The following is a 57,671-nucleotide window of genomic DNA, read 5'->3' as shown; positions in this document are numbered from 1 at the left end:
TTCTGACCATTAATCTTGCTTACCTTTATTAAAGGGAAATATTTTTCACCTTCTTTTGGCGGGCGTACATGCCCTAATACAGTATCTCCTGTTTTTAATCCGAATAAACGTATTTGTGATTGCGATACATAAATATCATCAGGTGAGGATAAATAGTTATAGTCCGACGATCTTAAAAAACCATAGCCATCTTGCATGATATCAAGAACACCTTCGCTTTCAATTATAGCATCAAACTCATAGTCTGGTTCGCGATAGCGATTGCGGTTGTCCTTATTTCCTTTATCAACATTAGCGTTTTTTTGGTTTCTATGTTGGTTTTTATTTCTTTGTTTTTGTTGGTTATCGTTTTGTCCCTTTTGCTGTTTAGAAGGATGTTCTTTTTGAGGCACGTCGTTTTTCTCTTCTTTTTGAGGCTTTTCGCTTGCAGCTTTTGCTTCGGGTTTAGTCTCAACAACAGCTTTTGTGCTATCATCGGTTTTTGGTTCTGCAGTATTGCTAGCAGGTCTTTGAACCCGTTGTCTAGGTTTTCTAGCTGGTTTAGCTTCTGCTGGTTTTTCGGTGTTATCTTCTGGGGTAACAGCAGCTTTTACAGCTTTTGGGTCTGCCGCTTGCTGATCAAGAATTTGATAAACTAAGTCTAATTTTTTTAATGATCGGTATTTAGGAACTTTTAATTTTTTAGCAATTTCCTGTAAATCAGCTAGTTTTTTTTCTTTTAATTGTGAAATTTCAAACATTGATGTTTAATTGAATATATTGAATGTTTTGTTTTGATTACTTTTAGTAAAGTAATTCTGAAATAATGATTTTATTCTGAAGAAATAACCGCTTGTTAATACGGTTGTTGAGAATTATTACTGCAATTATACAACTTTATTTTATTTTTTTACATTTATTCTGCTATTTTTGCGGTCTAGTTTTAAAAATAACATGTTACAACGCATTCAAACCATCTATTTATTATGTGCTGCTGGTGTATCGGCAGGATTGATTTATGTGTTTGAATTATGGGTGACTGAAGATCGGGTTAAAGTATTTGCTGCCGACGTGAATTACGTATTTGCGGCGTTTTTAACCTCGGCTTTTTTTGCCTTAGTTGCTATATTTAGATATAAAAATAGGAAGTCTCAATTTATGTTGGGGCGTCTTAACATCATATTAAACTTTATTTTACTAGGATTTTTCGTGTATCAATCTCTAAATTTATCTGGAGAAACGGCGGTTTCTGAGAAAGGTATTGGGATGCTTCTCCCTATTGTTTCTATCGTATTTCTGGCCCTTGCCAATAAGGCCATCAAGAAGGATGAAGATCTTGTAAAATCTGTAGATAGATTACGTTAAACCTAACATCTTAGTAGTATTAGTGCGTTAAAACCCAAAGTGAAAACTTTGGGTTTTTATTTATTCAGCTTATTTTATTTCAACAAGTTCTAACTCAAATGTTAAATCTTGTCCGGCTAAAGGATGATTTGCATCTACAACAATATGCTCATCATGAACTGAAGACACTCTAAATTGAACTTCTCTTCCGTCAGGACCTTTTGATGCTAGAGCCATACCAACCTCAGGTTCCATATCTGGTGGTAATTGTTCTTTCTTAACATCATAAAACAATTCTTCTTGAATATCTCCGTAGGCTTCAGCAACAGGAATTTGAATTGTTTTTTTCTCGTTAACTTCCATGTTGATTAATCCTTTTTCAAAACCAGGAATGAGTAATCCTTGGCCTAAGGTTACCTCTAGAGGTTCTCTTGCTAAAGAACTATCAAAAATTTGACCATCGCTAAGTTTACCTGTGTAATGCACTTTTATAGTGTCATTCTCTTTTACTTGACTCATAATTGTGTTTTCTGTTTATAAAGCCAACAAAGCTACAATTAAATATAAGGAAGACGGGTTTTAAAACGGTAAAATACTGTTAATTGGATTCTATATCCTATTTAGGATATCTTTCTGGGAACTCAATAACTTCTAAATCATCAATTTGTTTCCCATGAATGGTGAAGCGAAGCATAGTTCTCACTTTATGAAATCCGTATTTGCCAACTGCACCAGGATTCATATGTATAAGGTTTAATTTTTTATCGGGCATAACTTTTAGGATGTGAGAATGCCCACAAATGAATAGTCTTGGCGGATTTTTTTGAATAGCCTCCTTAATAGTTGCATTGTATTTTGGAGGATAACCACCAATATGCGTCATCCAAACATCAACATCTTCACACATAAACCGATTGTGTTCAGGAAACTCTACTCTAACCTTACTATTATCAATATTGCCGTAAACCCCTTTTATAGGTTTAAGGCTTTTTATAGCGTCGGTTACTCTTAAATCGCCTATATCACCTGCATGCCAAACTTCATCAACTTGTTTTACGTATTTAAGAATATCATGGTCAATATATCCGTGGGTATCAGATAGTAGGAGTATTTTAGTCATATAATGGTTTGAATCTCAATAAAGGTTTCTTAAGGAACACAAATCTACCTATCTTTGTGCTTTCGCAAAAGTATTAAATTACGTTGAGGTATTTTATAGAACTTTCGTATAACGGAACATCATATCATGGTTGGCAAAATCAACCTAATGCCATATCAGTACAAGAAGTTGTAGAAAAAGCACTTAGTACGTTACTTAGAAAACCAACAACCATTGTAGGGGCGGGAAGAACAGATACCGGTGTACATGCTGCCCAGATGTATGCACATTTTGATACTGAAGCTACTGTTGATAAGCAAAACTTAATTTATAAGTTAAATTCATTTTTACCGGCAGATGTAGCCATTCATGATATATTTCCTGTAAAACCTGAGGTGCATGCACGTTTTGATGCTTTAAGTAGAGCATATTTATACCGTATACATTTAAAAAAGAACGTGTTTAATGTGAATCAAAGTTATTATGTAAAGCAAGCGCTTGACGTTAATAAAATGAATGCAGCCTCTAAAATTTTATTTCAGTATAAAGATTTTCAATGCTTTTCAAAAAGTAATACCGATGTAAAAACGTATTATTGTGATATCATGCATGCAAAGTGGTTTTTTAAAGAAGATGAGCTTCATTTTGTAGTAAAAGCTAATAGGTTTTTACGAAATATGGTGAGAGCTATTGTAGGCACTATGATTAATATTGGGCTTGGTAAGTTAGAAGCTGATGATTTACATGATATCATTAAATCTAAAAATAGGAGTGAGGCTGGTTTTTCAGTACCCGCTCATGGTTTGTATTTAACAGATATTGAATATCCAAAAGATATAAAAATATAAATGAGTAAGATAAAGGAAAGTATTTTCGATTTTGACCTTTTTAAACGACTTTTTGAATACATAAAACCTTATAAGTTAATCTTTGTAGGATTAGTTGTTTTGGTCATTTTATTGGCTGTTTTTGGTGTGGCTACGCCAAAAATAACGCAATATGCTATAGATGAGAGTATTACCAAAAAAGAGGCACAATACTTTCTTTTTTATATTGTTATTATGCTTGCTGTTTTGTTGCTTCAAACAGTTTTTCAGCTACTATTTATTTATTACGCGTCGTGGTTAGGCCAAAATTTAGTCATGGATGTTAGGGTTAAGCTCTTTAATCACCTGCTCAAATTTAAAATGCAGTATTATGATAACTCCTCTGTAGGTGTTCTAATCACTAGAGCCGTAACAGATATGGAGCGTATTGCAGATATTTTTGGGCAAGGGCTTTTTATGATTATTAGAGACCTGTTAACTATGTCGGTTGTGTTTGGGGTTATGGTATATACTAATGTTAGGCTAAGCTTAATTGTATTCTTAATGCTACCTATTTTACTCTATGCTACTCGGGTATTTCAAAAATATATGAAGAAGGCTTTTGAAGAAGTAAGAACTGAAGTATCTAACCTCAATTCATTTGTGCAGGAGCGTTTAACGGGAATGAAAATTTTACAACTGTTTACAAGAGAATCTGTAGAAATTGAAAACTTTAAAGCGATTAATGAACGTCATAAAAAAGGTTGGCTTAAAACAGTTTGGTATAACTCCATATTTTTTCCGCTAGCAGATTTATCAGCATCAATAACCATAGGTTTGGTAGCGTGGTATGGTGGTTTACGGGTTGTATTAGACGGTACTGTTACGCAAGGCGTCTTGGTGTCTTTTATTATGTTTATCCCTATGTTATTTAGGCCTTTGCGTCAAATAGCAGATAAATTTAATACACTACAAATGGGCATGGTAGCGGCTAAACGGGTGTTTAAAGTTATTGATACGACTTCTCAAATTGATGATCATGGCACTTATGTGGCCGAGCATTTTAAGGGAGATATTTCTTTTGAAAATGTATATTTCAACTATGTTGAAGATGAACCCGTTTTAAAAGGTATTTCATTTCATGTTAAAGCAGGGGAAACTGCAGCGATTGTAGGCGCTACTGGCGCAGGAAAATCAACGATCATTAATCTTTTAAATCGGTTTTACGAAATAAACGAGGGGGTTATTGCTGTTGATGGTATTAATATTGAGCAGGTTACTCTGGCATCATTAAGAACCCAGATAGCAGTAGTGTTACAGGATGTTTTCTTGTTTGCAGATACAATATTTAATAACATCACCCTTAATCATCCAGAAATTACTGAAGAGCAGGTGTATCAGGCGGCTAAAGCTATTGGTATACATGATTTTATCATGACCTTACCAAACGGCTATCAATACAATGTTAAAGAACGCGGTGTTATGCTGTCTTCTGGCCAACGCCAGTTAATCTCTTTTTTAAGAGCCTATGTCACAAATCCGAGTATATTGGTTTTAGATGAAGCCACCTCTTCTGTAGATTCCTATTCAGAACAGCTTATTCAGAACGCTACAGATAAAATTACTAAAGGCAGAACTTCAATTGTTATTGCGCATCGTTTGGCTACCGTTAAGAAAGCTGATAAAATTATTGTGATGGATTCAGGTACCATTGTAGAGCAAGGCACACATGAAGAATTGCTGAAAAAAGAAAACGGGTACTATAAAAATCTGTACGAGGTTCAGTTTTTACAAGAAGAAGTAGCCTAATTATTTAGAAATAGTATTATTGGTGAATAAGGTTTTCAAGGTAGGTCTCTCCAAAAACAAAATAGATAAAACTTATTGTTACAAAGATGGTCAAGTAATAAATAATAACAATGAGTAAAGAAATACTTAATAGTTTTAAGGCCATTGACTTGAAGCTTTTGTTGTAAATACGTTTTAAAACAAAGCCAAGATAGAGTGTTTTAAAAACGAGTAATCCCCATCCAATATTTACCATACTAAGATTAATTAGTGCTGCAAATATGGAAATCACAACGGTGATTAATGTAGTATGCGCAAAAATATAAATGTGAGCTACCAATAATTCGGTATAATTATATGTTTTGTTTTTTCTAAAGACAAGTCTTGTTATGCCAGTAAAAATAGGTATTAGGCAAATAAGGACCAGCGTTTGATGACTTTGAAGGCTTTTTACAATTTGATTTGATAAATGAGCCGTTTCTCTTGTGGCTGTTTTAGATAAATCTGAAAACTCAGGAAAGTAATTGTTTAATATAAAAAGCTCTAACCCCGTAAAAGTCAAAGCTAGTGCAAAATAGCCAATCACATTAATGTATTTTTTTCTAATCCCCTTTATATATGAATTAATAACATCTTCAGGTGTATAGAAAAGTGATAGAAATGTTTTAAAAAATAGATTGTCTAAATTCAGAAAAGTTTGAATATACAATTGAAAAAGGCGCTTTAAAGTTAAGCGTTCTTGCGTCGCTTTTTCACCACAGCAATAACAATATTTAGCGTTTTCAATAAGTTTTGTTTTGCAGTTGAAGCATAACATATTAGCTTAAGTCTTTTTTAATCATATCGCTTAGTTCGGCAGCATCTTCAAAAACCACGAACTCTCCATCTTTAAAATAAGACATGTGTCCCGTTTCTTCACTAACCACCAACGCTAAGGCATCTGTTTTTTCCGTTACTCCAATGGCTGCTCTATGTCTTAAACCAAAACGCTGCGGAATATTTTTTTCGTTATTAACAGGAAGAATCACCCGTGTGGCTTTAACAATATTATTACTTACTATAATGGCGCCATCATGCAGCGGACTATTTTTAAAGAATATACTTTCTATAATGGGTTGGGTAACTTTTATATTCATTTCGTCTCCTGATTCCGATAGAAAATCAAGATTGTTATTGCGTTCAAAAACAATAATAGCACCTGTTTTGCTCATAGACATTTTGCTGCAGGCAGTAACAATAGCGTCTACATCGGTTGTATTTGAAACTTCGGTTTTTAAAAATTTAAAGGACTTTAAAATATGTCCTTTGCTACCAATGTTTGAGGATCCAACCATGAGTAAAAATTTCCTGATTTCAGGCTGAAAAATAACAATTAAAGCAATGATTCCAACCTTCATAAACCCACCAAAAATACCAGATAATAACTCCATGTTTAAGAAACTGGTTACCTGCCAGGCTACATAAATAATAATAATGCCTATAAATATGTTTATGGCTACGGTGCCTTTAATTAACCGATAAACATAGTACAGCAATAAGGCTACTAGAATAACGTCAATAACGTCAACAACGGTAAATTTTAAAAGGTCTTTAAAAATATCCAAAGGTGTGGGGTTTTGGTAAATTTAATAAAATATGGTTAATCATCAATAAACTCTTCATTTGATATTGAAGCGTTTTGTATTTGAGCCTTTTCTATAAGTGCTTTATAAGAGATGTACTCTTGAAATGATAGTTTTTTATCAAACCGTAAGGACCACACAAAACCCGTAGAATCAATGCGCTTAAGGTCTTCTATAAGGGTAGCTTTATTTGAAAGGGTTACAAAAGGTTTCGCATTGGGGTTAAGAATAAAAATATCGCCATTGGCATCAAAATTTATAGGCTTTATGTTTTTAGAAACTTGAGTGGTACTCTTATTTAGAGTATTTATAACGTAATTAATATTAGTAAATTCCAGAAAACCTAGATTTTTAATAATCAGATCATTACAAGTAAAATAATTTTTTGCAAGCTCATTTTTATGAGAAGATTTGGACTTTTTCTCCTGAAGAAATTTAATATGAGGTATGGCTTGATTTAAAGATAAGCGTTTGTCAACATTGATGAGCCAATTTGTAGTGCTGATAAGGTTACGCCTGTTAAGTTCAACACTATCAGGTTGGGATTCGTCATAAAATAAGTACGCCGCAGAAACGTCTTGTATTTGGGTTGTTTTAGCCTGATTTATTTCTGGCAATAGAACCACTTTATCTTTTCCGCAGGCCATAAATAAAAGTGAGAGCAAACCACTAATGGTTAAGTTTTTTGTTATTTTTCTAATCATCATGAAGTGTTTCAAAGAGTTTTACACATTCTATAGCTTCTTTTACGTCATGAACCCGCAAAATAGATGCGCCTTTTTGTAAGGCTAAAGTGTTTAAAACGGTAGTGCCATTAAGCGCTTCTTTTGCAGAAACTTTTAAGGTTTTGTAAATCATAGATTTTCTAGAAACCCCAACTAACAGGGGGCGTTCAGTAATGTTTAAGAGGTCTAGTTTATTAAGTAGCTCAAAATTTTGGTTTAAGGTTTTTGAAAACCCAAAACCAGGATCAATAACGAGGTCTATAATCCCTGCTGCTGTTGCAGCGTTGAGGCGTTCTGAAAAATAAAACAGCATATCTTTAATTAAATCATCATACTGCGTTTGTTCTTGCATATTTTGAGGTGTACCTTTCATGTGCATCATAATATAAGGTACTTGCAAGCTGGCTACCGTAGTTAACATCTGGTCATCTAGCTTTCCTGCCGAAATATCATTTATTATAGCTGCGCCTGCCACAACACATTGTTTAGCAACCTCGCTTCTAAAGGTGTCTATTGATAATAATACCTCAGGAAATTCTTTTAAAAGACATTGTACAATGGGCAGGATGCGTTTTAGTTCTTCATCTTGGCTTACATGTTTGGCATTAGGTCTTGAACTATAAGCACCAACATCAATAAAACTAGCACCATGATTAAGCATGTTTTCAACATGACGTAAAATCTCATTTTCTTTTTTAAATTGACCGCCATCATAAAAAGAATCGGGGGTAATATTTAAAATACCCATCACCTTAGGGGTAGATAAGTCAATGAGTTTTCCTTTGCAATTAAGAGTCATTCAGTTGTATTTAAAGGTGTTTGTATATCGTTTAAAACTTTAAACCATAAACCTTGAACATTCTAATAATTTATGCGAAATTTACGCAAAATTCAATTGATTCATGCAAGATACTTCAAAACAATATGACGCCGTCATAGACACTTGTAAAAGTTTATTTAGAAATAAAATGAGTGATTATGGAAGCGCTTGGAGAATACTTAGATTGCCATCTTTAACCGATCAAATTTTTATTAAAGCACAACGTATAAGAGGGCTTCAGGAAAATGCGGTAAGAAAAGTAGATGAAGGACAACAAAGTGAGTTTATAGGTATAATTAACTATTGTATTATGGCCTTAATTCAAATAGATAAAGGTGTGGTTAATCAGCCAGATATGTCTACCGAAGAAGCGATGACCTTATATACAGAAAAGGCAGGAATTACCAAAAAACTCATGGAAGATAAAAACCATGATTATGGTGAGGCCTGGCGTGAAATGCGCGTGAGTAGTCTTACTGATTTGATTTTACAAAAGTTATTGCGCGTTAAAGAAATTGAAAATAACCAGGGTAAAACATTAGTGAGTGAAGGCATTGAGGCCAACTATCAAGATATGATTAATTATGCTGTTTTTGCTATGATTCACTTAAACGAAGAGGAGGTATGAAGGTATTAGTAGCCGTTTCAAGACTATTTGTTGGTGTATTGTTTATTATATCTGGGTTTATTAAACTTAATGATCCGCTGGGGTTTTCCTATAAGCTACAAGAGTATTTTAGTCCAGATGTTTTAAATATTCCGTTTTTAGAGCCTTATGCGTTGGGTATTTCTGTTTTAGTTGTGGTTTTTGAAGTTGTTCTAGGCGCTTTTTTACTCGTAGGTTATAAACCCAAATTTACAGTTTGGAGCTTATTGCTTATGATTCTTTTTTTTACGTTTCTCACGTTCTATTCTGCTTATTTTGATAAGGTAAAAGATTGTGGTTGTTTTGGTGATGCTTTAAAACTTACACCATGGGAAAGCTTTACCAAAGATGTGGTGCTCTTGGTTTTTATTTTAATCTTGTTTGTAGGTGTAAAATATATCCAGCCTGTTTTTGGTAAATTACAAACTACCTCTTTGGCATTGTTAAGTTTTATTGTAAGCTTATGGTTTGGTTATCATGTTTTAGAACATTTACCGTGGATTGATTTTAGAGCTTATAAAATAGGTGCTAATATTGCCGAGGGCATGAAAGTTCCAGAAGATGCTGCAAAGCCTGTTTTGGAATATACTTGGACGTTTAATGTGAATGGAAAGGAACAAGACATTGTAACAGATGGTTCTTACCCTTCCGTTGAAGGCGATTTTGTATCTGTTGATACTAAAGTTATCGAGGAAGGTTATACCCCACCAGTAGTTGATTTTTCTATTGAATTTGATGATGAAGATTTAACAGAATATTTTCTAAGTCAAGAGCATGTTATTCTTGTGATATCCTATAATTTGGATAAAATTGAAAAGAATGGAGCGTTAAAGTTGAAGAACCTTCAAGATGATGCCTTAAAAATGGGCTATAGCATTATTGGTTTAACAGCCTCGGGAGCTGAAGCAAAACAGCGTATTAATGAAGCTTATAATTTAGATTTTTCTTGGTATTTATGTGACGAAAAAGCACTTAAAACGGTGGTGCGTTCTAATCCTGGTGTTTTGGTGCTTGATAAAGGAACCGTAAAACAAAAGGTACATTGGAATGATATAGAAACCTTAGAGTTGCCTGCAACTTTTTCAAATTTAAAACTAAAGAGCAAATTAGATACCATTTTTAGCCTTGATCAGAAGTATCGAGACACTTGGGAAAACTATGATAAGAATTTTAAAGAGCAATCGGAATTAGATAGTTTAAATTTGATTGACGTTGAAAAAATTATAAAAGAATTTGGTTATCCAGGCAAAACATTAGTGGGAGATAAAACAAGTTCAGTTGCCTTTTATGTTATACAACATTCTAATAAAATTGAAGATTATTTACCTACCCTTGAAAAAGCTGCAAAAATGGGTCAGTTAGATTTTGTCAAGTTTGCAATGGCAAAAGATCGCTATTTAATGAGTATTGGAAAGGAGCAAATCTATGGCACTCAAGGTACAGTGTTAAATCAAAATAGTGCTCCAACAAACATTATTTGGCCAATAAAAAATGTGTCGCTTGTTGATTCGTTACGTTTCGTTGCTGGTTTTAAAAGTACTGTGGAACAAAATGGCAAAAAATTATTTGGAAGTAATTTTAAGTTTGAGGCTTTTACCTTAAGTGACATTAAAACACAGGAAAAAGATAATCCATGGCTTATGGAGTTATTAAAAGATGTTGAATGATTATTAATTGTAAGACAAACTGATAAACTATATTATAAATAAAATAGGATATGCACTACTCACATTGTTTGGGGTAGTCACTGTGATATTCTTTTTATTTAATGTACTGCCAGGAGACCCAGCCCAAATGATGCTCGGACAGAATGAGGATAGTGAGCAGTTGTTAGCAGTAAAGAAAAAATATGGGTTTGATAAACCCATCACTACCCAATATGTGTATTATTTAAATGATTTGTCTCCACTTTCATTGCACTCTAAAACGGCTGGTCATTATACCAATTTGCAGACTGGAAAATATAATGCCAAACAACTTTTTAGTGTAGGAAATATAATTGTAGCCGTAAAGTTGCCTTACCTAAGAGAATCATTTGCAAAGCAAGGCAAAAGAGTGAGCGAAGTTTTAGCAGAAACCCTGCCCAATACATTTGTTTTAGCGGTATCAGCAATAGTGATAGCTATAGTTTTAGGAATTTTTTTAGGAATTTTTTCCGCGCTTTATAAAGATACTTGGTTAGATAAAACCATTCAAATATTAAGCACTTTAGGCATGAGTGTGCCATCGTTTTTTAGTGCTATTTTATTTGCATGGGTCTTTGGTTATGTTTTGCATGCCTATACCAATTTAGAAATGACAGGGAGTTTGTATGAGCTCGATGATTTTGGTGAAGCCATTCATATTAGGTGGAAGAATCTTATTTTACCCGCTATTGTTTTAGGTATTCGTCCTTTGGCAGTAGTCATTCAGCTTATGCGTAATTCTTTACTTGAAGTTTTTAATCAAGATTTTATTAGAACTGCTAGAGCAAAAGGATTAAGTGAGTTTCAAATAATAAAGAAACATGCTGTAAAAAATGCTTTAAACCCTGTGGTTACAGCTATTTCAGGTTGGTTTGCAAGTATGCTAGCTGGAGCTGTTTTTGTGGAGTATATTTTTGGATGGAATGGCTTAGGGAAAGAAATTGTAAATGCCTTAAATACGCTAGACCTGCCTGTAATTATGGGTTCTGTGTTAATTATTGCCATATTGTTTATAATTATCAATATTTTTGTAGACTTAATTTATGCATGGTTAGATCCTAAGGTGAAATTGGAGTAATGATTTGAATACTTACCGACTAATCTTAATAAATTAAAAGAAAAACTATATGAGGAAAGTAATTTACTTACTGTTGGCTTTATTAAGCTTTTCAAACTGTGAATCACAGGATAAAACAAAATTTTCTGAAGCAGCTCTAAATGATACTTTTGTTAATTTAGAAGGTGATACTGTAGTGTTTAAAGAGGTTTTAAATCAGCACCAAGGAAAATTAATCATTATAGACATTTGGGCATCGTGGTGTGGAGATTGTATTAAAGGTATGCCTAAAGTAAGAGCCCTGCAAGAAGCACATCCTGAAGCGGTTTATTTGTTTTTGTCTTTAGATAGAGGACAAGATGCCTGGAAACGTGGTATCAAAAAGTATCGTATTCAAGGAGAACACTATTATTTGCCAAATGGTAAAAAAAGTGCCTTTGGTGATTTTGTGAATATTGATTGGATTCCTAGGTATATGGTGGTAGATTCAGAAGGAAATATAAAATTGTTTAAAGCGGTAGAAGCTGATAATAATCAGATTACGGAAGCCCTTTTATAATTACATTTGCAATAAATTTAGAAGTAACTATTAATAAATAATCCTTCCGGTTGGGAGGTAAAATAACAAAAATGAGAAAACAAATCGTAGCTGGAAACTGGAAGATGAACAATGATTTATCACAAACCGAGGCATTAATTACAAGCTTAAAAGGACAAACCAAAACATCAAATGCAGAGGTCATGGTAGCGCCAACAGCAACTAATTTATGGCAAGCAAATAAAAGCTTAATGGGAACAGATATTGAGGTTATCGCTCAGAATATGCATTTTGCTGAAAGTGGTGCTTACACCGGTGAAATCAGTGCTAGCATGTTAAAAAGTATTGGCATAAATACTGTTATTTTAGGGCACAGTGAGCGTAGAGAGTATTTTAATGAAACCGATGAGTTATTAGCTAAAAAAGTTGATGCAGCTTTAGCAAATGATATGCGCGTAATTTTTTGTTTTGGAGAAGAATTAGCAGATAGAAAGGCTGGTAATGAAGAAACTGTTGTAGGAAATCAAATTAAAAATGCTTTATTTCATTTAGAAGCAGAAGCGTTTAAAAACATCGTTTTGGCGTACGAACCTGTTTGGGCTATTGGAACTGGTGAAACAGCCAGCCCTGAGCAAGCTCAAGATATGCATGCTTTTATTAGAAAAACATTAGCTGATAAATATGGTGATGCTGTAGCCAATAGCGTTTCTGTTCTTTATGGAGGTAGCGTAAAGCCAGCGAATGCTAATGAAATTTTCTCTAAACCAGATGTTGATGGTGGTCTAATAGGCGGTGCGTCACTTAATGCTGAAGATTTTTATGCCATTGTAAATGCATTTTAATTAAATCAGAATAAAGTATTTAAGTGTAACCTCTATATTTCATAGGGGTTACGTTTTTTAATGCGATGTGTTTCTGATTCTCGAAAAAGTTATTATTTCTGGGTTAGCCTTTTACTAAAAAAAAATAAAAATGTCAAATATCATTTATATAGGATACGAATTTGAAGTATCGCCCGAACAACCAGGAGTGGAAATCCTAATTGCAGAGTTAGGGTATGCTGGTTTTGAAAGCTTTGTGGAAACGCCACATGGGGTAACGGCTTATATTCAAAAAGAGGAATGGCATAATAGTATTTTGGATGACATTCAAATTTTAAATTCCGAGGAGTTTATTATAACGTATTCTTTCAATGAAATTGAGCAAACCAATTGGAATGCTGAATGGGAGAAAAATTTTAATCCAATAGTTGTGGATGATATTTGTGCTGTGAGAGCGCCTTTTCATGACAAGTTTAATACTCCATATGATATTGTCATTGAACCCAAAATGAGTTTTGGTACAGGTCATCATGAAACCACACATATGATGATTCAACATATTTTAAAGAATGACTTTAAAGGAAAATCTGTTTTAGATATGGGATGTGGTACTGGAGTTTTGGCTATTTTAGCTGAAATGAAAGGAGCAAAACCTATTGATGCGGTTGATTATGATAACTGGTGCTACCTAAATAGTCTTGAAAATGTTGATAGAAATCATTGCGAACACATCACGGTTATAGAAGGTGATGCTTCTGTATTGGGTGAACATACTTATGATATTATAATAGCTAATATCAACAGAAATATTCTGCTACAAGATATGGCGACTTATGTATCTTGTTTAAATGCAGGAGGCATGTTGTTATTAAGTGGATTTTATAATGATGATATTCCTGCTATCAAAGCGGCTTGTGAAACGCATCTGTTAAAATTTGAAGAAAAATTAGAAAGAAATAATTGGGTTGCTTTAAAATTTTTAACTTAGTCTAAGTTTTTGCATAAAAAAGTTAAAGCTATGAGTTTAAAAGAAAAAATATCAGAAGAGCTTCTGCTTGAGGAAGAGGTAGTTACGCAAAATGAAATTGTGTTGTATAACGATGATGTAAATACTTTTGATCATGTTATTGATACCCTTATTTATGCCTGTGACCATACTGCAGAACAAGCCGAGCAATGTTCTCTAATAGTACATTACAACGGAAAATGTACGGTAAAAACAGGCGAATTTGACGACTTAAAACCACGCTGTTCTATGTTATTGGAAGCTGGTTTAAGTGCCGAAATAGTTTAAAAAACTAGGCGTTCATTTTCCCCATGGCGCAACTTACAAAAGATTTTGCTTTAGTAGTAAGTACATTTTTATCTCCTTCCTCTGGATAACCAGCACTAGCTAGTACTTGTTTTACCTCATTAATAGTATCTGTGTTAGAGTAGCTGAAACTAACCGTTTTGGTTTCTGCATCTATGTTTAAATCAGAAATGTCTTCAATGCCCACTAATTTATTTTTTATGGTTGTTGCACATCCATGGCACTTTAAGTTTTGAACTTGAATATTTGCTTTCATAAGTAGTATATTTATAATGTTGACGGACAAACATATTCTGTTGTCGGTAACCCTGCCTTCTTCATAGCGTCAAAGCCACCATCAATGTCTATTAAATTATCAAATCCTCTGGCCTTTAAAATGGATGCAGCAATAACTGAGCGGTAGCCACCAGCACAATGAATATAGTAGGTTTTGTTTTTGTCAATGTCACCCATATGTGCATTGATAAAATCTAAAGCAAAATGGTTAACAGCGGCATGATCTAAATGTTCAGATTTAAACTCGCCATCTTTCCTAACATCTAGAATATGTATAGTTTCATTTTTTAAATGCTGAGCAAGGGTTTCGGCTGAAATCGAAGAAATAGTTTCAATATCCTTACCAGCAGCTTTCCAGGCGTCAATTCCACCTTCAAGATAACCTAAAGTATTATCATAACCAACACGTGATAATCTTGTAATAGCTTCTTGTGCTTTTCCTTCTGGGGCAACAAGTAAAATAGGTTGTTTTAAATCGGAAATTAAGGCGCCCACCCAAGGTGCAAACCCGCCATTTAAGCCAATAAAAATAGCATTGGGAATGTAACCTTTTACAAAATCTTGTTGTGTTCTAACATCTAGCACTAAAGCACCTTCTTCATTTGCTAAGTATTCAAATGCTTCAGGTGATAATGGCTTGTTACCTTGTTCAAGAACGGTTTCAAAATTAGCATACCCTTGTTTATTCATCATGGCATTTTTTGCAAAATACTGGGGTGGTGGAGCAATACCGTCAAGTACTTCTTTCACAAATTCGGCTTTGCTCATGTCTGATCTTAACGCATAGTTGGTCTTTTTTTGCTCTCCTAAAATACCAACAGTCTCTTTACTCAGGTTTTTTCCACAGGCGGAACCAGCACCATGAGCTGGGTAAACTATTATATCATCAGGCAAAGTCATAATTTTGTTGCGAAGTGAATCAAAAAGCATTCCTGCTAAATCTTCCTTTGAAAGATCTGATTTAACGGCTAAGTCTGGTCTGCCCACATCTCCTAAAAACAAAGTATCTCCAGAAAAGATAGCATGCTCTTTACCGTTTTCGTCAATAACAAGGAAAGTAGAAGACTCTAGGGTATGTCCTGGGGTGTGGAGCACTTTTATGGTAATCTCTCCCAATTTAAATTCTTCATTATCGTGTGCACTATATATGGCATACTCTGTTTTTGCATTTGGACCAAATACAATGGTAGCACCCGTTTTTTTGGCCAAATCTAAATGACCCGAAACAAAATCAGCGTGAAAATGAGTCTCAAAAATGTATTTAATTTTAGCATCTTCAGCCTTGGCCTTGTTAACATATTGTTGTGTTTCCCTTAAAGGGTCAATGATGGCAACTTCTCCCTTTGATTCAATATAGTAGGCTCCTTGAGCTAAACATCCCGTATAAATTTGTTCTATTTTCATTGCAATCTTATCTTTTGTCTTTTGTTTTAAAAGAGTATTTCTTTTTCTAAAATGAGCATACAAAATTACAATTAGAGCAGGATTTCTTTTGTAACTTATATTACATAGTTTAGTTAAGTTCTTTGTATATTATATAGCTGGCCATTAGGAGAACAAAAAAGCCAAAGCTTTTTTTTAGTTTCTTACCACTTATAAACTTTGATAGGAATACCCCAAAAATAATTCCTGCTATTGAAATAAGTGTGAAAATAATAAGAAAACTCCATTCAATATCTATGGTTTGAACATCGCCAATAAACCCGATGAGAGAATTAATAGTGACGATAATTAAAGAGGTGCCAACCGCTTTCTTCATAGGTATGTTGGCCCAAATAACCAATGCAGGAACGTACAGAAATCCACCGCCAGCTCCAATTATACCAGTTATCATACCAATTATTAAACCTTGAATAAAGGTTTTGTAATAAGCCTGCGGTATGGTATAAACAACTTTTTCTTTGTTGTCTTTTATCATAGATATTGAGGCTATTACCATAATAAGAGCAAAGAAAATCATGATCCCCATGTCTTTGGTTAGGGTGTAGTTTTCAAATGAGAATAGCGTTTCGGGTATATTTGGAACTAAGTATCTACGAGTAAGGTAAACAGCCGCGAAAGATGGAAAAGAAAAGGCTAAACCTGTTTTAAAATCTACAAGGCCTTTTTTATGCTTTTTATAGGTGCCAACTAAAGAAGTAGTACCTACAACAAAAAGCGAATAAGCTGTGGCTATAACAGGATTATATCCTAAAAGATATACAAGCAAGGGCACGGTTAAGATAGAGCCACCACCACCAATTAAGCCTAAAACAAGACCAACTATAAGGGCGCCTATATAACCTAATACCTGGATATTATCCATGATTAATGCGGAAGTTTATTTTTGAGTATGCCGTAAATAAAAGTACCTAGTACTGCTGCTGCAATAACAATAATCATGCTCCAAACACCTGCACCTAGTAAAATGTACATAGGGCCAGGACATGCACCAATTAATGCCCAGCCAAGGCCAAAAATAGTGCCACCAATAATTAATCTTGCAAATCCATTTTCTTTCTTAGGAACAAAAATATGCGCTCCTTTAAAGCTTTTTATATAACCTCGTTTTGAGATTTGAAGGAAAATAATACCAGAAATAACAGCAGAACCAATAATGCCGTACATATGAAATGATTGAAATCTGAACATTTCATAAATTCTAAACCATGATACGGCTTCAGATTTTACTAAAACAATACCAAAAAAGATTCCAACGAGTAAATATTTTAATAGTTTCATAATCTAAAATAGTAATGGTAGAATAAAATTCGTCATGATAAGTCCGCCTATAAAAAAGCCTATAACAGCAATAAGCGAGGGTTTTTGTAAACTGCTTAGTCCAGTAATAGCATGCCCAGAGGTACATCCGTCGGCATATCTTGTACCAAACCCTACTAATAAACCGCCAATAATGAGTAAAATAAGACCTTTAGGGCTGGCTACCGCATCAAAACTGTAAATTTCATCAGGAACAAGTTTCGCTCCAGGGGTTTCAAAATTCATAGTTTGAAGTTCTAATACTGTTTTTGGGTTAAGATCTGTTCCACTATCATTTGATAAATAATTAACCGCGATAAAACCACCAATCATGGCACCAACAAGTACAGTTAAGTTCCAAATTTGATCCCGCCACTTGAATCTGAACATATCGGAAAATTTTCCAGCACCACCCATAGCGCAAAGTGTTTTTAGGTTGGAGGACATACCAAAGGTTTTTCCAAAGTATAAAAGTAAGGCCATGACAAGGGCTATTAATGGCCCAGATACATACCAAGGCCAAGGATTTAAAAGAACTTCCATAGTCAATTTTTTTTGTGCAAAGTTATTTTCTTGTAATGATTGTTATGTAATATATGTTACTTAGAGAAAAAATATATTTACCTATGACCATTTATTGCTAAATGTGCATAGGTTAAATGTGTATGAATAAAAAGTGACCTCTTATTTAAAATTTAAAGAATCTCAATTTTATTTCTGCTAAGTTTTATTTTATTCTCGTTCTCAAGTTGTTTTAAAAGTCTAGATATAACTACTCTTGAAGTATTTAAATCAATGGCAATATCTTGGTGTTTAACTATAATGGTATTTGAACCATGTAATACCGTTTTGTTAATTAAATACTTAAGTAAACGTTCATGCATTTTTATAAAGGCTAGATTGTCTATGGCCTCAAGCATTTCATCAAATCTGGTTTGATAGCTTTCCAAAATAAAATTTCTCCAACTTGCATTTTCATGAAACCACTTTTCCATATATTGTACAGGAATCATGACTAAACTTGAATTCTGTTCGGCCACAGCTCTAATTTTGCTTTTAGTGGTTCCCATACAGCAGGTAAGCGACATGGTGCATGTTTCACCAGCTTCTAAAAAATAGATAAGCAATTCGTTACCATGCTCGTCTTCTCTCAAAATTTTAATATTACCACTTAACAATAAAGGAATATGTTTTAGTGGCTGATTAATGTCTATAATAATGTCATCTTTTTGAAATGTTTTAAAAATACCTATTTCAGCAATTTCATTTAAAACTTGTTCGTCAAGAATGTGATTATATTTCTCTGTTAGCAGTGAATCTGTCATGCATCAAAAATAATGATTTATAAGGCAAATAAGACGAAATATTTTGCTTTTATAAGGAGAATATTTCTTGAAATTTTAAATCTAATTTGTTTTTTTGAAAGAATTATCCTGTTTTTTAACGTGATTTTTATTAACTTTTAATAGATACAAATTTTTTGGTTCTCTAAAGATGTTATATTGTTGTTTTTATGTATAGCATTAAAAATCAGTATGTTGTAGTGTTTGTCAATATCATGTCAAGTTTATATTTAGAACAGGTTTTATATTTAAACTTTAATTTTAGATATATTTATCAACAGAATGAAAATCTATAACTAAACTAAAATAATTATGACAAGTAAAAAACCACACATTATTCCAATTTAAGTAAAGGTTGTTTTAAATAAACTTGACATTAAAAGTTTATAAGACCTTATTTCTAAATCTTTAGAAAACTCTTTTGTAATTATTATTTAAATCTTTTGAATGTTTACATGAAAAAGCTAATCATGAGGTGTTTTTTATGTCTTGATTTAAATAATTTAACAAAAAATTAACAAATTAACTAAACCCAAAATTAATTAAATATGAAAATTGATTTCCTTGAAAAATGGTCATTTAAGAAATGGCAATTCAAGTTGTGTCTTTTGGTATTGTTTTGTTTAAACATCAATACTATGTATGGACAATCCATTGAAATAACAGGAACCGTAAAATCTGAAACCGAACCTTTGGCTGGTGTTACTGTCTTAGTAAGGGGGACCACAAAGGGTGCTATTACGGATTTTGACGGAAACTTTACGTTAACCGCTAACAAAGGTGATGTTTTAGAATTCAACTATTTAGGATACATAGACAAATATGTTACCGTATCTGATCAAAAAAACATAATCGTTCAATTAGAAGAAGATCTCTCTGAGTTAGAAGAAGTTGTTGTAGTAGGTTATGGTACGCAAAAGAAGAAGGAAGTTACAGGTGCAGTTGCACGTGTTGATTCTGAAACTATCTTACAAACAGCCACCTCTGATTTGGGTACAGCGCTTCAAGGCCAAGTGGCAGGGGTAAACGTAACAGCAAGTTCTGGGGCTCCAGGAGCTGAGTCAAATATCCAAATACGGGGTTTAACCTCTATTAATGGAGCCAATAGACCTTTATATGTGGTAGATGGTATTGCCTTTGAAGGTGATCCAAGATTAAGTCCAAGTGAAATAGAAACTATCGATATTCTTAAAGATGCGTCGTCTACGGCTATTTATGGTACGCGTGGTGCAACGGGGGTAATATTAATTACTACAAAGAAAGGTAAACAAGGACAGATGAAGGTTGAGTTGAATGGTTACTATGGTGTTCAAAATATTACCTCGGGAACGCCTACCTTATCTGTTGAAGATAATTTTTATACGTTGTTTTTGCAGTCTCAAGCATTGAATAATAGAACTTATGGTAATACTTGGACCTCGGTTGAGAGAAATCCTTATTTGTTGACCAATAACACCAACTTAGTTGAAACAATTACAAATGATCAAGCACCAATACAAAACTATAATTTACGAGTTTCTGGAGGTAGTAATGGTTTAACCTATAGTGTTAATGGAAACTTCTTTAGTCAAGAAGGGGTTATCATTAAATCCAAATTAGATAGATTTAATGTTCGATCAAATACAGAATACAAAAAAGGGAAATGGCGAATTGCAACAGGATTATCGTTTAGAATAGATGATCAAGATAGTGCTCCTTGGGGTTTAATGTTAGACGCCATTAGATACCCTGCTTCAGGACAAGCTATTGATCCGAATCAAGAAGCTATTGATGAGGCTGATGAAGGTAGTGCTGCTGCTAACATATCTTACTTAGGGTATAAATTTCTTCAAAAGGATAATGCAGAAACGCAGTATTTTGACGGGAGCTTAATTGCAGATTATAATTTTACTAAGGATTTAAAGTACACGGTTAGAGCATCTGCAAGTTATGAGAATAGAACAAGACGTTTAATTAATCCCAAATTTGTGGCGGTAGATATTAATGGAGATGAGGTACCAAGTCAACGTTCAAGAATTAGAAATGAAAGTTCTCTAAGAAAAAGACAAACATTAGAAAATATTCTTAACTACCAAAAAAGTTTTGGTCACCATAATATTAATATTACGGCTGCTTATACCGCTGAAAAGTTCAATTATTCATCATTTTTTGGGGAACGTAGTGATATTCTAAGTAATGATATTACTGTATTGAATGGCGCAACCTCTGACCCAAATGCAGGATCTGGAACAGGAAGATGGGGACAAGACTATGAGCAGACACTTATAGGTATGCTTGGAAGAGTTCAATATAATTACAAAGGTAAATATATGCTTAGTGCTAGTGTACGTAGAGATGGTTCTTCTGTATTTCCTGCCAACTATTGGGGGGTTTTCCCAGGAGCTTCAGCCGCTTGGAATGTGTCTGATGAAAAGCTATGGGATCCTTTAAGGTCTGTAGCTAACTCCTTTAAAATTAGAGGTGGTGTTGGGTCTATTGGAAATCAAGGTATTGACCCATATTCTGCTTTTGCAGTTATTACACTAGATAATGATTATGCTCTAGGTCAAGGTGATAATGAAAATTTAAAACTTGGGGCGATTCAGACAGGATTTGCAAATCCTAATGTAAAATGGGAAACCTCAGTATCTACCAACTTTGGATTTGACTTAGGTATGTTTAAAAACAAATTAACACTTTCGGCCGATTATTATAGAACGGAGAAAAAAGACATGTTGTTTCCAGTTTTACTTCCGCCAACAGCTGGAGGAGGGAATAATGCAGAGGTGACTCTAAACGTAGGTGACATGACTAACCAAGGTATTGAGTACGCTTTAAATTATAAACAAGCAGGTAAATTTAGCTGGAATGCAGGATTAACGTTTACTAAAAATAAAAATAGAGTGACAAGCATGTCAGGTTCAAATAAGATAATCTATTTTGATGATAGTAGTATTTCAGGACACGATAATGATCAAGACTTAACTTCTGCATTAGCAGAAGGTTATGAGGCTGGTGCATTTTTTCTTATAAAGACAAATGGAGTGATTACAAACGATGAAGAATTAGCAGAGTACCAGCAGCTGGATCCTAATGCTAAGCTCGGTGATTTAAGATACGTTGATGCTTTAACGGTTGATACAGATGGTGATGGTGTGCCAGATGCAGGTGATGGTGTTTTAGATGTTAATGATAGGCAGTATGTAGGTAGTGGGGTTCCGGAATTTGAGATGGGACTTAATTTTGCTGCATATTTTAAAAATTTCGATTTTTCTATGTCTTGGTATGCATCTTCAGGAGCCGAAATACTTAATGGAAATAAAGCCTTAGCGTATAAAAGTAGAAACCATAAAGATTTAGCTTACGCTTGGGCACCTCAAAATGATAATTCTCCAGTTCCAGTAAATAGAGGGCCTAATCATAACAATTTTAGAGGTTTTACTGATTATTGGTTAGAAGATGGATCTTTTATAAGATTGAGAAATATAGCCTTAGGGTATACTATACCTAAAAAGCTTACGGAAAAGATAAATGTATCTCGATTTAGAATTTATGCTGCAGCTCAGAACCCTTTAACATTCACAAAGTACGATGGGTTTGATCCAGAGGTTGGGAATAACGGTATTAGTACAAGAGGTATCGATAAAGGGACTTATCCCGTGAGTAACCAATTTAGACTTGGATTACAGATTGACTTCTAATCTTTTAATGTTAAGTGTATGAGAAAAACAATTAAATTTGAAGAAGTAAGTATCATGTTATCAGTAAATTATGTTAATCAAAAAAAATAAGACAATGAAATATATATTAAAACCATACCATGCCAAGATAGCTGCCATAGCCGTATTGGTATTCTCTATGGCTCTATTTGGCTGTAAGGAAGAAGAGTTTTTGGAGCAAACTAATCCTAATCAAATTTCTACGGGCACATTTTGGAGAAATTTAGGAGATTTAGATAAGGGTATTATAGCAACCTATAAAGCATTTGCATCGGGAAATAATTATAAATTGATTGATGAAATGTTACGGTCTGACATAGCTTGGGGAACTGGATATCAAAGGCCCAATAATGTAAATCCTTATTATTTACAAATTTTTACTGAGGCTGATGCTTCTCCAAACCAAAAATGGGCACAATTGTATGTTACTATTTTTAGAGCTAATCAAGTTATAAAAGCGGCTAAAAGGTTAATGGGAACGTTTGGAGACGAAGATGACGAGGAAGAAGCTAGAGAGGTTTACGCTCAAGCAAGATTTTTTAGAGGTTTTATGTATTTTATTTTACATAACTCTTATAATCAAGGATCTGTTCCAATTTTTGATTTTGTCCCAGAGAATGAAGCCGATTTTTATCAATCAGTTTCCCCTGCAGAAGCAGTTAGAACTTTTTATTTAGAAGATTTACAATATGCATCCGAGAATTTACCATTTTCATGGGATGACCCGAAAGATTTGGGTAGAGTTACGGCTGGTGCTGCGGTTGCTTTAATAGGTCAATCTCATTTATATGCTGGTAATTTTTCTGAAGCGGCGGTATACTTTAAAAGAGTGATTGATGATTTTGGTTATTCTTTAGCTCCTAATATTGGAAGCAATTTTACTACGCTTGATGAGTTTAATGAGGAGTCTATTTTAGAAATAAACTATACCATGAACTATAAGAATGAACTAGGGCCATGGGATGGACGTGATACTGCAAATACATCGTCATTACAAAAGTTACTTACAGGCGGTCCAGGTGGCTGGTGGGGCGGTGTACTAGCTAATTGGTTAATTTTAGAATATAGAAATGAACAAATAGATTTTTCAGATGCCAGAAATAAAGTAATAGATGAAGATGGTAATGAAACGTTTAGAAAATTCAGTTTAAGAACCTCTTGGTCTGTAGCATTGGTTGATGATGAGGATACAGGATACTACGGGAGTCCAAAAACGGGGCAGGCCTCTAATTTTAATGTTAGAATGACGGCATTTTGGAGAAAACATACCAATTGGGATCTTGGTATGAAAAGCGAGGATGAAATATCTCCGGGTAAATCGCGTTCAGCAATCAACGAAAGGCTCATTCGTTTAGCTCAAATTTATTTACAATATGCAGAGTGTATGATAGAAATGGGTAATGTAGATGAAGCATTGCTATATATCAATAAGGTAAGAAGACGTTCAGCTGTACAACTATTAGGTCCAAATGGTTCAGGAGAGTTTCCACAAAATGATCATGATAATATTGTTTATGATGCAGCAAGTTTAATGGAGCATTTAAGATACAAAGAGTATCCTCTAGAATTATCTTGTGAAGGTTACGGAGGTATGAGAAATATTGATTTGAGAAGATGGGGTGTTAAAAAACAACGTTTTGAAGAACTATCAAAAAGAAGATACCATGCATTACATTATCCTATTACGCTAGAAGATGGTAGAAATGTAACACGATGGGCCTCTATTGTAGAAGAACTTACTCCAGGTGACCCAAATATTGATGAAGCTTGGAATGAGTTTGTAGAGGCCTCTCAAAACTACAATCCTGATTCACATGCGTATTGGCCACTTCCTAATAGTGAGATTATTGCTAATCCTAAGCTATATGGTTCTGACTTTTAAAGTTTAGGTATAGGTTAAAAAATGTTTAAAGAAATTAAAATATACAAAATGAAAAATAAATTAATATTATTGATGTTCTTGGTTGTGGGTGCACTGATAGGATGTCAAGACGATGATTATGAGCCACCCACAGATCTTACTGATGTTGGTTTTTACTTGAGTACAGGTCAAGCTAAAGAGTTAAACATTGCATTGAATAATTTCATTTCGTTTTCTGATTTGTCTTATGGTACTACGAGTCATGAATGGCAGTTAAAATCAACAGGATTAACATTCTTGAAAGGGCCTATAAAAAGACAAGATAGCATTCTTGAAAACTTCATAATAGAACCGAGAGAGCAGGTGTCAAATGCAAAAACGGTACATGTGTATTTTCAAGAAGCAGGTATGAAAGAGGTAAGGTTATATAATACGTTTAAAGACTCTGTGACTTTTCGTGGAAACAATGGTGTTGAAGATTATTTTGTAGGTTCTGAGAGGATTAATGGTCAATGGGTTATTGATACTACCTTTTCTGTTAAGGTATGGGATACTATTGCGCCTGTGATTAAGGTAAGACAAAACGGATTGGAGATTGATCACACCAGTACAGATACAATTTACGTCGAGGCTGGAGACTTTTTAGAGTTTGAAGATTTAACGACGCAAGGAGAGCCAACTGGGCGTAATTGGTTTGTACGCTATATGCCTAAAGAAGGTGTGCCATCAACGCCAGAAGATGTTGTGGCAGGAAGCAGCGAACAAGTAGCCAACATTATCTTTAAAAAACTTGGAGTTTTTCAAGCAGGGGTTAATGTAGTAAGAAGTGGACAGAATATTCCAGGAGGATCGGCAAGATACATTATAACATCTCCAATAAAAGTAATACCCTCATCAAAGCCATTTGTTGTGTCTGGTGATGTTATTGAATTAGAAGATGAAACAATACAAGTGCCTTTTAATGGTGAGTTTGCACCTTTTGTTGGTCAAGAGCCATATTTTAAGGTTACAGTTAATGGTACGGATTTTTCAATTGCTTCGGTTGAATTGCATCCTACTGATGCAACATTGTTACAGATTAAATTGAATGATCCTATTTATAGACCAGATGTGATTACAGTTTCTTATGATGGTAATGGAACATTAGAGTCTACAGATACGCGTAAGCCAGTTGCTTTTACAGATTTACCGGTAATCATGCATGATGTAAATATGTTACCACCCGCCATTGCTAGTTTTGAAGATGGAGGTAATAGATGGGGACCATTTACACCTGCCTGGGGAGAAAATCAAGGCGATTATGAATTTACAACCGATAAAGCATTTAAAGGCGATTATAGTATGAAGTTGACTATGGAAGATGGAAAACGTTGTGCTATGAGATCTATGTTGAATACTGATGCAATTACTTTTGAAGCAGGAAAAAAATATGTTATGCGTTTTTCAATGTATTTGGAATCTTCCACAAATTTACCAAGTGAAATTAGTTTGTGGAGATTGCAGGAATGGGCTAATTTTTGGGTGAATCCTGATCAAGTAAGAGGTCAATGGGTTACCGTTGAAAAAGAGTTTACATCCACAGGAGTATTATCACAATTATATTTTAGAATATTACCAAATGGAGCAGGTAATTCTGATTATGTAGCATATTTTGATAACTTCTACATTAATGATGTAGAAGAAAGACCATAGTGTTTTGTTAAGTTAGTTTTATTATTTTAGTAGCATAAAACCAAGTTTTATGTAAGAAGTTCAAGCCCGTTTATTGATTGTAAATGGGCTTGAGTATTTTTAATATATAACTCAAAATTTAATTGATAATTTAAGAACTGGTCGGGCTTTCAGTAAAATTGAGTTCATATTAAAAGCAAATGTTAATGGATGCATTTATTGACTCGATTTTTGCTTCTAAGATAAAGTAAAATTAAGATATGGTGAAGAAATAAATTTAGGGACTAAATCTAATCTATTTGCAAATTGTTTCAAAATAGAGGCCTCCTTAAAAGGGGTAGACGAATTGTATGAAAATTATTTTAAAATAGATAAAAATATTTGGTAGTCTTTTAATAAAAACTGTATATTTGCAGCCACAAAAATGGCCACGTGGCGCAACTGAATAGCGCACTTGATTACGGCTCAAGAGGTTCCAGGTTTGAATCCTGGCGTGGTCACAAAGAAAAACCCTGTAAATATTAGTTTATAGGGTTTTTTGTTGCTTCAATTTATTTTTCACAACTTTAAAATTCATTCAAAAAGGATTGTATTCTTTAGTAATTACTGTCCTAATACAAACGCTTTTTTTGTTTGTTTACAACTGTTGAATTATGAAAACAAGTCTATTTTATTATGAGGACACAAAGATTTCTAAAATATGATATGCATAACAGACCTTAATTTTTTTTAAGGATATATCAATTTTAAGCATAAATAAAAAGGATATGCTATATCTATCTTTGAGATAGGGTTTTAGGAGTTTTTATCGATTTAAATAATAGTTTTTTTAGAAATATTAAAATAACTTTATTCCAAAAGAAATACCTGTCAATTAAAAACAATCTATGGCTTTAAAAGTTATTATTTCTCATAAAACCTCATACAAATTTGATAAGAAAGTAAACTTATCTCCTCACATTTTTAGGCTAAGACCTGCACCACATAGCAGAACGCCTATTGAATCCTATTCTTTGAAAATAACCCCTGAAGAGCATTTTTTTAATTGGCAACAAGACCCTTTTGGAAACTATCAAGCTAGGGTAGTATTCCCAGAAAAAACAAAGGAGTTGTCTATTGATGTAGAAATTATAGCCGATTTAAAAACCATAAACCCTTTCGATTTTTTTGTAGAAGAAAGTGTAGAAGAATACCCTTTTGAATACGCCGAAAGTATAAAAAAAGAATTAACACCGTATCTTGAAATCAATGATTCCGGCGAGCTAATAGAGGCTTTTTTAAAAACCATTGATTATACACCAAGAAAAACCATATATTTCTTAACAGACCTTAACCAAAAAATATATGAATTCTTATCTTATAATATTAGGTTAGAGCCTGGAGTTCAAACGGCTGAAGAAACGTTGGCATGTAAAACAGGATCTTGTAGAGATTATGCTTGGTTATTTGTACAAGTTCTTAGGCGTTTAGGGTTTGGTGCCCGCTTTGTTTCTGGTTATATTGTTCAGTTAAAAGCAGATGAACCTTCTTTAGATGGCCCCTCAGGTCCAGCAGAAGATTTTACCGATTTGCATGCATGGACCGAAGTCTATTTACCTGGAGCAGGTTGGATTGGTTTTGATGCAACCTCAGGCTTACTGGCAGGCGAAGGACATATTCCACTAGCCTGTACCCCGCATTATGATAGTGCTGCAGCTGTAACAGGGATGACAGATCCTTGTGAAACTGAATTTGAATTTAGCAATTCAGTAACCAGAATATTAGAATCCCCACGCGTTACCAAACCCTATACAGAAGAACAGTGGAAAGCTATAAATAGATTAGGCCATAAAGTAGAACGCGATTTACAAAAAGGAGATGTTAGGCTAACCATGGGAGGTGAACCTACGTTTGTATCTATAGATGATATGGAAGCTCCTGAATGGAATACAGATGCCGATGGTTCTCATAAAAGGCAATTAGCTAATGAGCTTACTAAGAGGTTGTTAGGTAAAATGGGAAAAGGAGGTATGTTGCACCATGCACAAGGGAAATGGTACCCTGGAGAACCGCTACCTCGTTGGGAAATCCAGCTTTATTGGAGAAAAGATGGCAAAATGATTTGGCATAACCAAGAGTTATTATCCAGTTTTGCACCAAACCCTATGGTTCCCAAAGGGAGCGATATTACATTTTTGAAAACGCTTTGTGATTATTTAGCTATTTCTAAAAGCAGTGTTATACCTGCCTATGAAGATGCTTTTTATACTTTATGGGAAGAAGGGAATATGCCAATTGATATTGACTCTACGGAAGATGATAGTGACGCTTTAATAAGGGAGCGTATTGCTGAGATACTTAATAGAGGAACCCATAAGGCAGCAGGATTTATTTTACCGTTAAATAAGTCTGGTGACCAATGGTTTAGTTCAGAATGGGTTTTCCGAAGAAAACATTTGTTTTTAACTCCTGGAACATCACCTATAGGTTTAAGGCTTCCTTTAAGTTCATTGGAAACAAAGCCGGAATACGCTGATTTTCCTATGTATGAGCCAGACTTATTTAAAAAACGGAAGCAATTACCAAGTTTTAAACGCTTGGTAAACTTACGGTATAAGGCATTTTCTAAAAATGGATTGGACGCTAACAAGCCAAAATACTTTGTGCGAACAGCCATTTGTTCTGAAATAAGAGAAGATAAACTGTATTTGTTTTTACCACCTTTAAATTCAATTGGAGCTTTTTTAGACCTTGTAGCATCTATTGAAGCTGTGTCTAAAAAATTAAATATTCCCGTGATTTTAGAAGGGTATAATCCACCTCATGACAACAGGATAGAATCCATGAAAATCACCCCAGATCCTGGGGTGATTGAGGTAAACGTACATCCAATTCATAATTGGGGTGATTTAGTGAATAATACGCTTATGCTTTATGATGAGGCCAAAAAAGCACGATTAGGTACTGAAAAATTTATGCTTGATGGTAAACATACAGGAACAGGAGGTGGAAATCATGTAACTCTAGGAGGTATTACACCTTCTGATAGTCCATTACTTCGTAAACCTAGTTTATTGCGCAGTTTGCTAACATTTTGGCAACATCATCCAGGGCTTTCTTATCTGTTTTCAGGAGCATTCGTTGGAGCTACAAGTCAAGCCCCTCGTATAGATGAAGCACGCATGGAAAATCTCTATGAGTTGGAAATAGCATTTAGTCAAATTCCTAAAAATGGCGAAGTACCGTTTTGGCTCACGGATAGGTTGTTCAGACATTTATTAACAGATTTAACAGGCAACACACATAGAGCCGAATTTTGTATAGATAAATTGTATTCACCCGATTCGTCTTCTGGGCGTTTAGGTATTTTAGAGCTTAGAGGTTTTGATATGCCACCGCATCCCAAAATGAGTCTGGTACAAATGCTTTTAGTGAGGGCTTTAGTGGCTTGGTTCTGGAAAAAACCTTATGAACATGATTTAGTCCGTTGGGGTACCGAGTTACATGATAAATTTTTAATAGAGCATTTTGTAAGAGAAGATATTAAGGATGTAGTAGATCAGTTAAATAGAACAGGATATAAATTTGAAGAAAGTTGGTTTGATCCATTTTTTGAATTTAGATTCCCATTGCATGGTATGGTTGATATTAATAATATTCATCTGGAATTAAGAGCTGCCATAGAACCATGGAATGTACTGGGAGAAGAAATGACAGGTGGTGGAACTGCACGCTATGTAGATTCTTCGCTAGAGCGTTTACAGGTAAAAGTTTCTAATTTCACTAGAGAACGATATGTGTTAACCTGTAACGGAGTAAAAGTTCAGTTACAGCCTACAGGCGTAAAAGGCGAGTATGTAGCCGGTGTAAAGTACAAAGCGTGGAATCCGTATTCAGCCTTACACCCTACTATTGGTGTTGATACGCCATTAGCTTTTGATATTGTGGATACATGGAACAGAAAGTCTATAGGAGGGTGTAAATATTTTGTATCGCATCCAGGAGGCCGATCTTATGATACATTTCCAGTGAATAGTTTTGAAGCAGAATCGAGACGTATTAATCGTTTTTGGGATATTGGTGAAACACAAACAGAAGTTGATATTATAGAAGAGATTACAGCTAGTGATGTGGCTGGACCTCTTAGGGTAGTTGAAGCGCTGGGAAGTAAAAGAAAATTTAGATATAAAACGCTTCCTATTGATCCAGAATTTCCAAATACATTAGATTTGCGTAAAAAATAATGAAGTTCTAATGAAGCTGGATGTTGAGTCATTAATTGAAAACTATTTTGATGGGGTGTCTTACGATGAGATGTTTCATGAAAACAAGCAGGTTAAAACGACTTGGAAGAATTTATACGACACGTTAAAAACCTTGGGGCGCGACGAATTAATTTCTAGACAAAAAGAAATTGATTGGAATTTGGCCGAAAATGGTATTACCTACAACGTTTATAATGACCCCAAAGGCCTTAATCGTCCATGGAGTTTGAATCTTGTGCCTTTCATAATGCACAAAAATGAGTGGAACGATGTTGAGAAAGGGTTACAGCAAAGAGCTACATTACTTGATTTAGTAGTTAAGGATGTTTATGGCAATAGAGAATTGCTTAAAAACGGAATAATTCCTCATGAGGTCATTTTTGGGCATAGAGGCTTTTTAAGGCAGTGTGATGGTATTCAGCTGAATACAGAAAAATACCTGTCCGTTTATGCAGCTGATTTGTCTAGAGGCCCAGATGGAAGAATGTGGGTGGTTAATGATAGGGCACAAGCACCTTCAGGAATGGGGTATTCCTTAGAAAATAGAACAATTTCTAGTCGGGTACTGCCTCATGTATACAGAAGCATACATGTTGGTGATCAAGACCGGTTTTTCAATGATTTTAACCAGCTGTTAATCCAATCAGCTCCAGCTAAAACATTAAATCCAACGGTTGTTGTTCTCACGCCAGGACCACATAATGAAACCTATTTTGAACATGCTTATTTAGCCTCTTATTACGGGTTTCCTTTAGTACGCGGTAGTGATTTGGTAGTTCGAGACGGAAAGCTTTGGATGAAGTCCCTTAAAGCTTTAAAGCAAGTTGATGTGGTGTATAGAAGGGTAGATGATGTGTTTGTTGACCCGTTAGAATTAAGAGAAGATTCTTATTTAGGTGTTGCCGGCTTATTAGATGTTGTTAGGCGAAGAAATGTAAGCATTATTAATCCTGTAGGGGTTGGTATCATTGAAAACTCAGGGCTTATTCCTTTTATGCCTGCCGTGGCTAAATATTTTTTAGACGAAAAATTAATCTTACCCCAAATTGCCACTTGGTGGTGCGGACAAAAGAAAGAATTAGATCATGTAATGTCTGATATTTCCAAGTTAGTAATCAAACGAATAGATAAATCTAACCGAGAAAGTATTGTGTTTGCAGAGTTTTTAAACACACAAGAATTAGAAAAATTAAAAAATAAAATAAAAAGCCGCCCGTATTTATACGTTGCTCAAGAAAAAATAAAGTTTTCAACAGTACCTAATTTTGTGAATGGCAAACTTGAACCTAGAAATATGGTTTGTAGAGCATTCACTATTGCTAATACTGAGGGTTATAGTGTTATGTCTGGTGGGTTAGTTAGAGTATCTTCAACAAAAGAAACTGTTCGGGTAAGTAACCAGCGTGGCGGAACCAGTAAGGATTTTTGCATTATAGATGAAAATGCATCAAAAATAAAAGCGCCAAGAGTTGAAACCAATGTTACTCCAGTTGCCACTGGGTTAAATGATTTACCTAGTTTAACTGCCGAGAATTTATACTGGGCAGGACGTTATATTGGTAGAGCTTTGGTTACTAGTAGGCATTTAAGGATGGTGCTTAATCAAATGATTAATAATGAAGAGGATATTGATTTAGAAACCAATACCAAACTGAGTATTTTACTGCGTTCGGTAACACAACTCACAAATACCTATCCGGGTTTTGTGGGAGATAAAGGAAAACCTTCAATTTCAAATATCAGAGAAGAACTCATTGCTGTTATAGTTGATAAGAATAAAGTAGGTAGCTTAGCGCATACGTTATCTATGTTTAGTAATTCGTATTACTCCATTAGAAACCTGTGGTCCACCGATATGTGGCGTGTGTTTGAAAGTATTCATCAAATTTGGGATCCCGTTATCAATGCAGATGAAGAATCCGTATCCTATAAAGCATTAATTAAAGTTCTAGATCAATTAATTACGCGGCTTATTGCCTTTATGGGATTAATTGAAGAGAGTATTTTGGTAGATCAGGGACTTTTACTGTATTTTATTGGTCTTAACCTTGAACGCGTTATTTTAAATGTATCTAATTTTCAGAGCATGTTAACCGTGGTAACGGATGATTATATTGAATATGAAATTTTAGAAGCCATGTTACACAGCCATGAAAGTTTAAATATTTATAGATATAGTTATCGTTCATATATTAATATTAGTAGTGTGATTTCCCTCATTCTTTTAGATACTAAATATGCACGTTCTCTTACCTATTTGGTAAATAGGGTTAGAAAGGATATTATTCATTTACCGCACTCTAAAGTTAAAGGAGCATTACAAGATTATGAAAAACCTATTTTTGAAGCTTTTTCAAAGCTAAGATTGGCTTCAGTTGCCAATTTAGTCTCTGTTTCTGAAGAAAACATGTATTTGAGGGAAAATTTAAACAACTTATTGTCAGAGTTAAATGCCTTGCTTTATAAAACCTCTAAAACCATTTCCGATACGTATTTTAATCATGTGAATGATCAGAGTCAGCTCACAAGACAACAGTTTAGCTAATTAAGACTATGGATTTTCTTATTACACATATCACAGAGTATAGTTATAGCGAGGAAGTTGTGTTTTGCCATAATATAGCTACTATTAAGCCAAGGCAATCTCCTGGACAAAAACTTTTAGAGTATCATGTAGCTATTAATCCTGAGCCTACAGAGTTTTCTGAACGTAAAGATTTTTTTGGTAATAATGTGACCCGTTTTTCTATTCAGAAAGCGCATAAAAAGTTAGAGGTGACTTCAATCTGTAAAATATCTAGAGACTATACCGCTATCAAGAACAGTTTTTATTCAGAGGAGAGTGTTAAAGTGACTTTAGAGGAAGCTTTGAATAGTTTGAATAGGAATACCAAAGAAAATTTTGAGCCTAAGCAATTTATTTTAGATTCTATTTTAATTAAAAACAGTAAAGCGAACATTAAGGCATATGCTTTAGAATCCTTTAAACCAAATCGTTCTGTTTTTGAAGCGACCAAAGAGCTTATGCAACGTATTTATGTTGATTTTAGTTTTGTTTCGGGCTTTACCAGTGTTTCAACACCTTTAAGTGTGGTTATGGAAGAAAAGAAAGGTGTGTGTCAGGATTTTGCACAAATAGGAATTGCTTGCTTACGGAGTGTGGGGTTGCCAGCACGCTATATTAGTGGTTATATAGAAACAGTACCACCCCCTGGAAAGCCTAAACTTATTGGAGCTGATGCCTCACATGCCTGGTTTGCAGTATTTATTCCAGGATATGGTTGGGTTGATTTTGACCCAACGAATAATACTATTCCAGAAAACCAGCATATTGTTGTTGGCTGGGGAAGAGATTATTATGATGTACCACCCTTAAAGGGGGTAGTTTACAGCTCAGGAACAAGTAAACTTAATGTATCGGTTGATATAAAAGCATTAAATAGCAAGGCAGCGTCTAGTCAAGAAACAATTCAGTAAAATTTACTTAAACCTTTATTTACTGCTGCTGTTGCTGTTGTTGCTGAATTAATGACTCATCAGCTTCTGTGATGTTATTAGATTGCATTAACGCTTTTTTCATGGTATTAAATTACAGAAAAAAGCGTTTCAGAACTATTAGAATATAAAATGACTAGGTTTTTCTAGTTAATGATAGAAAAATTCTTCTTCCATTTTTTTACTGATTTCAACTAATTTATTTAGTATTTTTTCAATAAATGTTCTAAAATCTACTTCAATTTCTTCAATGTATTTATACTGGTACTCAGCATAAATTTTATTAACTAAAAATGCAGTAGTTCCTTTTTTGGGTTTTATGTCATCTGATAACACCTGTATGTGTTGTGCCACATCAGAAAGACTATTAATAACTGATCTTGGGCACTGGTGATTCAATATTAGGAAATCTAACGTATTAATGCTATTTGGGGTTTCTCTGGTAAAGCGTCTCATCATGTCATAAGACTCAACACATCTTAATAAGGTATCCCATTCTAGTGTAGGAGCAACCAAAGCGCCTTCTTCTCTTTTAAGTTCAATGGCTTGTATATCGTTATACTTAGCATTTATTATTCTAATAACTTGGGTAGCTCTTTCCATGTTAAGCCCAAGATTAATTATAGAATATACTTCATCATACAGTAAGGTGCATCTAATTTTTGCTTTCAATATAGCGGTAAACTCTATAATATGCGTGGCAAAATCATACAATCCTTTGGTAACCAAATAATCAGAGGAATAGTTTAAAACGAAATGATAAAACTTGTTTATAGCTTCATATAATTCGGTAGAGATTAAATCACGCGAGCTATTAGCATTTTCACGAGCCAATTTCACGCAATTTATAATGGAATATGATTTTTTAAGGTTTAAACAAATGTTATAGAGCACATCTGTTTCTGCTACATGTGTATCGTCTTTTATAGGGTCTCCTACCATAAAAAGTAATGACCTCAATACAAATTGTCTAGATTGAGACAGTTCATTAGGGGCGTCTAATGAAGAAAAGTAATTAACCCTTAAATACCGTGCTACATGTTCTGAGCGTTCTATATACCTGCTCATCCAAAATAAATTATCTGCAACTCTTGCTAACATAAATTTCTATTTTTTTAATACCCAAGTATCTTTTGATCCACCGCCTTGCGAAGAATTAACAACTAAATTTCCTTTCTTCAGTGCAACTCTGGTTAAACCACTTTTTAGCACATAACTTTTATCTTTTCCAAGTAAAGTAAACGTACGCAAATCTACATGCCTGGGTTCAAAAGATTTTTCATCTTCTATATAAGTAGAATGTACAGAAAGCGACATTATAGGTTGCGCAATGTACTTTCTAGGTGTTTTTAAAATAATTTTTTTAACATCTTCAATCTCTTTTTTTGATAATTTATTTCCGATAAAAATACCATAACCACCAGCTTCATCAACAGGTTTAACCACTAGAGATGCAATATTATTTAAAACATATTCAAGATCATCTTTTCGGTTACAATGATAGGTGTGTACATTTTTAAGAATAGGAGATTCCCCCAAGTAATATTTTATAATTTCTGGCATATAAGTGTAAATGGCTTTATCATCAGCCACTCCAGTGCCCGGCGCATTCGCCAAACATACGTTACCTGTTTTATAAGCCGAAAACAATCCAGGAACACCTAATACCGAGTCGGGATTAAAAACTTCAGGATCCAGAAAGGCATCATCAATTCTTCTATAAATAACATCAACTTTTTTAGGCCCGTTGATGGTTTTCATGTAAACAAATCCTTTTTCTACAAAAAGATCACGACCTTCAACCAACTCAACCCCCATGCCTTTAGCCAAATATGAGTGTTCATAATAGGCCGAGTTAAAAACACCAGGTGTAAGTACTACACAGTTGGGTTTATCGACACCTTGAGGTTTTACGGTTTCTAGAATATCTAATAGGTTTTGGGAGTAATCATTAACCGTATGTATTTTATATTTATCAAAGACTCCAAATAAGGCACGTTTTAAAGCTGTTCTGTTACATATTACATAGCTCACGCCTGAAGGACACCTAATATTATCTTCTAAAACATAGTAATTACCATCAGAATGTTTTATTAAGTCTGTACCTGAAATATGATTATAAATACCTCCAGGAGGATCAAAGCCTTTCATCTGTTCTAAATAATTAGCCGATGATTCAATAAGTGCTTGTGGCACAATACCCTCTTTAATAATGTTTTGATCGTGATATAAGTCTTCTAGAAATAAATTTAATGCCTTACTACGCTGCAATACACCATTTTCTATATGCTGCCATTCTTTATGATCTATTATTCTTGGAAACAAATCAAAAGGAAAAATCTTTTCTTTAGTTTCATTATTTCCATAGACTTGAAATGTAATGCCTTGATTAAAAAAAGAAGTTTTAGCATACTCATTTAAAGTTTCAAAATCTGATATACTATGACACTCATATAAATCAAAAAGTGTTTTGTATATGTCTCTTACATTACCTTGTGAATCAAAGACTTCATCTAGAAATTTGTTATCAAACGAATAGGAAGAAAAGATGGGTACATTTTTATACATAAATACGGGTAATTAGATATCTTAAAATTATTAATAAAAAACGTATTTAGTTGCTGTAAATTCATAAAAATAGCACGTTATAATAGAGATATCATAATATTAAAGGGAGCTTATTGTTAGTTTTAAAATTTAGGATACGTACCGTATTTATGAACTATATGTGCGTGTCTATCGGTTAAACATATTTTTTACCCTAAAAACAACTTTCTTTTTACAAAAAAAAAGCAACATCTCATTTCGTTAATGCAGACATGTGTTTTTTAACTATTTGTTTATCAATGCATTAATAAGAATTGGTTCTCTAGTCTTAATCTAGATTAAGATACGTTATTAATCTGCCTTATAAGTGTAAACTGTATTTAGCTCGCATCTTTGCAGTGTAATTATTTCACAAAACAAAGTATAACATTTTTAATAATAAAAACATGCAAGTGATTAAAAAACTAGAACCTTCAGATTGGCAAAACAGACTTCAAACGTTGTCAACAGGAAACCGGGGGCGAATAGCAAAAATAGATTTTGAAGACAAAACAATCATTGAAAGTGGGGTGCTTGAGTCTATAAACTATGATCCTAAAACAAAAGGCAATGATTTAGTGCTAACCCTTGATGGTTATATTCATAACATGGATTATCCAAAAGAATTGTTTGTGGTTGAACAAGAGAATGGAGAAGTCACCTCAATTAAGATTTTAGATAAAAAGGGTTTAACAACAACAGTAGGATTACTTTAAAACAAATAATAAATATAAAATAATAAACAAACATGGCTTTTTCGTTTATCGTCTAAGGGCATTGAGAAAAGCTTTTAAAATTTAAAATTATGAAAACATTGAAAAAAAATTGGTGGTTAGTATTATTAAGAGGTATCGTTTTAATTTCTTTAGGCTTCCTTATTGTAGGAAATCCTATGGATGCCTTAGTAGGTATGGGGATTTATTTAAGTATAACCTTATTATTCACAGGAATTATGCAGGTGATTGGAGCCTTATCTACAAGAAAAGTATTTAATAATTGGGGATGGAGCTTAACTATTGGTATAATAGATATTGTGTTTGGTTTTATTTTGTTATCTAGTCCAGGAATAACGGCTATAACTTTACCTTTTGTAGTTGGTTTTTGGATTATTATTTCAGGGCTAATGACGTTTTTAGAGTCTTTCAACTTTAAGAAAACTGGTGTTAAAAATTGGTGGTTTGGTTTAATAAGTGGGGTATTGTCTGTTATTGTAGGTTTTATCATTACAAATAATTTATTGGTGGGCACTCTCGCTATAAGTATATGGGTAGGAGTAGGTTTTATTCTTTCAGGATTGTTTAATACCAATATAGCATTCAAATTAAAATCATTGAAATTCTAAAAATGAAGTAGTAGAAATTACATGTTGCATAAGCCCAGAATCAAGCGCGTTCTGGGCTTATTGCGCACAACGGTTTGATATGTGTGTGAAAATTATATCAATATACTATTGTCATTATTGCAATTGATTTTTATAAGAGAAAAGATTTAATCATGTTAAAAAAAGGTCATGGATAAAATAGATAAACAAAAAATAATAGAGTTGTTAGAGAGTTATAAAACAGCATTAAATACTGGTAATACCAAAATGCTGGAACAGCTATTTTGTAAAGATAGTTTGTTTATGCCTTCAGAAACAATGACGGCTATAGGATTACAGAACGTTTTGAGTGCTCATGAAGCTATTTTTTTAAAGGGAAACTTGAAAGTAGATATCTATATTGAAGATATTGAAATTGATCACGATTTTGCATTTGCTGTGACCAATTCGGTTATTACTGTTTCAAATACAGGCTTGGTTAACACTGAAGATTATAGAGAACTTTTTGTTTTTGAAAAAATTTATGATGAATGGAAGATTGCTAGATTTATGTTTAATAAGTTGAACGCAGAAAACAGTATATCTGAATTTGATCGAAACTAGTAATTTAACGTTTAATTAAGCGTTTACGTAAAACACTCAAAAACTCAGGCGTCACTCCAAGAAAAGAAGCTATTTGAACGTTTGATATCCGGTTAAACAAATTAGGATAGGTTTCTAAAAAATGTAAATAACGTTCTTCTGCGGTAGAACTTATATTATGAAGCGAGCGCTGTTCTTCTTTAGCAAACGCTTTTTCTAAAAACAGTCTGAAATATTTATCAAATTTTGGGTAATTATCATAGAGCGATAATAAATCGTCTCGTTCTATTTGTAAAATGGTAGATTTTTCAATGGCTTCAATATATAATTCACTTTTCTTTTTGGTAAAAAAGCTCCCCAAATCAGCAATCCAACTTTCTTCAGTTGTAAAATGAAGGTTATGTTCTTTACCATTTAAATCTACTTTATACATTTTAAAACAGCCCTCAATAACAAATGTGTAATGATTGCAAATGTCTCCTTCATGAAGAATGAATTGACGTCGTTTTACATGGCGTACGGTTACACAATCTTTAAGCGCTTCAATTTCCTCTTCATTTAAAGGAACCGATGCTTTTGAAAAGTTTTCAATCAGTAAGGTCAAATCCATGATTCAAATCTACTTGAAAATTTTGAATTTAAGAAATGTATGGCTAGTAGAAAATGAGCAATAAAAATAGTTGGTATTATTCAATGGTTTGAAGCGTTGTTGTTTCGAGTCTAAAATTCAGAAATTGTTTATTTATTGTGTATTTAGAGAAAGTTTTTCAAACAGATGAATTGGCCGTAAATTGTACTTTTATAACATAATACATGCATATTTATTTAGCTCATTAATTGCTCTTTTAATTAAGGCGTGCACTTTCCTGAAATAGGTTGACTAAAAATTAAACAATTAAATAGTCACTTATGAAAATACAAAATGAACACTGGCGATAAAAATTTATGGATTCATACCCTGTCAAAACATCTATATCCTAATTGAGTAGATAAAAATGAGTAGAGGTGGTTTACTCATAACGCATTTAAAAAACTTGAAATACCTTTTATTAACAAACAGACCAACAAAGTATTTGATAAAAGTAATAGATGTAATCGTTATATTATAATAGTGGCGTAGTTAAAGGGTAATAATTACTATAATACAATAAAGAAAGCTAATTTTTGTGACAGAAAGCAAAGATAATGTAACTACAGGCTTCAATACCAGTCACCTTATTTGGTGGAAATTCATTGAATAGAAGCCTTAACCGAGGTGGATTAAATCAAGTTTGGGTATTTCATATTGCCTATGCCAAAACTCTAATGGATGACCGTATTTAGTTACAAACAGTAGAATTTTTTTATGATATTAAATTTAAAATTATTACACCGATAAAAACTGCTGTTTTTTGAGTACATAGTAATATGGTACAACAGGAAACAATTATACTCCAAGTTTCGGTTATAAAACTTTTTATGGCTTGGAACAGGAATTTATCAATTTAAAATATGTGGTGTATCTCAGCAATGCCATTTCAAGAAAAATAGTAATTTCTGTTCAATTTCGGGTTTTATTTGATACAGTTTAAGTATATGAAGCTGATAGTTATATATTTATCTATAAATAAATAACTGATATAAGCAAATGAGTAATAAAAGAATTAAATCGAACTCAAAGAAAAGATACGGTATATTAAGTATGGTTTTTATTACAGTAGTAATAAATTATTTAGATAGAACTAATATTTCGGTAGCGGCATTTGCCTTAAGAAAAGATCTAGGTATTGACACCGTTCAAATGGGGTATGTGTTTTCTGCTTTTGGTATTTTTTATGCATCGCTTCAAATTCCAGGAGGTATCTTGGCAGATAAGATAAAATCAAGAATACTATATACCGTTATTTTAATTTTGTGGTCTATAGCTACTTTATTTCAAGGACTCGTAAATTCTTTTGGAGCTTTATTAGGTTTGAGAGCAAGTATTGGAGCCTTTGAAGCACCTTCATATCCAATAAATAATTTAGTGGTAAGTAGATGGTTCCCAGAAAAAGAGAGAGCGTCGGCTATAGCGGTTTATATTTCAGGTCAATTTTTAGGATTAGCTTTTTTAATGCCTTTTTTAACACTGATACAGGATGCTTTAGGGTGGAGAGGATTATTCATTGTTTCAGGTATTATTGGTATTTCATGGGCGTTTATTTGGTACATTTTTTACAGAGATCCTCAAGATCATAATACTATAAGCGCTTCTGAATTAGAGTATATTGAAAGTGGAGGAGGGCTTGTTGGTACTAAAGTAGCTGATAAGCAAAAGAAAAAGTTTGCCATGAATGATTTTGTACAAGCATTTTCTTATCGAAAACTTTGGGGGGTATACATTGGTCAGTTTTGTTATGGTGCTACAGCCATATTTTTCTTAACCTGGTTTCCTACATATTTAGTAGAGTTTAGAGGGTTAGATTTTATTAAATCTGGTTATTTAGCTTCATTACCCTTTTTAGCAGCATTCGTTGGGGTTTTATTATCAGGTTTTACATCAGATTTTTTAATAAAGAAAAAGGTATCAAATGAGGTTGCAAGAAAGGCACCTGTAATTATAGGCATGCTGCTATCTACATGTATTATAGGTGCTAATTATACCAATAGTACTTTTTACATTATTTTGTTTTTGGGTATAGCCTTTTTTGGAACAGGTTTAGCTAGCATAGCATGGGTTTTTATATCGTTAATAGCACCTAAAGAAAATATGGGGTTGATAGGAGGTGTATTTAATTTTATAGGAGGCTTGTCTGCTGTTGTTATTCCATCTGCTATTGGTCATTTAGTTAAAGATGGTGATTTTAATCCAGCCCTAGTTTTTATTGCGGCAATTGCTTTCTTGGGTTTTTTCTCATATACTTTTTTAATAGGAAAAGTGGAACGTATAGTTCCTAAAAAATAAGATTAAAATGAAGATTACGTCAGTAAAACCATACCCTATAAATATAGGGGCAGGAACCCAATTAGTGGTAAAATTAGAAACTGATACTGGATTATATGGTTGGGGTGCTTCTGGTTTATCAGGCAGAGAGTATGCTGTAATAGGGGCGCTTAAACATTTTGAACCCTTAGTTGTTGGCAGAAGTCCTATGGATATTGGTGCTATTTGGCAGGATTTATATCGTGGGCAATATTTTGAAGGAGGCAGGGTGTTAACTGCTGCAATTTCAGCAATTGATATTGCTTTATACGACATAAAAGGAAAAGCACTAGGTGTTCCTGTTTATGAATTGTTAGGAGGAAAGCAACGCGATTACATACCATGTTTTGCCTCCGTTAGGTTTTCTACTCTGCAAGAACTCCTAAAAGAATCCAAAAGATTAATGGCTGAAGGTTGGGATATGCTCAGGTTAGCACCAGCTGAATTCGAAGACCAAGATGATATTTCGCGATTTGAGCCTAGAGAATCAATTTCAAAAATTGCAGAATGGATGGTTGTCTTGCGTAATGAATTGGGAAAAAGTGTTACTATTGGTATAGATTATCATTCAAGGTTGAGTATACCTGAAACCTACTCTTTTATGAAGCGAATGCCAGCAGGTACATTAGATTTCATAGAAGAACCTATTAGAGACGAAAATCCGGTTGCTTATGAGCGCTTAAGGAGTTTAATAGATATTCCATTTGCAATAGGTGAGGAGTTTGCAAGTAAATGGCAGTTTTTGCCATTTTTAGAGAGAAATATTACTCAATATACCCGTGTAGACGTATGTAACGTAGGTGGAATTACAGAAGCTATGAAAGTAGCTTCATTGGCTGAAGCCCATTATATTGATTTGATGCCACATAATCCTCTTGGACCTATCTGTACCGCTGCATCTATACATCTGGCTGCCGCTTGCCCTAATTTTAGTTGGTTAGAAGAAGTAAATACAGGAGCACATGTACTCACTAATGATTCTAGATTTTATCCAACTCAGCCAAAATTAAAAGGTTCAAAATATCCTGTATTGAATACGCCGGGCTTAGGTGTTGAAGTTAACGAAGAACTAGTAAAAAGAAGTAAGTTTGTTCCAGTTGAAATTCCTAGATTGAAAAAAGATGATGGGTCATTTACAAATTGGTAAAAATTATTAGTTATGAATAGAACTAGACTTGTAGAAATTATTCAGAAAGAGAAACTTATTTTTGTAACAAGACTAAAGGATCATACAAAGGCTCAGTTAGTAATTTCAAGTTTGGTTGCAGGGGGAGCTAAGGTGATGGAAATTACATCAAACACCCCAAATTTTGCAGAAGAGATCTCAAAAGCAAGAAAAGCTTTTCCAAACGTTTTAATTGGAGCAGGAACTGTTATTAATAAACAAGTTGCAAAAGCCGCTATAAAGGCTGGAGCACAGTTTTTAGTTACACCTAATACAAGTAAAAAATTAATTTCTCTTGCACATAAAAATGGTATACCTATTTTAATGGGAGCGCTTACCCCATCAGAAGTCTGTAATGCCTGGGAAGCAGGAGCAGATTTTGTAAAACTATTTCCTGCCGATATCATGGGTATACCATATTTAAAGTCTATAAAAGCTCCTTTAAACAAGGTTAATTTATTTGCCGTAGGATCTATTAATCTTGATGATGTAAAGGAATGGTTTGATTCGGGAGCGCAGGGTATTGGAATAGCAAGTATATTACGGGAACCTATTGAAACCGATGAGGATCTAGATTATATAAAACAAAATGCAGCAAATTTTATTTTAAAAGTAAAAGAAGTTTAATAGCTAGTAAATATTTATACAAGGTAAATAAAGGCTAATCAGCTAGCGTAATAGTTACTATTAGTAACTTATCATTTGAATGGCTTCATTATTATTTCCAATTAGTATAGCATTAATGTTGTTAATAGTAATTTTTTCCATGCTTTTTGCATTATGAGGTGTGAAAAAACCACTTTTTAAGGTTGGAATTGGTGTAAAATCACCTTGTCCGTTTCCTTTTAAAAACAAGCCAATACCAGCATCATTTCTGGGAGTTTCTATTTCAGAGCCATAAAGGTTACCCGAAACTAAAATGTCTTTATTACCATCAGAATCAAAATCCTCAATTAGAATATTATTTATGTTAGATATTTGAGCTAACATAGGTAGTTTATGCATTTTAAAAGACGTTCCTTTTATATTTTCAATATAATATGAAGCAAAAGTATAAGCTTTAAGGTTTAAGGCATTATTTAAGTCATTTCCATAAATATCTAATAAGTTAGAGTCTCCAAAAGATTCATAGGTAGGAAACTTTTCACTCAAAGAAGGTATTTGTTGAGTGGAACAAGATTTTCCTCGTACCGGATAGACCTGACCATGATCGTAGTAACTTAAAACAATGTCTTGGGTTCCGTTCTTGTCAAAATCATAACTGTGTACTTGAAAAGGCGAATTTACAGAAGCTTTGTATTTATAATTCAATCCTAAATTACCTACAACTAAATCCATATCTCCATCACCATCCATATCTGCACTTTTCACCTCAAAATACCAACCTTCAGATTTATCTATTCCTTCATAATTTTGAATTTTATATTTTCCGTTCACATTTATAAAAATAGTTATAGGCATCCATTCTCCAACAACCACCAGGTCTAGATTTTCATCATTATTAACATCCACCCAAGTAGCGGATGTGACCATACCAATATTATTTAAACCAGGAATGGTACTATTGGTAACGTCTACAAATTTTCCATTTTGGTTTTCAAGTAATTTAGAACTTGTTGGAAACGCATATTTTTGAGGTGTATGACGTCCGCCTATAAAAATATCCATATCTCCATCATTATCGTAATCTGCTTTTTCAACTACGGAACAACTAATACGATAATCGGGTACTTTAGTTTGGTCTTTTTTAAAGTTGCCATTTCCATCGTTAACATAAAGTCTATCTTGGTATTTTGGATTATTGACCTCAAACTCATTGCCGCCGCTAGCTACAAAGAGATCTAAATCTCCATCATTATCAATATCAATAAAACAGCTTCCTGCATCTTCACAATTTTTATCAATGGACCAACCTCCTATATTTTGAATTTCAAATATTCCGCTGAGCTTTTGTAATACCAGTTTTCCTGAATGATTTGCTGATCCTCCTATGTAAAAATCGTCTAACCCATCTCCATTGGCGTCTCCAACAGAAATATACGGACCAAATTGAGACATTTTATGAGGTAATAGAATTTCTTTTTCATAATCGTTATAGTTGTTTTCTTGATGTTTTAAAGAAAGACTAATTGATTTTGTAATATCTTTAAATAGTAAGCTGTTTTTTTGATTGGAAATGTTATAATTTTCGTTTGTGTGATCAGAGGACACTTCTATAGTTTGATTGGCATCTAATTTTTTTAAAACAGTATTTTTGCCATTTGGCCAGCTAATTACGGCTTTATCGATTGCTGTTGAAGAACCAATCCCGAAATGGGCAATATCTTCACTTTTAGACATATAGCCTCTGTTATTTGTAATCTCTACCATTTGCCATAATGAATCGTTTTTGAAAATTGAAACTCTTGTGCCAAAAATCAACATGTTATTTTCATGTTTTAATTTAAAACGGATAAAATTGCCAAGGTTACGTTCAACCGAATTATTTCTATAAATAAGGGCTTCATCATCAATGTTATTAATAATAAGGTCTAAATCACCATCTAAATCTAGGTCTGCATAAGATGCACCATTGGAAAGGGTTTTTAACGAAAATCCCCAATCTTCAATTTTGTTTTCAAAGGTTAAATCACCATTATTTTTAAAAGCATAGTTTTTTAGTTTATCTATAGGAGCCATTTTGGCCAATGTTAAGACATCTACCACGTCTTGAAAACGTTTGTTTTGTTGTTTGGCAACAACTTCAATGCTATCAAGAATCTGTTCATATTTGCTATTTATATCGCTAAATCGCATATTTCTTCTTATACCATTGGTAACAAAAACATCTTTAAGACCATCATTGTCAAAATCTGCGATTAAAGGTCCCCAACTCCAATCTGTATTGGAAACACCAGCAAGTTGGGCTATATCACTAAAAGAATTGTTGCCATTGTTTTTATGCAATGTGTTAAACATGTATTGATGGTGCCAACCCTTATTAACAATAGCCCAAAAATTTTCAGGGTTCATACCGCTCATATTTGTTTTTATGCGCTTGTGATCTTCAGCAACCATATCAACAACCATGATATCCAGATTTCCATCGTTATCAAAATCGGCTATGTCGCTACCCATACTAAAATTAGATATGTGTTTAAAGGAATGATTGATGGTATTTTTAAAGGATCCGTCTGCATTATTGATATACAAAAAATCAGGTTTGTCATAATCATTTGTTATATACAAATCTGTCCAACCGTCATTATTTAAATCGCCAGCACTGGCAGAGAGACCATGAGCAAGGTTTCTTGTTTTTGCAAGCCCTGATATTTCAACAAACCCTTTGTTGCCTCCTAAATTTCTGTATAATTTATCGCTGAATCTTGGATTTTTATATTTTAAGGGGGTTTGCCCCGTTTTTCTACTACCATAACTTGGAGGCTGATTAACTAAATATATATCAGGCCATCCATCTTTGTTATAATCAATAACATTGGCTTGTATTGAGAAACCTATGTCATTTACACGAAACACTTCACCTGCTTCGGTAAATGTTAAATCTCCATTATTTATGAATAACAAATTTGACGTTGAGCTATTCTCTTTGCTTGCATTTTTACAGACATAAATATCCTGTAAACCATCAGAATTGAAATCTGCAAAAGTAACACCTGTTGACCAGGAATTAAATTTATTGATACCAGACGATTCGGATATGTCTTCAAAAACTAAATTACCTTTATTTAAGTAGAGTTTGTCATTCACTTGATTTCCAGAGAAATAAAGATCTTGTAAGCCGTCATTATTGATGTCTCCTATTGCAACTCCAGCACCATTTACAAAGTTTTCGTTTATAATATGGTTTTCTTCTGCGGTTTCGGTAAGGGTATTAGAGAATTTAATATTGGTATAATCAGAATTTACCAAGGTAAAATGTTTGTCGGTTTCAAGTAGGGGGTAGGGCAAATCACGCTTACAGGATTGGATAACTATTGAAAGTGCTACTAGAAATAAAAATGAAATGATTTGTTTATTTTCTCTATTCAAGACTTAATGGAATTTAAAGGTTTATGGGATTATATAGTGTGTTATATCAAAATCTTAAAAAGTTTGGTATCTATAAATGAATTTAATAATTATTCGGTAATTTTTAGTAAAATTATTATTATTTGGTCATTTTGATTGAATTTTACTCTTTGTTGAATTCCTTTTACTCTTTAAAAGGATGGCTATAAACTAATTTGCAAACCTAAATGAAACACAATTTATTGACGCTCTAACAAGATAATTTTGGTGTTATAGAATTGCGTTTTTGACACAAAACAATTAACTAAACTATTAACTAAACTGAATTATGAAAAAAAACTATTTTTTCAAATGCATTTTCGGTCGATTTAAGTTTTCTTTTAAAAAGATAGCTTTGTTATCGTTATTTTTATTGAGTACTATTCTATCGAATGCACAAACGGTTACTGTCACAGGAACGGTTACCGATGAATCTAATGTTCCTTTAATCGGAGCTAACGTATTAGTAAGGGGAACATCTAATGGAACTGTTACAGATTTTGATGGGAACTATTCTATTACAGTAAATCAAGGAGATGTGCTTGTTGTATCTTATACGGGGTATCAAACGAAGGAGTCTACTGTTGGTACTGGTACAACTATTAATTTTACTCTATTGGAGGATGCTCAATCTTTAGATGAAGTGATTCTAATTGGTTATGGCTCTAGAAAAAGAACTGATGTGGTTAGCTCGGTGAGTACGGTGGATAACGATTTTTTAGAAGCACAACCTTCTGCTGATGCTACTAGAGCATTACAGGGAAGTGCCTCGGGTGTAACCGTAGTTTCTTCTGCTAGACCAGGGCAACAGGCTCAAGTTAGGATTCGTGGTCTTGGTAGTATTAATGGAAATTCTCCTTTGTATATTGTTGATGGGGTTAATGGTGGCGCTGTCCCTCCACCAGATCAAATTGAATCTATGCAAGTTTTAAAAGATGCCTCTTCTACAGCCATCTATGGCGCAAGAGGAGCGAGTGGGGTTATTCTTATTACTACTAAATCTGGACGTAGAAATCAGGCACCAAAATTTCAATTTAATGTAAGAACAGGATTTGGAAAAAGCAATGCAAAATATGATCTTATAACAGATCCTAACTTAATTGGTCAAATGATATGGTTGGAGCAGACAAATGATGGTATTGTTCCAAATCATCCACATTTTAGTTTTGATCCTAATGATATTAAGGGCACAAGAGTAAATGATTATTTGTTTCCTAATGGAGCCTCCATTGGAGACCCTTCAACAGACCCTTCCCTCTATCAAGAAAGAGATTATCCTATTACATTGACCAATAAGAATGGGACAGACTGGATGAAAGAAAGTTTCAGAACGGCTTTATTACAAGATTATAATTTGTCAGTGTCAGGAGGGTCAGAAAAAACAGTTTATTCCTTTAACGGTAGCTACTTCAAAGAGGATGGCGTTTTTAAAAATAACTCGTTCAATAGATATGCCTTTAGAACAAATGTAGAGTCTCAAATAACAGATTGGTTAACAGTTGGTAAACGTATTGGAGCTACTCTTTCTGAAAGTAGAGGAAATAATCCAGGTTTTAATGCATATGTTGAAACAAGTCCGCTAATACCTATATATGATATAGCTGGTAATTGGGCCGGAGGTGTTGTAGGAGGAAACTTAAATGACGGACCTAATCCCGTAGGGCATCTTTTCAGAGAAAGAAAGGATCTTAGAAAAAACCTTAATTTAGTAGGAACCTTTTATGTTGAAATTGAACCAATAGAAAATTTGAAATTTAAATCTTTATTTGGTTACAATATGAACTGGTATAGTAATCATAATCCTAGATTTGGTGACCCAGAAAACACAAATGGTAGCTTTGTAAATACGCTTGGCGAAACTAGAGGAAATAATTTAACATGGAACTTTACAAATACTGCAAGTTATTCTAAAACTATAAATGAGGCACATGCATTTGAGATAGTTTTAGGTATGGAATCAACAAAATTTAATCTTGATGAAATTGAGGCGGGCAGAGCTGGTTATATTTCAACGCAAGATGAATTTTATTATTTAGAATCAGGAGCCGGAGCAATTACAAATGGATCTGATGCAGCAGCTTGGTCTTTATTTTCATTATTCTCACGGGCTTTTTACTCTTACAATGATAAGTATATGATAGAAGGTACTGTTCGTCGTGATGGATCTTCTCGTTTTGGGGCCAACAATCGTTATGGTGTTTTTCCGGCTGTTTCTGCTGGTTGGATGATTTCAAATGAGAGCTTTATGGAAGGCACAAGTGGTTGGTTAAATCGATTAAAATTAAGAGCAGGTTGGGGTGAATCTGGTAATGATCAAATTGGAAATTACAATGGCTTTACAACCTTCGGATCAGGTTTAGGGAATTCTTATTATGGTATTGGTGGTGGTGATAATACCATTTCTTTGGGATATCAGTCTACTGAATTTGGAAATCCAGATGCCAAATGGGAAACTACAGAGTCTACAAACATAGGATTGGATGCTACACTATTTAAAGGGTTAGATTTAAGCGTTGAATTTTGGAAGAAAAAAACTAGTGATATGTTATTTCGAACAACTATTCCGGCTGTAGAAGGTCAGGCATTAGCTCCTTTTGTGAATGTAGGTACAATGGATAATAAGGGTGTTGATATTGAATTAACTTACAGGCAAACAGTAAACGAAGATTTCAACTATAGTATAGGTGTAAATCTTTCAACTTATAAAAATAAAGTGACTAAGTTATCTGGTGCAGATGGAGATCAACTTTTGGGAAGAGCAGAAAGAGGTCAAAGGTATACAAGGGCAGTGACAGGTCGTTCGTTCCCAGAATTTTATGGGTATATTGTTGATGGAATATTTCAAACACAAGAACAAGCAGATGCGCATCCTGTAAATGGAGATTATAATCAACCTGGAAATCTTATAATTAGAGACGTAGATGGAAATGGCGAAATTACACCTGAAGATAGAACATGGATAGGCAATCCTCATCCAGACTTTACAGCGGGTATCAATATAGGTGTTCAATATAAAAACTTTGATTTGACTTCTATATGGTATGCAAGTGTTGGAAATGATATCGTAAACTACCATGACCGTTTTCCACGTTGGGGGTTATTCCAAGGTCCTAAATCGGCAGATCGTCTTTTTAGGTCATGGGGAAGTCCATATTTGGATGATAATCGTAATGCCGTTTTGCCAAAAGCGTCAAGTACTACAAGTTTTGAGCAGAATACAAGTACAGAACACATTGAGGATGGTTCGTTTTTACGTATGAAATCTATACAGTTAGGGTATAACTTGCCTGATGCGATGTTAGAAAAATTAGGTTTTTCTAATTTACGCCTCTATGTCATGGGAACAAACTTAATCACATTGTTTGATACATATTCAGGGTTAGATGTAGAAGTTAGTCCTGAAAATGAGATTGATAGAGGCTTTGATGAGGGTACTTGGCCACAGCCCAAGCAAATAATTTTTGGAATAAACATTGGTATTTAAAAAAATAGAAAATGAAAAGATTAAAGTTAAAAATTAGTCTCGTGGTAATTCTAGGAATTACTATTAGTGCTTGTAAGGAAGAATTTTTAGAAGAGTTTCCTGTAGGACGTGTTACAGAGGAAACGTTGGCCGATGAACAAGGAGTAAACCTATTGCTAATTGGTGCCTATTCGGTTATTGATGGTTTTTCTCAAGGAGGACCCGGTGGAGCTGGTGAAGCTTCTGCCACGAATTGGGTATGGGGAGATGTGCCATCAGATGATATGCATCGTGGTGATCAAACAGGTGGATGGAGTGCAATTAACCTTATAGAAAGATATGAAGTTGATCCAACGAACCCATGGGTTGAAGGTCTGTGGGCTGCAAACTACGATGGCGTATCTAGAGCAAATGACGTATTGAGAGTTTTAAAATTAGCTGGGGATGCGATACCTGATAATAGTGCCAAGCAATTAGAAGCAGAGGCGAGATGGTTACGTGCCTGGTTCCATTTTCAGTTAAGAAGCAAAATTGAGAGAATACCATATATAACTGAAAATGTAAAGGCAAGTGAAGTTCCTAATGATAGAGAGGTTTGGGATGATATTGAAGCAGACTTGCAATGGGGAATAGACAATGGGATGGCTGAAGTGCCCTCTGAAGTAGGTCGTGCTTCTCGTTGGGCAGCTAAAGCCTTAAAGGCTAGGGTACATATGTTTCAGAAGGAATTTTCAGAAGCAAAACCTCTGTTAGATGATATCATTAACAATGGACCGTTTGTCTTAATGGATCATTTCTATGATAACCATGATGAAGAGAAACAAAACAATGCAGAGAGCATTTTTGAAGTTCAATATACAGTAAATGATGGTACCGGAGGCGGAGAAAATGCAGGTTCTGATCATAGAACATTATTTCCTAGAGGAGCAGATGTTGGTTTGTGTTGTGCTTATAGTGCCCCTAGTTTTGATTTGTTTAATGCTTTTAAAGTAGATGCAAATGGATTACCATTGCTAGATACCTTTCAAGATGATCTGCTTTTAGAAGATTATGGGTTGCTAGACACACAACCGTTTACTCCTACTGATGTTGAACTCGATCCTAGAGTAGATTGGACAATAGGAAGAAGAGGTATTCCCTTTTTAGACTGGGGGCCTATGAGTGGTGGAGACTGGATGCTTGACCAAGCTGGTATGGGGCCGTTTTTGAATAAGAAAATTATGTTCTATAAAAGAAACTTTAAAACCATTTCAATTGCAACACCAACATGGTCAGCTGGATTAAACGGAAATAACTGGAGATTGTTTAGATTAAGTCACGTGATATTATGGAGGGCTGAAGTTGCTGCAGAGGAGAATGACCTCATAAAAGCCAGAGATATGGTTAATATGATTAGAGAGCGCGCTCAAGATGATATCGTTATGGGGAAAATCAGTAATACCACATTTGGGGCAGGTGAACCGATAATAATTGATGAAAATGAACCTGCAGCCAATTACAATCTTGGTTTATATGCTTCTTTTCCTGATAAAAACTATGCATTGAAGGCTGTAAGACATGAAATGCGTTTAGAGTTTGCATTAGAAGGTATGCGCTTTCAAGATTTAGTACGCTGGGAAATTGATGGAGATGTCATTCCAAAATATTTACAATCAGAATTATCTAATGGTAAATTACCATGGATTCAAGGAGCTAATTATACTCCAGGTCAAGATGATTACTTCCCATTACCCCAATCGCAATTAGATTTACAAAGGGGAGTGCTAGAGCAGGACCCGAACTATTAAAATACACAATTTTGAGTTAGTTTTTTATATATTGTGAGTTTGATGGCAATCATTTCATGTATTGAATTGGTTGCCATTTTTTTAAATAGAAGGTAAAGTGTTTGGGATGAAGTAGTAAGAATAAAAATTTTTTTTACCTTGTATCTTTTAGCAGATTAAATCTCTTAATTAAATATTTTCGAACTTATTAGTAATGGATAAGAATAGATTACAGTTATGTATAAGAAATAGGTTTACGTTGTTTTTGATTTTTTGTTTAAGACTTTTTTTAGTTAATGAAATTTCTTGTCAAAATACAGACTTGAAATTTGAACATTTTATCGATAAACAGGAGTTTTCTCAACATTCAGTCATGAAAGTGATTCAAGATATTGATGGCTATATATGGATTGGTACTTTAAATGGACTTTATAAATATGACGGACTCAAGTTAACCGTCTATAGACATCAGTTAAATAACCCCAATAGTTTAGTGAGTAATTCAGTTTATGAGTTAGAGTTGGACTCTGAAGGAAATCTACTCATTGGTACCGGGAAGGGTTTAAGTAAGTATAATAGGCTGACCCAAACATTCACAACTTTTCCTTTAGTGCTTCAAAACGCTAGAATTACTGCCATTTGCCCTAAGAAAAATGGAGAATTATGGATAGGTACTTTACATTCTGGTCTTTTTCATTTTAATAGTACTGATGAAAGAGGAGAGTTTCCCACACAATATCTATATAAGCCAAATTTATCATCAAGTATTGTAAGCAATCAAATTCATTCTTTGGTAGAGGATAATTCAGGCAATATATGGGTAGGAACGGTTAAGGGGTTAAATAAAGTATCTATTATTAATGGAGTTACCGAATTTATTCATTTTAAAGAGATTGATAAAAGTATTAAGCTTTTATTCTTGGATAGTAAAGGAGCTCTATGGGTTTCTACAGTTGGTCATAGACTGTTAAAGATTGAAAACCCTGAAAAATATATAAATGTTAATAATGTAAAGTTTGAGGAGTTTCCTTTGAACTTGATTTATTCCGACACAGAAGAATCGGGAGGATTAATTACTATGTTTGAAAAAGAAGATGGCAATCTGTTTTTGGGCATTCATGGTTATGGGCTTTATTTATTGGATCTTTCAACTGGAGAATATTTAAAGTATCTACATGATCCCAGGATGCCTGAGAGTATAAGTAGCAACAATATTGAATCTGTTTTTATTGATAGAAGTCAAGTGTTATGGGTTGGTACAGAGGGAGGTGGGTTAAATAAATGTGACTTAAAACAAAAAGCAATTAATCATCTTGAGCATAATATTTTATCTAAAAACTCATTGAGTCATTCTTCAATTAATGATATATTAAAAGCAAGAGAAGGTGTGTTTTGGGTGGCTACACAAGATGGTTTAAATAAGGTGATGTTTATAGATGATGCCTATAAAGAACCAATCATTGAACGTTTTTATCTAAGCAAAAAGCAGCATGAAAAGGAGGTGAGATATCAAGAACCCATTTGGTCAATTTTAAGAGATCGAGATGGTGACTATTGGATAGGAGGTGTTGACGGGGTTTACCATATGGATATCAATGAAGATAAAAATGTAATCACCTTTAATAAAACCGATTTTAACATGCTTGAAGTGATGTCAATTATTGAAGATAGTCATGGAGTATTGTGGTTTGGTTCTTTAATTGATGGATTGATTAAGTGGCCAAAACGTAAAAAGCAAAATGGCTCTTTTGACTTTTCAAATAGAATACATTACAAGCCCGATAGTAACAATAAGTATAGTATTAGTGCAAAAGAAATTAGCTGCATATATGAAGATAGTCGTAGTAATCTGTGGGTTGGAACTTTACAAGGAGGCTTAAATCTAGTTGTTCCAAATGGTATTGACGGTGGCGATTTATTTGTGTCGTTTCAATATGACTCAAATGATATCAATTCTCTAAGTCATAATTCTGTGTTTTCAATTTTAGAGGATAGTAACGGTGAGTTTTGGATAGGTACCTATGGAGGAGGGCTTAATAAAATGACACTGTCTCCAGATGAAAATTCAGATCCAAAATTTAAGCACTATACGGAAGAAGATGGATTAATTAACAATTCAATATATGGAATCATTGAAGATGATAATGGTTTTCTTTGGGTAAGCACAGATAATGGCATATCAAGTTTTAATCGGTATACTGAAGCGTTTAAAAACTACAATAAGGAAGACGGTCTTCAAGGAAATAATTTTAGAAAGGGTGCATATCTTAAAAATGATGATGGCTATCTGTTTTTTGGTGGATACAATGGGTTAAATATATTTCATCCCAAAGATTTGAAAGAGAATGACATTTTTGCACCAGTTAATATAGTAGGGTTTAAAATTAAAAATGAATCTATTAATGTGGGTGAAACTTATAATGGTAGAATACTTTTCGATAAGAGTCTTTCTGCATATTCGAAACCTATTGAATTAAATTATCATGAAAACACATTGACTTTTGAATTTTCGGCTCTTCATTTTGCCGCTCCCGAAAAGAATCAATACAAGTATATGTTAGCTGGTTTTAATTCAGACTGGGTAGAGTCAAAGGGGATGAATTCTGCTCACTATACAAATCTTCCGCCAGGAAAGTACACCTTTAAAGTTAAGGCATCAAATAATGATGGCTTATGGAGTGAAGAGCTATCAACAATAAATTTATGTATTAGTCCTCCGTTTTGGCAAACATGGTGGGCCTATTTTATATACATGCTTATAGTTATTGCCTTACTTTGGAGTATTCAATCTTATTTCAATCTCCGTTCCAGAGAGAGAGCGTCCTTGCAAGTACAAAAGGAGATTGAAAATATTAACAAACTTAAGCTTCAATTTTTCACAAATATTTCACATGAATTTAAAACTCCAATAACACTCATTTTAAATCCCATTGAAGAGTTGATAGAGTTGTTTAAAGAAAATTTGTCTGTGCAATCAAAACTAAGAATGGTTGAGCGAAATGCAAATTCCTTACTTCGTTTAGTACAGCAACTTATGGAATTTAGAAGGATAGAGGTTGGAGAAACTAAATTAAAAGTAACAGAATCAAATATTGTACATTTTGTTAGAGAAATTATTTTTTCATTTCAATCACATGCTAACCGAAAGGATATACACATTTCTTTTGAAAGTTCCTTGAACACAATACCAGTATGGTTTGATTGGGATAAACTTGAAAAGATATTAAATAATCTTATTTATAATGCTATAAAGTTCACTCCCAATAATGGAAATATTGAGGTGAGTATTTGTAAAGTAGATACTAATAAAGAGTCAAAGTTAACCAGTGTTGATTCTGATACTGATTATGTGGAAATTAAGGTGAAAGATAGTGGTATAGGGATTGATAAATCTCAATTGCCTTATATTTTTCAGCGGTTTTATCAAATTAATCAATCAGACTTAGAAGCGGTAAAAGGTTCTGGTTTAGGCCTTGCTATAACAAAAGATTTGGTGGAATTACACCATGGAGAAATTCTTGTGGAATCAGAGAAAAATCTTGGAACTCAATTTACTATAAGATTACCATTGGGAAGGGTGCATTTTTTAGAAGAAGAAATTGCCGAAATTACTGTGTTAGAAAATATTAATGAGGAAGAGATTGATGAGGAAATGTTAAGGCGGGATAGTCAGATGAATTTCAACTCATTAAATGAAAACAATAAAAAGGTTGTACTGATAGTAGATGATAATGAAGATATACGTGAACTTGTATGCAATGGATTAAAAGAAACCTACAATGTGTTACAAGCAGAAAATGGAAAAGAGGCTCTTAAAATAGTACTCAAAGAAATACCTGATGTAGTTATTACTGATGTGTTAATGCCCGAAATGGATGGTGTACAGTTTTGTTATAAAATTAAAAACAATGTAAGAACAAGCCATATTCCTGTAATTATGCTTACGGCACTTAACTCTGTTGAGCATCGTATTGAAGGTTTAGAATCAGGAGCAGATGCCTATATTCCAAAACCATTTAAAATGAAATTACTATCGGTAAGAATAGAAAAGCTTATTGGCTCTCGTGAACTTATGCGTAAACGGTTTCAAACTGAGAAAGAAATTACTCCAGAACAAGTTACGCTTAATTCATTAGATGAAGAATTTCTAAAAAGTATTATGAACTTTATGGAACTAAATATGGCTAATGAGAACTATTGGATTGATGAATTGGCTTCTGATATGAATACAAGTAGATCTACTTTTTTTAGGAAACTTAAAAAACTCACTGGTCTTGCTCCTAATGATTTCATGCGAATGGTTAGACTTAAAAGATCATTACAACTCTTAGAACAAGGTCAGCACACTATTGCTCAGGTAAGTTATATGGTTGGTTTTAGTCATCCAAATTATTTTGGAAAGTGTTTTCGGAAATATTATGGGCAAACGCCTTCAGAGTTTTCTAAACATAAGAACAGAGATAAAAGTAATGTGTAGTTTATAGTGTTGTTCTATCTTGGAGCACGAAATTAATATATTCGTAGCTTAACTATTAACAAAGTAATATAACGCTAGAACCATCATTAACAGGAGGCCAATTGCTAAGAACTGCAAAGATCTATTAATGTTTTTAAACTTACTAGCCGCAATTTTTGAGTTAACATAAATTTGTTGACCTAATTGGTCAAATAATTTATCTTCATCCTTGCTAATGGTGTGAAATGTTTTTGAAAATTCTTGTATACTCCCATATTTCTGAATGACATCACCAAAAAAGAAAATATTTTTATCAAATTTTTCTTCAATCTTTGGTATAAAGCATCTTATACTATAATAAATAGAAATAACGGTAGAAATAAACCACAACCCCGCTAAAATATAGAAGATTGTTTTATTGTGTATGGATTGTAAAATATGTGGTATACTTTTAAATACAAAGTTTAAAATAATACCATAGAACGATAAAATGAGACCCGCTTTTATTTCAGAAGCTTTTATCAAACTAAAAATATAATTGATGCTTCCCCAGTAGTGGTCAATAAGATCATCAAGGTGTCTGTTTTTTTGAGACACTATCCTGTAAAGTGTGTAAGTTATAAATCGAGGGTTTAGCTTTTTTAAAGTTGAACCCTTTTTTCAAATATAGTTAAAAATTGGTTTAAAATAATGCCCCAGTTCCTAATAGGCATCGACCATTTTTTGGTAGCCTCTCTAAGGGCTAAAAAAGTGGACTTCATAACAGCTTCATCTGTTGGGAATGAGAGCTTGTTTTTAGTGTACTTTCTGATTTTTCCATTAAGGTTTTCAATAAGGTTCGTAGTGTAAATGATTTTTCTAATTTCAACAGGAGATTCATAAAAAGCGGTAAGCTCATCCCAATTGTCTCTCCAGCTTTTAATAGCATAAGAGTACTTGTGTTCCCATTTCAGAGCAAAGTCCTCTAGAGCGGCTTTTGCTGCGTTTTTGGTTGGTGCATCATAGATGTTTTTCATGTCTTTTGTAAATTCCTTCTTGTCTTTCCAAACAACATAGCGACAAGCGTTACGAATCTGGTGTACCACGCAAATTTGGGTTTTAGATTCAGGAAAAACGTTTTTAATGGTGTCGGTAAAACCGTTAAGATTATCTGTGGCCGTGATAAGCAAATCCTGAACGCCTCTGGCTTTCATATCGGTTAGTACGCTCATCCAAAAGGCTGCCGATTCATTCTTCCCCAGCCAAAGTCCTAAGACTTCCTTTTTACCATCTCTGCGGAGTCCTACGGCGATGTACATGGTTTTATTAATGACTTTGGAGTTCTCCCGAACCTTAAATACAATACCATCCATCCAAGTAATTAAATATACGGGGTCCAGGGGCCTGTTTTGCCAAGCGACAATATCATTGGTAACTTTATCTGTGATACGTGATATGGTAGATGTGGATACATCAAAATCGTAGACTTCGCGGATTTGCTCTTCAATATCAGAATTACTCATACCCTTAGCATAAAGGCTGATAATGACGTTTTCTATGCCGTCAACCATGTTAGTGCGCTTAGGAACCAGCATAGGGTTAAAAGAAGCTTCTCGGTCTCTGGGAACTTTAATATTAGTCTCTCCTAAAGCTGTTTTTATCTTTTTAGACCCATAGCCGTTACGGGTATTGCTATTATCGGACTGCTGATGCTTCTCATAGTCTAAATGAGCGTCAAGTTCTCCTTCTAGCATCTTTTCAATACCTCGCTTTTGGATGGATTTTAGAAAGGAGGT

The 57,671-nt window shown here is 33.9% G+C and carries 44 protein-coding genes and 1 tRNA gene (1 of these 45 running past the window's edge); 26 read left to right on the top strand and 19 right to left on the bottom strand.

The genetic code is table 11. The annotated features are described in order from the left end of the window. On the bottom strand, positions 1–740 hold the 5' end (the start) of the coding sequence (gene rho, locus FGF67_RS04610) for a transcription termination factor Rho (protein ID WP_139695311.1). 880 nt of this gene lie to the left of the window's left edge; 740 of the gene's 1,620 nt are visible here — the first part of the coding sequence; its start codon is at positions 738–740; its stop codon lies off the left edge, out of view. A 193-nt stretch (positions 741–933) separates the two neighbouring features. Here rho and FGF67_RS04605 point away from each other — a divergent pair, with 193 nt between their 5' ends. Further along, the gene (locus FGF67_RS04605) at positions 934–1,344 is read left to right on the top strand and encodes a DUF4293 domain-containing protein (RefSeq protein ID WP_139695310.1); all 411 of its coding nucleotides are present in this window, start codon (positions 934–936) and stop codon (positions 1,342–1,344) included. Positions 1,345–1,413: 69 nt separating this feature from the next. Here FGF67_RS04605 and FGF67_RS04600 read toward each other — a convergent pair whose 3' ends face one another. Further along, positions 1,414–1,842, bottom strand: a complete 429-nt coding sequence (locus FGF67_RS04600; protein ID WP_139695309.1) for an FKBP-type peptidyl-prolyl cis-trans isomerase — start codon at positions 1,840–1,842, stop codon at positions 1,414–1,416. Between the two features lie 97 nt (positions 1,843–1,939). Further along, complete coding sequence (locus FGF67_RS04595) at positions 1,940–2,443, bottom strand: metallophosphoesterase family protein (RefSeq protein WP_139695308.1); 504 nt, start codon at positions 2,441–2,443, stop codon at positions 1,940–1,942. Between the two features lie 83 nt (positions 2,444–2,526). On the opposite strand from FGF67_RS04595, the gene truA reads away from it, so the two are divergent. Beyond that, a complete protein-coding gene (gene truA, locus FGF67_RS04590; RefSeq protein ID WP_139695307.1) occupies positions 2,527–3,270 on the top strand; it encodes a tRNA pseudouridine(38-40) synthase TruA in 744 nt (247 codons plus the stop codon). After that, a complete protein-coding gene (locus tag FGF67_RS04585; protein ID WP_139695306.1) occupies positions 3,271–5,037 on the top strand; it encodes an ABC transporter ATP-binding protein in 1,767 nt (588 codons plus the stop codon). It abuts the gene before it with no gap. Between the two features lie 16 nt (positions 5,038–5,053). On the opposite strand, the gene FGF67_RS04580 is transcribed toward FGF67_RS04585, so the two are convergent. The 4 genes from FGF67_RS04580 to folP are packed head-to-tail and all read right to left on the bottom strand — an operon-like array spanning position 5,054 to position 8,162. Next, positions 5,054–5,833, bottom strand: a complete 780-nt coding sequence (locus FGF67_RS04580; protein ID WP_139695305.1) for a DUF3667 domain-containing protein — start codon at positions 5,831–5,833, stop codon at positions 5,054–5,056. A 1-nt stretch (position 5,834) separates the two neighbouring features. Next, a complete protein-coding gene (locus FGF67_RS04575) occupies positions 5,835–6,620 on the bottom strand; it encodes a diadenylate cyclase (protein ID WP_139695304.1) in 786 nt (261 codons plus the stop codon). A 35-nt stretch (positions 6,621–6,655) separates the two neighbouring features. Continuing rightward, positions 6,656–7,345, bottom strand: a complete 690-nt coding sequence (locus FGF67_RS04570; RefSeq protein WP_139695303.1) for a hypothetical protein — start codon at positions 7,343–7,345, stop codon at positions 6,656–6,658. Beyond that, a complete protein-coding gene (folP, locus tag FGF67_RS04565; protein WP_139695302.1) occupies positions 7,335–8,162 on the bottom strand; it encodes a dihydropteroate synthase in 828 nt (275 codons plus the stop codon). Before folP ends, FGF67_RS04570 begins: the two co-directional genes overlap by 11 nt. 103 nt (positions 8,163–8,265) lie before the next feature. Between folP and FGF67_RS04560 the strand changes: the two genes are divergently transcribed. The 7 genes from FGF67_RS04560 (at position 8,266) to FGF67_RS04530 (ending at position 14,224) form a co-directional block, all read left to right on the top strand. Further along, on the top strand, positions 8,266–8,811 hold the full coding sequence (locus tag FGF67_RS04560) for a DUF1599 domain-containing protein (protein ID WP_139695301.1): 546 nt from the start codon (positions 8,266–8,268) through the stop codon (positions 8,809–8,811). Beyond that, a complete protein-coding gene (locus FGF67_RS04555; RefSeq protein ID WP_139695300.1) occupies positions 8,808–10,496 on the top strand; it encodes a BT_3928 family protein in 1,689 nt (562 codons plus the stop codon). The genes FGF67_RS04560 and FGF67_RS04555 overlap by 4 nt, the downstream gene beginning before the upstream one ends. A gap of 19 nt (positions 10,497–10,515) precedes the next feature. Then, positions 10,516–11,592 carry an ABC transporter permease gene (locus FGF67_RS04550; protein WP_139695299.1) on the top strand — a complete coding sequence of 359 codons (1,077 nt, stop codon included), beginning with the start codon at positions 10,516–10,518 and terminating at the stop codon, positions 11,590–11,592. Between the two features lie 49 nt (positions 11,593–11,641). Further along, positions 11,642–12,130, top strand: coding sequence for a TlpA family protein disulfide reductase (locus tag FGF67_RS04545; RefSeq protein ID WP_139695298.1), 489 nt, complete (start codon positions 11,642–11,644; stop codon positions 12,128–12,130). 71 nt (positions 12,131–12,201) lie between these two features. Beyond that, positions 12,202–12,951: a triose-phosphate isomerase gene (gene tpiA, locus FGF67_RS04540; RefSeq protein ID WP_139695297.1), complete on the top strand. Its 750-nt coding sequence runs from the start codon at positions 12,202–12,204 to the stop codon at positions 12,949–12,951. Positions 12,952–13,081: 130 nt separating this feature from the next. Next, positions 13,082–13,918: a 50S ribosomal protein L11 methyltransferase gene (gene prmA / locus FGF67_RS04535; protein WP_139695296.1), complete on the top strand. Its 837-nt coding sequence runs from the start codon at positions 13,082–13,084 to the stop codon at positions 13,916–13,918. Positions 13,919–13,948: 30 nt separating this feature from the next. Then, the gene (locus tag FGF67_RS04530; RefSeq protein WP_139695295.1) at positions 13,949–14,224 is read left to right on the top strand and encodes an ATP-dependent Clp protease adaptor ClpS; all 276 of its coding nucleotides are present in this window, start codon (positions 13,949–13,951) and stop codon (positions 14,222–14,224) included. A gap of 4 nt (positions 14,225–14,228) precedes the next feature. Here the strand turns inward: FGF67_RS04530 and FGF67_RS04525 are convergent, their stop codons facing one another. The 6 genes from FGF67_RS04525 to FGF67_RS04500 form a co-directional block, all read right to left on the bottom strand. Further along, positions 14,229–14,498, bottom strand: a complete 270-nt coding sequence (locus tag FGF67_RS04525) for a heavy-metal-associated domain-containing protein (protein ID WP_139695294.1) — start codon at positions 14,496–14,498, stop codon at positions 14,229–14,231. A gap of 11 nt (positions 14,499–14,509) precedes the next feature. Further along, a complete protein-coding gene (locus tag FGF67_RS04520) occupies positions 14,510–15,922 on the bottom strand; it encodes an MBL fold metallo-hydrolase (protein WP_139695293.1) in 1,413 nt (470 codons plus the stop codon). Positions 15,923–16,031: 109 nt separating this feature from the next. Beyond that, positions 16,032–16,823 (bottom strand): sulfite exporter TauE/SafE family protein, encoded by a 792-nt coding sequence (locus FGF67_RS04515; RefSeq protein WP_139695292.1) that lies wholly within the window; start codon positions 16,821–16,823, stop codon positions 16,032–16,034. A 2-nt stretch (positions 16,824–16,825) separates the two neighbouring features. Next, positions 16,826–17,239, bottom strand: a complete 414-nt coding sequence (locus tag FGF67_RS04510) for a DUF6691 family protein (RefSeq protein ID WP_139695291.1) — start codon at positions 17,237–17,239, stop codon at positions 16,826–16,828. Positions 17,240–17,242: 3 nt separating this feature from the next. Then, positions 17,243–17,800 (bottom strand): YeeE/YedE family protein, encoded by a 558-nt coding sequence (locus FGF67_RS04505; RefSeq protein ID WP_139695290.1) that lies wholly within the window; start codon positions 17,798–17,800, stop codon positions 17,243–17,245. A 152-nt stretch (positions 17,801–17,952) separates the two neighbouring features. Further along, positions 17,953–18,582, bottom strand: coding sequence for a Crp/Fnr family transcriptional regulator (locus FGF67_RS04500; RefSeq protein WP_139695289.1), 630 nt, complete (start codon positions 18,580–18,582; stop codon positions 17,953–17,955). A 566-nt stretch (positions 18,583–19,148) separates the two neighbouring features. Between FGF67_RS04500 and FGF67_RS04495 the strand changes: the two genes are divergently transcribed. From FGF67_RS04495 to FGF67_RS04465, 7 genes are all read left to right on the top strand, one after another. Beyond that, positions 19,149–22,280, top strand: coding sequence for a SusC/RagA family TonB-linked outer membrane protein (locus tag FGF67_RS04495; RefSeq protein ID WP_139695288.1), 3,132 nt, complete (start codon positions 19,149–19,151; stop codon positions 22,278–22,280). A 94-nt stretch (positions 22,281–22,374) separates the two neighbouring features. Next, positions 22,375–24,180 carry a RagB/SusD family nutrient uptake outer membrane protein gene (locus FGF67_RS04490; RefSeq protein WP_199240654.1) on the top strand — a complete coding sequence of 602 codons (1,806 nt, stop codon included), beginning with the start codon at positions 22,375–22,377 and terminating at the stop codon, positions 24,178–24,180. Positions 24,181–24,228: 48 nt separating this feature from the next. Next, on the top strand, positions 24,229–25,851 hold the full coding sequence (locus FGF67_RS04485) for a carbohydrate binding domain-containing protein (protein ID WP_158293175.1): 1,623 nt from the start codon (positions 24,229–24,231) through the stop codon (positions 25,849–25,851). A 405-nt stretch (positions 25,852–26,256) separates the two neighbouring features. Continuing rightward, positions 26,257–26,330 (top strand) — tRNA-Arg (locus FGF67_RS04480). A 387-nt stretch (positions 26,331–26,717) separates the two neighbouring features. Further along, positions 26,718–30,053, top strand: coding sequence for a transglutaminase family protein (locus FGF67_RS04475; RefSeq protein WP_139695286.1), 3,336 nt, complete (start codon positions 26,718–26,720; stop codon positions 30,051–30,053). Between the two features lie 10 nt (positions 30,054–30,063). Further along, positions 30,064–32,619 (top strand): circularly permuted type 2 ATP-grasp protein, encoded by a 2,556-nt coding sequence (locus FGF67_RS04470; protein WP_139695285.1) that lies wholly within the window; start codon positions 30,064–30,066, stop codon positions 32,617–32,619. A gap of 8 nt (positions 32,620–32,627) precedes the next feature. Further along, positions 32,628–33,551, top strand: coding sequence for a transglutaminase family protein (locus tag FGF67_RS04465; protein ID WP_139695284.1), 924 nt, complete (start codon positions 32,628–32,630; stop codon positions 33,549–33,551). A gap of 168 nt (positions 33,552–33,719) precedes the next feature. On the opposite strand, the gene FGF67_RS04460 is transcribed toward FGF67_RS04465, so the two are convergent. Both FGF67_RS04460 and FGF67_RS04455 read right to left on the bottom strand, forming a co-directional pair. After that, the gene (locus tag FGF67_RS04460; RefSeq protein ID WP_139695283.1) at positions 33,720–34,670 is read right to left on the bottom strand and encodes an alpha-E domain-containing protein; all 951 of its coding nucleotides are present in this window, start codon (positions 34,668–34,670) and stop codon (positions 33,720–33,722) included. A gap of 6 nt (positions 34,671–34,676) precedes the next feature. Next, positions 34,677–36,137, bottom strand: coding sequence for a circularly permuted type 2 ATP-grasp protein (locus FGF67_RS04455; protein WP_139695282.1), 1,461 nt, complete (start codon positions 36,135–36,137; stop codon positions 34,677–34,679). Positions 36,138–36,562: 425 nt separating this feature from the next. Here FGF67_RS04455 and FGF67_RS04450 point away from each other — a divergent pair, with 425 nt between their 5' ends. From FGF67_RS04450 to FGF67_RS04440, 3 genes are all read left to right on the top strand, one after another. After that, positions 36,563–36,871, top strand: coding sequence for a DUF5335 family protein (locus FGF67_RS04450; protein ID WP_139695281.1), 309 nt, complete (start codon positions 36,563–36,565; stop codon positions 36,869–36,871). An 89-nt stretch (positions 36,872–36,960) separates the two neighbouring features. Further along, positions 36,961–37,497, top strand: a complete 537-nt coding sequence (locus FGF67_RS04445) for an HdeD family acid-resistance protein (protein WP_139695280.1) — start codon at positions 36,961–36,963, stop codon at positions 37,495–37,497. A 168-nt stretch (positions 37,498–37,665) separates the two neighbouring features. Then, a complete protein-coding gene (locus tag FGF67_RS04440; protein ID WP_139695279.1) occupies positions 37,666–38,079 on the top strand; it encodes a DUF4440 domain-containing protein in 414 nt (137 codons plus the stop codon). Positions 38,080–38,083: 4 nt separating this feature from the next. On the opposite strand, the gene FGF67_RS04435 is transcribed toward FGF67_RS04440, so the two are convergent. After that, complete coding sequence (locus FGF67_RS04435) at positions 38,084–38,668, bottom strand: Crp/Fnr family transcriptional regulator (protein ID WP_139695278.1); 585 nt, start codon at positions 38,666–38,668, stop codon at positions 38,084–38,086. A 1,017-nt stretch (positions 38,669–39,685) separates the two neighbouring features. Between FGF67_RS04435 and FGF67_RS04430 the strand changes: the two genes are divergently transcribed. Genes FGF67_RS04430 through FGF67_RS04420 form a run of 3 tightly spaced genes read left to right on the top strand, consistent with a single transcriptional unit; the run spans position 39,686 to position 42,791 of the window. Then, complete coding sequence (locus FGF67_RS04430) at positions 39,686–40,981, top strand: MFS transporter (protein ID WP_139695277.1); 1,296 nt, start codon at positions 39,686–39,688, stop codon at positions 40,979–40,981. A gap of 7 nt (positions 40,982–40,988) precedes the next feature. Continuing rightward, positions 40,989–42,146 carry a mandelate racemase/muconate lactonizing enzyme family protein gene (locus FGF67_RS04425; RefSeq protein ID WP_139695276.1) on the top strand — a complete coding sequence of 386 codons (1,158 nt, stop codon included), beginning with the start codon at positions 40,989–40,991 and terminating at the stop codon, positions 42,144–42,146. 12 nt (positions 42,147–42,158) lie between these two features. Further along, positions 42,159–42,791 carry a bifunctional 4-hydroxy-2-oxoglutarate aldolase/2-dehydro-3-deoxy-phosphogluconate aldolase gene (locus FGF67_RS04420; RefSeq protein WP_139695275.1) on the top strand — a complete coding sequence of 211 codons (633 nt, stop codon included), beginning with the start codon at positions 42,159–42,161 and terminating at the stop codon, positions 42,789–42,791. Between the two features lie 60 nt (positions 42,792–42,851). Here FGF67_RS04420 and FGF67_RS04415 read toward each other — a convergent pair whose 3' ends face one another. After that, positions 42,852–46,193, bottom strand: coding sequence for a VCBS repeat-containing protein (locus FGF67_RS04415; RefSeq protein WP_139695274.1), 3,342 nt, complete (start codon positions 46,191–46,193; stop codon positions 42,852–42,854). A gap of 373 nt (positions 46,194–46,566) precedes the next feature. Here FGF67_RS04415 and FGF67_RS04410 point away from each other — a divergent pair, with 373 nt between their 5' ends. From FGF67_RS04410 to FGF67_RS04400, 3 genes are all read left to right on the top strand, one after another. After that, positions 46,567–49,695: a SusC/RagA family TonB-linked outer membrane protein gene (locus FGF67_RS04410; RefSeq protein WP_233244005.1), complete on the top strand. Its 3,129-nt coding sequence runs from the start codon at positions 46,567–46,569 to the stop codon at positions 49,693–49,695. Between the two features lie 11 nt (positions 49,696–49,706). Then, complete coding sequence (locus FGF67_RS04405; protein ID WP_139695272.1) at positions 49,707–51,461, top strand: RagB/SusD family nutrient uptake outer membrane protein; 1,755 nt, start codon at positions 49,707–49,709, stop codon at positions 51,459–51,461. Between the two features lie 352 nt (positions 51,462–51,813). Continuing rightward, positions 51,814–55,917: a hybrid sensor histidine kinase/response regulator transcription factor gene (locus FGF67_RS04400; protein WP_158293174.1), complete on the top strand. Its 4,104-nt coding sequence runs from the start codon at positions 51,814–51,816 to the stop codon at positions 55,915–55,917. A 48-nt stretch (positions 55,918–55,965) separates the two neighbouring features. Here FGF67_RS04400 and FGF67_RS04395 read toward each other — a convergent pair whose 3' ends face one another. Both FGF67_RS04395 and FGF67_RS04390 read right to left on the bottom strand, forming a co-directional pair. Next, positions 55,966–56,493, bottom strand: coding sequence for a Pycsar system effector family protein (locus tag FGF67_RS04395; RefSeq protein WP_233244004.1), 528 nt, complete (start codon positions 56,491–56,493; stop codon positions 55,966–55,968). A 44-nt stretch (positions 56,494–56,537) separates the two neighbouring features. Continuing rightward, a partial coding sequence (locus FGF67_RS04390) for an IS256 family transposase (protein WP_139695269.1) occupies positions 56,538–57,671 on the bottom strand: 1,134 nt, incomplete at its 5' end.

The organism is Allotamlana fucoidanivorans (assembly GCF_006265225.1).
GTDB classification, from domain to species: Bacteria; Bacteroidota; Bacteroidia; order Flavobacteriales; family Flavobacteriaceae; genus Allotamlana; species Allotamlana fucoidanivorans.
Note: the sequence above shows the minus strand (reverse complement) of the source record. Positions and strands in the feature narration are given on the sequence as shown.

Coding starts and splice junctions, on each gene's coding strand:
- FGF67_RS04515 (WP_139695292.1), bottom strand. CDS start 16,823: ATGGATAATATCCAGGTATTAGGTTATATAGGCGCCCTTATAGTTGGT.
- FGF67_RS04520 (WP_139695293.1), bottom strand. CDS start 15,922: ATGAAAATAGAACAAATTTATACGGGATGTTTAGCTCAAGGAGCCTAC.
- FGF67_RS04600 (WP_139695309.1), bottom strand. CDS start 1,842: ATGAGTCAAGTAAAAGAGAATGACACTATAAAAGTGCATTACACAGGT.
- FGF67_RS04435 (WP_139695278.1), bottom strand. CDS start 38,668: ATGGATTTGACCTTACTGATTGAAAACTTTTCAAAAGCATCGGTTCCT.
- FGF67_RS04530 (WP_139695295.1), top strand. CDS start 13,949: ATGAGTTTAAAAGAAAAAATATCAGAAGAGCTTCTGCTTGAGGAAGAG.
- FGF67_RS04605 (WP_139695310.1), top strand. CDS start 934: ATGTTACAACGCATTCAAACCATCTATTTATTATGTGCTGCTGGTGTA.
- folP (WP_139695302.1), bottom strand. CDS start 8,162: ATGACTCTTAATTGCAAAGGAAAACTCATTGACTTATCTACCCCTAAG.
- FGF67_RS04505 (WP_139695290.1), bottom strand. CDS start 17,800: ATGGAAGTTCTTTTAAATCCTTGGCCTTGGTATGTATCTGGGCCATTA.
- FGF67_RS04490 (WP_199240654.1), top strand. CDS start 22,375: ATGAAATATATATTAAAACCATACCATGCCAAGATAGCTGCCATAGCC.
- FGF67_RS04420 (WP_139695275.1), top strand. CDS start 42,159: ATGAATAGAACTAGACTTGTAGAAATTATTCAGAAAGAGAAACTTATT.
- FGF67_RS04525 (WP_139695294.1), bottom strand. CDS start 14,498: ATGAAAGCAAATATTCAAGTTCAAAACTTAAAGTGCCATGGATGTGCA.
- FGF67_RS04595 (WP_139695308.1), bottom strand. CDS start 2,443: ATGACTAAAATACTCCTACTATCTGATACCCACGGATATATTGACCAT.
- FGF67_RS04470 (WP_139695285.1), top strand. CDS start 30,064: ATGAAGCTGGATGTTGAGTCATTAATTGAAAACTATTTTGATGGGGTG.
- FGF67_RS04430 (WP_139695277.1), top strand. CDS start 39,686: ATGAGTAATAAAAGAATTAAATCGAACTCAAAGAAAAGATACGGTATA.
- FGF67_RS04465 (WP_139695284.1), top strand. CDS start 32,628: ATGGATTTTCTTATTACACATATCACAGAGTATAGTTATAGCGAGGAA.
- FGF67_RS04425 (WP_139695276.1), top strand. CDS start 40,989: ATGAAGATTACGTCAGTAAAACCATACCCTATAAATATAGGGGCAGGA.
- FGF67_RS04555 (WP_139695300.1), top strand. CDS start 8,808: ATGAAGGTATTAGTAGCCGTTTCAAGACTATTTGTTGGTGTATTGTTT.
- prmA (WP_139695296.1), top strand. CDS start 13,082: ATGTCAAATATCATTTATATAGGATACGAATTTGAAGTATCGCCCGAA.
- FGF67_RS04450 (WP_139695281.1), top strand. CDS start 36,563: ATGCAAGTGATTAAAAAACTAGAACCTTCAGATTGGCAAAACAGACTT.
- FGF67_RS04585 (WP_139695306.1), top strand. CDS start 3,271: ATGAGTAAGATAAAGGAAAGTATTTTCGATTTTGACCTTTTTAAACGA.
- FGF67_RS04475 (WP_139695286.1), top strand. CDS start 26,718: ATGGCTTTAAAAGTTATTATTTCTCATAAAACCTCATACAAATTTGAT.
- FGF67_RS04510 (WP_139695291.1), bottom strand. CDS start 17,239: ATGAAACTATTAAAATATTTACTCGTTGGAATCTTTTTTGGTATTGTT.
- FGF67_RS04400 (WP_158293174.1), top strand. CDS start 51,814: ATGAAAGTGATTCAAGATATTGATGGCTATATATGGATTGGTACTTTA.
- FGF67_RS04570 (WP_139695303.1), bottom strand. CDS start 7,345: ATGATGATTAGAAAAATAACAAAAAACTTAACCATTAGTGGTTTGCTC.
- FGF67_RS04440 (WP_139695279.1), top strand. CDS start 37,666: ATGGATAAAATAGATAAACAAAAAATAATAGAGTTGTTAGAGAGTTAT.
- FGF67_RS04580 (WP_139695305.1), bottom strand. CDS start 5,833: ATGTTATGCTTCAACTGCAAAACAAAACTTATTGAAAACGCTAAATAT.
- FGF67_RS04445 (WP_139695280.1), top strand. CDS start 36,961: ATGAAAACATTGAAAAAAAATTGGTGGTTAGTATTATTAAGAGGTATC.
- FGF67_RS04460 (WP_139695283.1), bottom strand. CDS start 34,670: ATGTTAGCAAGAGTTGCAGATAATTTATTTTGGATGAGCAGGTATATA.
- FGF67_RS04455 (WP_139695282.1), bottom strand. CDS start 36,137: ATGTATAAAAATGTACCCATCTTTTCTTCCTATTCGTTTGATAACAAA.
- FGF67_RS04405 (WP_139695272.1), top strand. CDS start 49,707: ATGAAAAGATTAAAGTTAAAAATTAGTCTCGTGGTAATTCTAGGAATT.
- FGF67_RS04485 (WP_158293175.1), top strand. CDS start 24,229: ATGAAAAATAAATTAATATTATTGATGTTCTTGGTTGTGGGTGCACTG.
- tpiA (WP_139695297.1), top strand. CDS start 12,202: ATGAGAAAACAAATCGTAGCTGGAAACTGGAAGATGAACAATGATTTA.
- FGF67_RS04495 (WP_139695288.1), top strand. CDS start 19,149: ATGAAAATTGATTTCCTTGAAAAATGGTCATTTAAGAAATGGCAATTC.
- FGF67_RS04545 (WP_139695298.1), top strand. CDS start 11,642: ATGAGGAAAGTAATTTACTTACTGTTGGCTTTATTAAGCTTTTCAAAC.
- FGF67_RS04560 (WP_139695301.1), top strand. CDS start 8,266: ATGCAAGATACTTCAAAACAATATGACGCCGTCATAGACACTTGTAAA.
- FGF67_RS04500 (WP_139695289.1), bottom strand. CDS start 18,582: ATGACAGATTCACTGCTAACAGAGAAATATAATCACATTCTTGACGAA.